This window comes from Streptomyces sp. Wb2n-11, from assembly GCF_001049855.1.
Taxonomy (GTDB): Bacteria; Actinomycetota; Actinomycetes; order Streptomycetales; family Streptomycetaceae; genus Streptomyces; species Streptomyces altiplanensis.
Window position 1 is genome coordinate 7,535,747 of record NZ_CVPB01000001.1, and the last position, 47,331, is coordinate 7,583,077.

Below are 47,331 nucleotides of genomic sequence, written 5' to 3' on the forward strand. Positions count from 1 at the left end.
GGCACCGAGGCTGTGCCCGAAGAGTGCGTACGGTCCTGGTAGCAGTCCAGCGAGCGCGGCAGCGGCCTCATGGGCGACCGACATCAGATCCGTACCGAGCGGTTCGTCCATCCGCGAGTCGTGTCCGGGCAGGCGCAACGCCCATGGCTCGATCGTGGGCGGCAAGGTGTGCGCCCATCGGTGGTAGACCGCCGCGCTGCCCCCCGCGTATGGGACGCAGACGAGACGCAGCAGCGGCTCGTACCGCCTCCCGCGTATGCCTGCATCGAGAACCATGGGCCGCAGTACCCACCGTTCGGGTGCCGCTGTCCACGGCTGCGGCTTACTGTTCACGTCGTCGGGCGGGGAGGGAGCCCGGGTGCCAAGGCGGGAGAGGCGACGATCTCGACAATCGCGCAGGAGAAGGCTATGCCCGCGCCGGCCCCGAGCAGCATCACATGGTCGCCCGCCCGGAGCTGACCCGTGGCGAGGAGATGGAAGAGCCCGCTCGTCTGGTCGTTGGCACCGGTGTGCCCCATCGAGCGGCCGAAGTCCCACACCCCGCGGTCCGCGGCGTTCTCGCCGAACGGTTCCAGAAGCCGTTGGAGTACGCCGCGGTCGCCGACGAACTGGTGGGCGATGCGGGTGATGTCGTCAGGCCGTAACCCCGCTTCCTCCAACGTGTCCAGGATAAGGGCCCGTTGTGTTTCACCCATCAAACTGCCGGCCTCCAGCATGTCCTGGCCGCCCTTGTACGTGGCCGCGCGCTCGCGCAGGTCGACCCGCAGGCCGGTGGTACAGCCCGGTGGGAAGAGCGGCTCACCGCCTCGGTTCAGCTCCTCCAGTTCCGGAAGCGATGTCGCCCGCACGTTCACCAGACGGGCGAAGCCGCGGTGCCGGGACAGGACGACGGCGGTGGCGGCGTCCCCGAAGAGACCGCCCGGCGTGGCGCGCCATCGGTCCACCAGCGGATCGCCCCAGTTGTCGGCAGAGGTGATCAGAGCCGCAGGACGGTCACCGGAAGCCCCGAGGTAGTACCCCGCGAGCTCCATGGCCGCCAGAAAGCCGTTGCAGCCCTGACGGATCTCAAGTGCGGGAATAGTGCTTCCGACGGTGTGGCGGAGGATGTAGTGCTGAGGGGACCACATGTCCGGCCCTTGGTGGTTGCACGTGGCGTGCATCAGGACGGCGATGTCCTCGGCCGCGTGCCCGGACATGGACAGGGCGTCCAGCGCGGCCTGGACAGCCATGTCCGGTGCAGGCGTGTCGCCGGCGACGGCCACCGACACCCAGCCCAGCCGTGCAGCCTCCTCAGGGTCGTACCGACCTTGAGCGACCGCCTGTTCGGTGGTGACCCGTTCCGGCAGGCAGGCGCCCATACCGGCGATGTGGAGATCTCCGAAGAGCACGGGAGTGTCCTTTCTCCTAGGCGGATGCAGATGCAGAGGGAATTACGCTCCGTAGAGCGAGACCGTGGTTCTGAAGGCGGAACAAGCGGGCGTTGAGCCACATGCAGGGCTGTATGAGCGCGTCGACGAGGACCAGGAAATACACTGCTCCGATGCCGGTCGGGCCGCCCGTGAGGTAGCCGGCGCCGAGCAGGAGAAGCTCTGGGCTTCCCCTTGCGACAACATGAGCGTGAACGCGGACACGGGCACCTGTCCGGTCACACCGATGGCGCGAAGTACGTCGATCATGCTGCCGCATAGAAGGAACGTGAGGACGGGCGACAGTGGCGGGCGCCTACCGTTCCAGACCGCCCACACGATGAGGCAGGCCAGCGCTACGAGTGCCTGGGCTACGCCGATGGACAGCGGAATGTGTTCCAGCAGACCCAAAGCGAAGACGTCCAACGGATCCGCGCCTAAGTCCGACTGTATGAAGAAGGCTGCACCCAGAGAGAAGAGCGAGCAGCCGGTCAGATAGATGATGTGCTGGGAGCGGTTCGTTTTGAGATGGCCGGACAGACGCGAACGGGTGCCGCCGCGTCGAGCGCGGGGCGCATTACTCATGTTTGTCTCCCGAGGGGGATGCGGGTGGTCTGCGGGGCAGATGAGGAGCGATGCATCCCTGGGAGCGAGCCTTGCCGGTTTCCAGGGCGGCCGCCCCGGTGGGGCCACCAGCACACACCCCAGTCTTCTGCTGCTGGAGGCCGATGCCGCAGGTGAGCGCTGCGCGCGAGCAGGACACCGTGTCTGCCTGTCGTCCTGAGAGGTTTCTGGCGTATCGGGCCTTGACCCCGGAACGTGCACAACCGCCCTGACTTCCCTCGGCCCCGTCGAGGCGACTCCAACCGGACAGCGGGCCGGACAGGGAGCACCGTGTTCCGGCGGGCTACTTCTGGGTGATGTCGGTGCAGTAGACGTCCTTGTCCGGCAGGTGGCCGGTGGCCAGGAAGCCGACGGTGGCCTTGTCGGCGCAGGCTGAGCCCGCGCCGTAGACGTAGTGCCCGCCGTTGTCGACGCCGATGAGGACAGAGCCGTCGCCGAGGGACTTGTGCAGCCCGACGCCGCCTTCCCACGGGGTGGCATTGTCCCTGCGGTTCTGCAGAATCAGGGTGTTGCTCGGGCCGTCCCTCACGATCTTGACAGTCGCCTCAGCGGGCTTGTCCCAGTAGGCGCATGCCCAGATGTTGGCGGGCATGCCCGCGGTGAGCGGCCACTTCTCGCGGTCGGCGGTGGTGCGGGCGGCGTAGCCCTCGACGTCGTGCGGCCATTCGGCGTCGCCGCAGGTGAGGGCCATGAACATGGTGGCCTGGTTATCCGCGGGGAAGCCCGGGGACGTCGGTGTGGCGGCGAATACCTCCTTGAGAACCGCGAGGTCGGCGTCCGTGGTGCTGTCGTGGGCCAGGCCGTCGGCGGCTTTCCAGAACTTGGCGAGTGTGGGAAGGGTGTTGTTGTGCAGAAGCAGGGCGTAGGTCATGTTCCGTAGCAGCGCCCCGTCCAGCGACATCGATGCGCCGGGAATCACTGCGGGCGTGCGGTCGAGCCGGTCGGCGAGGGTGAGGTAGGTGTGGGTCACCTGCGCGACGTTCGTGCCCAGCTTGAGGGTGCCGGCCTGCGCCGCGGCGACGCGGGCGGCATCGGGGAACCGGTCGGCCATGCCCTTGCCCCAGGTGCCCGCCACCTGGTTGGCCCATACCTTGGTGGGGTCGACGTTGCCTTCCAGGACCATCCGGTCGGTGTGGGCCTGGAAGAGGGAGCGGTAGACGGCGCCGAGGTAGGTGCCGTAGGACTGGCCCCAGTAGGAGATCTTCTTCTCACCGAGCGCCTGGCGGATGCGGTCCATGTCCCGGGCGGTGTTGGCGGTGTTGTAGTACCGCAGATTCTTGCCCACCGTGTCGGCGCACTGCTTGGCGTCGGCTTTGGCGAGGGCCACGTTCTTGGTGATCGAGCCGTCCGCAGCAGGATAGGGGAAGCGCCCGGACACGCTGGGGTCTTGCAGACCGCAACTCTGTGGGGTGCTGTGTTCGACGCCGCGCGGGTCGAACCCGATCAGGTCGTAGCGGTCCAGCACGGACTTCGGCAGTGTGGACGCCATGGTTTCGGGCATGCCGAGACCGCCCAGGGCCGGCCCGCCGGGGTTCAGCAGCAGAACGCCATGTCGTTTCCCGGGCTTTGCGGTGGACAGCCGGGAAACCGCCAGTTTGATCTTCATGCGGTCCGGGTTCTGGTAGTCGAGTGGCACCTTCAACGTTCCACAGGCCAGTTGGGGGTCACGGGTCCGTCCCTCGGCCGGGGCCGGGCACGTGCCCCAGTTGATTTTGGCGTCGCCCGCGGTCTCGCCGATGCTCTTGCTGGAGACCTTGGCGGTTTGTGAGTCCTTGGCCTCGGCACCACACGCGACCAGTGTGGTGCCTCCCAGAGTGGAAACCAGCAGAGCTGCGGCGATTCGGCGGCCTCCGGGGAAACCGTGCTGCGCGGAACTGCGTTTTGTGGTCATGGTGTTGTCCTATGGCTACCGGGGTGGTCGGCCTTGTCCGGCCGTTGTGTTGACGATCCGAGTCAACAAGAGACCACCGGTGGCGCGCGTCCCCCGAGAGAGGACACAAACAGGTAGCTCGCTCGGGGGATCCGGTCCTGGACCGGCGCCTGGGACTCCTCACGAAATGATCTTCGAGAGGAGCTGTCGGTGCCCGACGCGGACCGAACCTGGTGCCAGGCTGTTTGCCTGGATCATGTCCCCAGGTCCTCGTCTTGGTGCGCTGGAAGGTGACACCGCGGCGGGCGAGCAGACCGCGTAACGCCTCGCGGCCGATGCGGATCACGCGGCCATGGACTTTCCGCAGGTAGGCGACGAGCTTGCGCAGTGACCAGCGGGTGAAGGGCTGGCCGAGCTTGGTGGGGCGGGTGGTGGCCGTCTGGATGACGAAGTCTTCGTCGTCAGGGGTGAGCAGGCGAGGACGGCCTCCCGCCCACTGAGGGTCCGGACAGGCCAGGCCGATCTCGTTGAACCGGTGGATCACATCGCGCACGGTGTCCTCGTCGGCCTGCACCAGCTGTGCGATCACCGGCACCCGGTTCCCGCCGGCCGACGCCAGCAGCATCGCCCGCCGATAGCGCACCGAACTGGTGCTACCCCGACGCACGATCTGCTGCAGCTTCTGCCCCTCCTGGTCGGTCAGTCTGCGCACACGGACAGGCTCGGCCACCGCACATCCAGCGGTCGGGTCGGACGTCACCGCACATCCAACCGCCGCGACCGCCAACCCGGCGAACCTGTGCGGTCAGAGCACTAGCGAGTGATGCCGAAGCGGCGTACGTCCGCGTACACCCGGGCCTGGACGCCCGGCTCGCCCGGCGTGTGCCACACCGGCGTGATGCCGGGGGTCACCTACTTCTGTTGGAGGCCCTCCGGCACCGCGCGAACGGTGCCCTCGTCCGCAGCGGCGACCTCCAGGACCACAAGCCCGGGCTCGGCGATGTGCTGCTCATCGATTTCCATGCCCCGACTGACGGCTCCGGTCGGCCGACCGGTTCGCCGATCGCTCGGAAACAACCCGTACGAGGGACTCGAGCCGCTGACTCGCCCGGCGCCGTTCGCACAGGCCATGGTTCGGCCATAGAACAGGAGGGGGCAGCCGCGCATCGCTGACAGGACCGAGCGGGTTGCTACCCCCATTGCCAGGGTGCCGTGCCAACCCCGAGCGGCACCGCTCCCCACCAGCAGGACCCGGTGGTGCTGCGCCCGCTGGCGGAGTCAATGCGCGCCCGGGCCCAGACGTGCTGCCCGGCGGCCAGTGCTGGATTCCGGCACCCTCCCACACCCACCGCGGATCGGGCCGGAGCTCCTGGCGATGGTCCAGCCGGGCGTCGGAAGCCGTCAGGGCCGGCGGGCCATCCGCACCCGGCCCGGCCCGGCTCCGCCCGGTCGCGCCTTGCCCCGGTGCAGTTCGACGTTACCTCCAAGCCTTCGGGCACCGTCGAGTGGGATCAGGTCCTCCACCACGGCATCCCGCCGGAGCCGCCGCTCACCTCTCGTAGGCGACGGCTCCGGTCATTCACCCCTCCGCTCGCCGTCCTCCCGGTCGCCTTCCAGCAGCTCGAAGTCCTCGTAGGCGAAGCCGGGCGCAACCACGCAGGAGACCAACACCGGTTCGTCGCCCAGCGGCTCGGCCCACTGCCAGTGACCGGCCGGGACCTGGATCTGCGGGCGCTCGCCGGTTTCCACCGACGCCCCGAGCACCAGCTGCTCGGGTGTCTCCTCGGGGCGCTCGCCCGGTCCGCCCAGGGAGAGCCGTAGCGACCCGCCCCGGTGCCAGAGCCACAGCTCGTCGGAGCGCACCCGGTGCCAGGCCGATCTCTCGCCGGGGTGCAGCAGGAAGTAGATGCCAGTGGCGTAGGCCCGGCCCCCGGGGTAGCCCTCGGGGGTGGCGACGCCTTCGGTGCGCCAGGTCTCCTGGTACCAGCCGCCCTCCACGTGGGGCCGCAGCCCGAGCAGGTCGACGAGGGGGGAGCGGGCCATGGACGATCGGTTCGGTGCGTTGGTCATGCGTACATTCTGCAGAGGATATTGCACCTCGCGTTGCAGCTCCGCGTGGACGCGGGGGCGTCCGAACAGCCGGCCCGGCCGACAGCTCGAGAGCCCAGGGCTTGAGAAGGTCCCCGGAGTCCGGGGCGATCGGGTCCAGCGACCGAGCGGTGGTGTCACGGGTGGGGGCCCGGTGAGGTGACTCCTGTGGTGTGGACACACCTGACAATGGATCTTGACGGTCCAGGAAGGTGCAGATCCACATGGCGCGGCCTTCGAAGTACAGTCCGGAGTTCCGGTCCGACGCGATCGGTTTGTGGCGGGCGCCGGCGGGCAGGCGGACGCTCAAGGACGTCGCGGCCCATCTGAACGTGAACCCCGAGACGCTCCGCACCTGGGTACGTGACCGGGACGGCCGCCCAGCCGCCGCCGGCGTGCCGGAACGCATGGAAGCCGAGCTGGCCCGGCTGCGGGCGGAGAACACCGGGCTGGCCAGGAGTGATCTTTCACGCGGACCGCGGCTTGCGATACACCTCCGCGGCGTTCGCCCAGGTCTGCGACGGCTTCGAGATCCGTAGGAGCATGGGCCGGGGCGGACCGAGTTACGTCAACGCCCTCGCCAAGAGTTTCTGGCAGGGCCTCAAGAGAGAAACGATGCACCAGTGTCAATCCCCAGTTTTCGTAGAGACGTTGGTTGTGCGGCTCGGTCGTGTTGACCGGTCCGAGTCCGCGCTTCTTGGATGATCCGTTCGGACTCGGCAGGCGGCCGCCCGCCGGCCGCGCCGTGGCGGCGCTTGGTGGTGCAGAAGTCCGCGATCCAGGTAACGGTCCTCAGTCGCGCCTCGGCGCGGGCGGCGAAACATTGCCGGTGGACGTACTCGACCTTGGGGACCGAATGGAACGACTCCCCGGCGGCGTTGTCCAGGACGGACCCGACACCTCCCATCGACTGCACCACGCCCCACCTGCCGCAAAGCTGCCTGAACCCCTCGGAGTTGCCTTCCGAGCCGCGGTCGGTGTGGAAAATGACGCCGTCCACCTCGCCGCCCCGGGTGGCGATCGCCATCTGCAGCGCGGCGGTGACCAGCGTCGTGTCGTGCCGGCCGCCCCTCGCGCAGCCCAAGGCCCGCCGGGAGAAGGCGTCGTGGACGCCGGCGAGGTAGAGCTTGCCCTGGCCGGTGTCGATCTCGGTCATGCCGCCCCACCCCACGATGTTCGGCGCGATCGCACCAAACCTGCGCAGGACCAGGTCACGTGCCGCCTTCCGCTCCCCCGGGGCGGGTCGGCGAACGTCGTCGGCGCGGCGGCCTGCGGCCCCGCAGGCCGAGCCCGGCCATGATCTCGGCGACCGTGTTCCGCGACACCTGCCGGCCCTCCTCCCACAGGTCCGGCGTGATCCTCGGTGAGCCCTACGTTGTGCCCGAGCGGTCGAAGAAGTAGGCGATCCGCCCGGCCGGCAGTGCCCCCCGACCTCGCGTCTCGTCGGCCCGGACGGTCTGCGTCGCCACTTGCAGAACCACGCCTCCACCACCCCAGGAGCCCGGCAGGAGGTGCGATGCGAAAACTTGAACCCGCTCCTCCGGCCGCTGATCACCCCGACGGGCGCCGCCGGGCCCGCAACAGCTACTTCACCCACAGGACCATGCGACGTTTGAGGACATCACGCTCCATGACCAGTCCTTGTTGTCCCGCTCGAGCCGGGCGCTCTCCCGCCGCGGCCGCGCGAGTTCGTCCTCCTCACCCGCCGGACCGGCCCTGCCGGCCGCCCGCGCCCTCGACACCCAGGTCGCCAGCGTCGTCCCGTTGATCCCAAGGCCCTTCGCGACCCGCGGGATCGGCTTGCCAATCTCGGCCACGATCCGCACAGCCCCCTCACAAAACTCCGCGTCAGACTCTCGCCTCTTGCCCGCCACGACCCTCGACTTCCCGCACAGCCACGGTCTGCACGCTACAAGGGGAAGGTCATCAGGTCTGTCCTCACTGCACGCTGCTGACGCACAACCACGGCCGTGCGCTCAGATCACCAGCGGTGCCTCCGACCAGCGGCGGACCCGGTACGGTGCCCACCACAGATGGTCGCCGAAGCGCAGGACGAGGTGCTCGGAGACGAGGTCGTCCAGGACGGGCCCCGGGATCGCGTCGGCGGGCGCGCCGTCGGCGAGGGCCGCCACGGCCTCGTGGTACTCCGGTTCGTCGATGGTGAAGCGGCGCAGCTCGCCGTAGCGCCGGTCGCGGACCTGGATGAAGCCGGGGCCGTACCGGAAGATGCATTTGCAGATGTAGTACGTGGTGCGCCAGGCGAGCGCCGTCGCGACCGGGTCCGCGGTGCCGAGGACGGCGGTCGGCGGGTGGAGGTGGCAGAAGTGGCGCCAGGCGTCGGGGTCCGGGCCGGTGCGAAGCTGCCAGTCGACCGAGACGGCCAGGCTGGTCAGGTCGCCCACGAAGCTCAGCGCTCTGACCGTCCAGGCCGCGTCGGCGGCATCCGTCAGGTCCACGGGGCGGGGCAGGGTGACGTGCCGGGCCCCGGCGGCGAACAGCCGCCGGGCGGCCTCGCCGCCGGACATGTCGATCTCGTAGCGGCCCAGGGACATGGCGGGCAGGGAGCCCACCTCGGGGTCGTAGTCCCGTGAGGCGGTCACGGTGAAGGGGGCGGTGGCGGTGGGAGCAGGAGTCATCGTCGTCCCTCGGTCGGGCGGTGGCGCGTTCGTCAGGCGGTCGTCGGGGCGAGTTCGGCCTCGCGGGCGGCGGTGTGCCGCATGTGGTCGATCCGCAGAAACTCCTCGTTCAGGGCGGGCGGCGCGATCTGCACGAACTGCCCGCTGTCCTCGAACACGACGCCCAGCTCCCGCCACCGCTTCAGGACCCGGAGCAGGTCGGCCTCGCCGACGGGGTGGTCCGCGTCCAGCTTGCGCGCGGCCGCTTTCACCGTGTGCGGCTGGTCGAGCAGCCGGAACAAGGCCAGTTCGCGCGGGTCGGTCAGTTCCAGGCGGGTCCAGTCGAAGGCCCGGCGCCTGCTGACCAGGACGATCCGATCCTCCAGGTCGCAGTGGGTGAGGCGGCTGCCGGCGTAGTTCCGCTTCCAGCGCGCGATGCCCGCGTCGAGCCGTTCGACGACGTCCTCGCCGATCCCCCGGGGCGGTACGTCGAAGACGTACGCCAGGTCGAACATCTCCTCGTCGGGGAGGTCGTAGGTGAGCCGGTACGGTTCGGCGGGGCGCAGCTCGGAGAAGCCGAGCCCGGGGTTGTCGAAGTACGGGCTGAACCGCTCGATCGCGATCCGGGAGGACGGGCCGACGGGCGGGTTCAGGTGTTCCAGCGCGGCCAGTTGGTCCACCACGTCGTCGTAGTCCTCGGCGTCCTCGCCCGGGAAGCCGTGCAGGTAGTTCCAGGCGACCGAGAGGCCCACGGTGGCGGCGTCACGGAGCATCCGCACGTTCTGGCCGCCGGTCACGCCCTTGTCCATCAGGGTCAGCACCCGGCTGTTGAGACTCTCGATGCCGGGCTGGACGAAGATCAGGCCCGCGTCCGCCAGGGTCTGGAGCTGTCCGCGCCGCATGTTGGACTTGATCTCGATGTGCATGCGCAGGTCGTAGCCGCTGTCGATGATGCGGGGCAGCACCGACTTCACGTACCCCATGTCCAGGATGTTGTCCACGACGTACATGTCCAGGACCCGGTGCCTGCGCGCCAGATCCATGATCTCGTCGTAGAACACGTCGGGGCTCTTGCTGCGGAACTCCATGAACGAGCCGTTCAGCCCGCAGAAGGTGCAGTGGTGCTTCTCGCCCCACCAGCAGCCGCGCGCCCCCTCGACGACCAGCTTGGGCTCGACCCAGTTCCGGGCGTGGGACGAGGCGAGCCGCTCGAAGTACCCCGAGTAGTCCGGCGGCAGGATCGCGGCGGGCGGCAGCGGCTTGGTGCTCATGGCGTTCACCACGGAGGTGCCGTCCGTGTCGCGCCAGCACAGCCCGGGGACCTCGGACAGGGGCTCGCCCGCCTCCAGGGCCCTGATCAGCGCGGGGAACGACACCTCGCCCTCGCCGCGCAGCACGTGGTCCACGAAGGGGAAGTTGCGGTGGACGGCCTCGCCCTGCTTGCCGTCGCAGTTGGCGCCGCCCATGGCCGTCACGATGTGCGGGGCGAGCCGCTTGACGTATTTGGCGGCGGCCAGGGCGGCGGTGTTCTGCTGGAACGTCGAGGTGAACCCGACCACGTCCGGGGCGAGTTCCACGATGCGTTCCGCTATGTGCCGGACGAAGTCGGGTGCGGTGACGTGCAGGGCCTGTGTCATCTCCATCCGGGCCCCGGGCACCCGGTTGGCCATCGCCGCGGTGAACTCGGCGACGCGCCATTCGGGATCGTCGTAGAGAGCGGAGGAGAAGACCCAGTCGCCGCAGCCCAGGAAATACGATCCGAGTGCGTAGTAGGAGTAGTCCTCCAAAGTGAATTCCGTGTTCCTGGTGATCCAGTCCACATATTCGATGTTCGCGTGCAGAACGTCCGCTGTGCTGTTCGGTACGCGCTCGTCGACGCTGCGCTTGAGAATTCCGAGAGCCAGCGACGGGAGATCGATCGGGGCCCAGGGCATGTTCACCAGGAGTACGCGCACGGCTCGCCTCTTCTCATGTGATCAGTGCACGGCATGACGGGTCGGCCGGGCGTCGGCCGGGAAGTCGTCAGGCGCCGGGCGGGGCGCCTGACGACCTCCGTGACGGGGCACCGGCCGGGGAGTCCGGCCGGTGTCCTCCGGACGGGCTCGGCCGCGCACGGTGGCGGGACCGGCCCCTCGGAGCTACTGGTCCTCGTCCTCCATCTCCTCCGCGGAGCGGAAGTAGACGACGACGCCGACGCCCGGCTTGCGGCTCTCCTCGTCGCCGTCGAGCGGGTCGCCGTGGATGATGTCCTTCTGCATGGTGTTCACCTCCTCTCCGGGGGTGGTGGCGGCTCGGCCTGATCGGGCCCGGAAGGCAGCCCGCCGCCGAGAAACGCGAGGGACCGTCGTATGACGGCCAGGTGGTCGGCTCCGTCGTAGCCGTCGTGGCCCGAGTCCAGCCACATCACCTCGTGCGGGACACCGCCCGCACGCAGCACGGCCAGGTACGCCTCGATCTGCTCCGGCGGGCACTTGGCGTCCCGGCGCGCGGCGACGACCAGCAGCGGGGAGCGGATGGCGGCGGCGTACGAGGACGGGGAGGCGTGGGCGTAGGCGCCCGGCACCTCGTCGGGAGTGCCGCCGAACAGCGAGGTGTCCAGCGCCTGGAGGGCGGGCGTGGAGTACCGGAAGGCGGTGGCGCAGTCGGCGAGCGGTTTGACGGCCACCCCGACATCCCACAGGCCGGGGCGGGTCCCCATCGCCAGCAGGGTCAGATAGCCGCCCCACGACGTGCCGCACAGGCCCACGGCGCCCGGGCGGCCGATGCCCCGTTCCAGCAGGTCGGCCCGGACCCGCACCAGGTCGGCGACCTGGGTGTGGCCGACGCCCTCGGAGTACGCGGAGCGCCAGCGCGGCCCGTAGCCGGTCGAGCCCCGGTAGTTGACGCGGGCCACGGCGAGGCCCGAGCCGACCAGGGTCTGCACCATGGGGTCGTAGGCGTCGCGGTCGTGGTCGGCCGGGCCGCCGTGGACGAGGAAGACCAGCGGGTAGGGTCCGGGGCGGTCCGCGGGTGTGGTGACGAAGGTGTGCACGGGGCCGTCGGGTCCCGGCGTCCACAGGTCCCGGCGGTGGCCGAAGCGGGGGACGCGCCACTGGCTCTGCCCGGGCAGCGGCGCACCCGACAGGGACATCGCGCGGGGCACGGTCACCGCGTCGGTCCAGATGTAGTGCACGTCGCCGCCGGCGGTGGGTGACGCGGCCAGGATGCTTCCCTCGGGGGTGGGCACGGGGTCAGCTGGCCGCGCTCCAGGTCCGCGGCGAACAACCTGCTGCGGCCGTGCCGGTCCTGTCGCAGCAGGACCCGCGCGCTGCCCGGGCCGGGGTACCAGCGGGCGGTCGTCTCGGTGTCGAAGGAGCACCAGGGCAGCAGTTCCAGTCCGGCGCCGGGGCTCCAGACTCCGAGGTGGTAGCGGCCGGCCCGCTCGCGCATGACCAGCAGCAGCGTATGGCCGGACGTGCCTCGGGGGCCCGGGGGCGGGGTGGGCGCGGGCGCGAAGCCGAGCGCCCAGGTGCGTTCCCGGGTGCCGGAGAGCACCGCGGCGGTGCTCCCGTCCGGGGTCAGCAGCGTCACGGCGCGGGCCGAGTGCGCGGGGCCGGTCACCGCCAGCAGGCCGCCGTCCGGCGCCAGATCGCACAGGGTAGCGGAGTCCGTCGTGCGCAGGACGGGCGTGCCCCGGCCGCCGCGCCGCCCCAGGTGCACGCTGAATCCCTCGCTCCCGCGGATGCCGACGGCCACCGTGCCCCGTTCCGTCAGCGCCAGCCCGGCGGGCCGCCCGCAGGGCACGTCGAGCAGCGCCGGGCGGTCCGGGCCGCCGTCGAAGTCCTGGGTGCGCCAGCCGCCGCTGCCGCCGCGGTCCTCGTCGAACCACCACACGGCCTCGTCGCCGTCGATGGCGCACAGCAGCGTGCCGTGGGGACGGTCGGTCAACTGCCGTCCGCCGCCGCTGGACCGGTCCCAGGTGAAGATCTCGCACCGGCCGTCGGCGTCCCCCGTGTACACCATCCGGTCCGGGTTGCGGGGACTGGTCACCGGCAGCACCGGGCGGTAGACGCCGTAGCCGCGCGTGACCGTCCGCGGGGAGAACGCCGTCACGGCACCTCCCGGACGACGAGAGCGGACCTGGCCGTCGCGTACAGGGCCAGCGCGGCGAAGGCCCCGGCGCAGCCCCACGCGACCGTGCGGCCGCCGTACGCGGCCACCAGGACCCCGGCCAGCACCGGGGCGAGTGCGGCGACGCCCTGGCCGGCGGTGCCCAGCACCGTGCCCATCCGGGCCAGCAGACCGTCGGGGGTCACCAGCACCGCCCGGGTCTGGAGCACGACCGCCACCGACGGCACGATCAGCGACACCCCGCTCAGCAGCAGCCCGTAGGCCCAGGTCTGGGAGGCGTACGCGAGCCCGGCTGCCGTCGGCACCATGACCCACGAGGCGCCCGTGACGATCCGGGGAGCCGTCACCCGCTGCACCAGCCAGGGCGCGGCGAGCGCGCCCAGCAGCCCGCCGACGCCCGCGAGGGTGAGGATGAGACCGATCGAGGAGGGGCTGGCGCCCTCGGCGTGCGAGGCGAAGACGGCGTGGAAGTACAGCGCTCCCAGCAGGGCGTTGACCCCGGCCGTCCACACGACCACGAAGCGCAGGAAGGGGTGCGCCCACACGAAGCGCAGGCCGTCGGCCAGCTCACGGGCGAAGGACGGGGCGGTCGTCTCCCGTACGGGCGTCAGGTCCGCGCGGATCGCCCTGCTCAACACGGCCACCAGCAGGAACGACACGGCGTCCGCGAGCAGCGGCACCCACCGCGCCGCCTGGTAGAGGACCCCGCCCAGCGTCGGGCCGACGATCTGGACCGCCTGGTCCCGTGCCTGGAGGTACCCGATCGCCCGGGGGTACTCCTCGGGGGGCACGAGCCGCCGGATCGTACCGGAGGCGGCCGCCCCGTAGGTGGCGCTGGCCGCCTGCTCGACGACGGCCGCGACGAGTACGTGGAGGAGGACGACATGGCCGAGTGCCACGGTCACGAACACCGAGCCCATGGCGCCCGCGGCGACCAGGGCCGCCGTGTACATCATCGGCTTGCGCGGCAGCCGGTCGGCGAACACGCCCGCGACCGGCGAGACGACGAGCCCGCTGACCAGTGCCACCGAGGCGACGAGGCCGGCGAGCCCGGACGAGTACCCGGCGCCCAGGAGGATCAGCGGAAGGAAGAGGGTGGACGCACAGGTCCCGAGACCGTCGACGGCGCCCGCCACCCAGAAGAGGGAGTAATCCCGTCTTCGGAAAGGAGAAGAAGGCGAGCCTTTTGATAATCGCTCGCCTTCCGCTAATTCAGGGCCGGAAGGCATTGAATTCCGTTTGGAATCGCCCATCAGTCATCCCGCTCGGGGAGTGATTCTGACGCTGACGCACCCACATCGCCCCCTGTAATGAGCGGACTTGCGGCCGGTGAGGGTGCGATCGTAGCGAAGGGATTCACGGCGCACAATACCGTCCCTGAAATGGCATTTTCGATCAAGAAATGGCTCGCCCCGGCGCGGCGGACGGTCCGCGTTGGTGCCACGCCACCTCGCACGGCCGTCGATTCCGGAACGGCGGGAGACGCGCGACGCGCGCTGCGGCCCTCGGTGTCGGGCGGCGGACGCGGCCCGTCGTCGCGCCCGCCGCCCGGAGGGTGATCCTGCCTGGCCGGACGCTCCGCCGCCGCCGCGGCACCGGGGCCGCCGCCGGGCGCGGGGGCCCCGGCGGATTCGGATCCGCCCGCCCCGTGGAGTACCGCGGCCTCCTTCCGGTTGCCCGCCGGGTCCTGACCGCGCACGGCGGGCCCTCATCTCCGGCCGCGGTGCGGCAGCGCGGAGCACGGGCGGTCGAAGGGCGGGCTGACCGTCGAACGGCAGCAGTGCCGCGAGGAGTTACGGGTGAAGGCGGCAGAGGAGGTCGCCCGGGACGCGGGACGAGGCGGGCTCGTTGATCGCCCAGGCCGCTCGGTGTCGTCCGGTTCACCGATCTCGGTCAGGACGAGCTGGGTGAGCGTCGAAGCCGACCGATGCCGCTCCGGTCGGCGGACGCAGGGGAGCAGTCCAGCCCTCTGTCCCCCGAGCAGGACCGCCCTCCCGCCCACTGGTCGGACCGGAGGATCGCGGGGCGCCCGGCACTGCCGCCGGACGCCCCGTAGTGGGACTCCGTTAGTTCTTTCTCGATCTTGATGTCGTGTGCGGTCTGCTGGGCAGGGGCTGATGGCAGGTGGTGCAGGTGCCGGTCCAGCAGTTCAGCAGGTCCTGGAGGGTATCGAGGACCTGGTAGAGGGTGAGTCCGCTGTATCGGCTTTTGGGGTCAGTCGCTGTTGAGGCGTCCCCCGGAGTGTGGACACAGGGGTTCATGCTGCGAGTGTGAGTCTACGTTCTCTCTGGAGCTGCCGTTCGAACTCGGTGGGTGAGAGGTAGTTGAGGGCACTGTGGCGTCTTCGGGTGTTGTAGTAGGTAAGCCACTGGAAGGTCTCCAGCCTGGCCTGACGTATCGTCGAGAACAACCTCTGGTGCATCGTCTGCCGCTTGAGTCCCTGCCAGAAACTTTCGGCGAGGGCATGGGGACCTGTCCCCGAGTGGTGGACACCTCTGAGCCCGGCCCCGGGAGGGGGCGGGTTGGAGGCATCTTCTATGGTGATGAAGGTCTACTCGCCCGAGTTCAAGGCGGACGCTGTCGCGCTGTACCTGTCGGACCCGAGCCACACCTTCGAGGGCATCGGCAAGGATCTGGGGATCAGCCGCGAGACGCTGCGCAACTCGACATCCCCCGCCGGATCGCTCAACTCGACCTTCCGGGGCCCCGTCCGCGACCGGACGGGGCCCTTCGTGCGACGTCGGCGTGATCAGCGGGGGGTGATGGCGATGCCTTCGGGCGGTTGCCGGTGGGCAGGGTGAGCACTGCCGTGCCGGGTTCGATCGAGACGACGGAGACGGTGTCGGAGCCCTCGTTGGTCACCCAGACGGCGGCGCCGCCGGGGGTCACGGCGACGCCCTGGGGATTGAGACCGACCGGGGTCGTACCCACCACGGTGCTCTGAGGATGTTGATGGTGATCAGGCTGTTGTTGGCGGAATCCGCCACGTACAACCGAGCACCGTCAGGACTGACCGCGTTGCCGACCGGGGCGGGTTTGGTGGGTGCCGGACCCAGCGGGATGGTGGCGATCACCGCGCTGGTGGCAGTGCTGATCACCGAGATGGTGCCTGAGCCCATGTTGGAGACGAACACGGTGTCCCCGCGGGGCGTTGCGGAGATACCGCTGGGCGCCACCCCGACCGGGACGGTCGCGACGACGGTGTTGTCGGCACCGATGACGGAGACGGTGTTGTCCCCGCTGTTGGTGACGAAGGCACGTCCGTCGGGGACGGTCGCGATGCTGTGCGGGAGGCGGCCGACCAGAACGGTGGCGATCAGCCGACGGCCGGGCAGACCGATCACGCTCACCGTGTCCGAGCCGTAGTCGGCTGTCAGCACCCTCGCGCCGTCAGGAGTGGGCTCCGCGTCGAACGGCATGTTGCCGACTGCCACCGTCGCCTCGACCTGACGGGTCTGCGGCTGGACGAACGAAACCGTGTCGGAACCGCTGTTGGCGACGTAGACGGTGTTCCCGTCCGGCGCGGCTCCCACGCCGGTGGGGTGGACGCCGACCATGGTCGCTCCGAGCGGGCCGGGCGGGCGGACGGTGTAGGCCGAGACGGTGTTGGAACCGCCGTTGCCCACGAAGGCCAGCACCCGCACCGGGTACCGCGAGCGTTCGACGGCCGTTCCCTCCTCAGACGCTGCGGCGGCCGGACCGGCGGCGAGTGCCACGACAGCCATCGCCCAGGCCGCCTTCCATCTGGCGCGCCGTGCCCGGCGCGCGGGTACGGCGCGCGGTGCTCTGCGGCAGGCGGTGAATATTCGGGGCATGGGATTTTGACCCTTCCAAGGGCGGATTCTCCAAACGGTTACATCGCACCACCCTTCGTCACGAAGTGATCACTTTACGCACCCGAAGGGGTGACCCGCATATGCATGGCGTGTCTGCGGAGCGGATATGCGGGGCCTGTCTGCCACCGCTGAATCAGCGAAGCCCAGGAAGCCAAGGCGCCTCGCACGCACTCTTAGAGGCGGCGGGCAGCGCCATGGGCCCGGGCCGCCGAGACGTCCGGGAAACTGGAGATGGCCGCCCGCACGTACGAGCACCTCGCGGTCGACGACCGGCTCTCCCGCCGCGACCGGGCCAGGTCCCGGCTGTGGGTGGGGACCGCGTTGAGCAAGGACGGCCAGCACGACTATGCGACCCGCGTGATGCTGGCCGCGACTCGCGACTTCGAGGACCGCGCCGAGCCGGAAGACTGGTCGGTGGCCCACCAGAAGATCGCCCTGGCCCACCGCGGCGCCGGCGACCTCTCCTCCGCCCTGCACTTCATCACCGTCGCCCGCGGCACCGCCACCGCCGACGCCCCCATGCAGAAGGTCCGCCTGGACACCGCCCACGGCCACATCCTGCTGAGCGACCCCGCGACCCGCGATGATGGCCTTCACGTCTTCGACAAGGCCGCGACCATGGCCGCCCGATTCGGGCTGTCCCACCAGCTGGCCAGCATCGAGAACATCAAGGCCATGAGCACGGGGCCCTCCGGCCCCTCCAGTCGGTGACCAGGGAGACAAGAAGCGTGGCGACAACCAGCAGACCATCACCGAGGACCAGTGGCGCAAGGCCAAGCTGATCTGAGACCACCGCCTCATGGGGCACCAACTGCGGGCCGTCGACGTGGCCATCGGCCTGGGCAGCCACGACCTCGGCGTCGCCACGGCCACCGCCGATCTGTATCACCGCGACTTGTTCCCGACGCTGGTGTTCACCGGCGGCAACAGCCCCACCACGAAGGCCCGCTTCCCCGCGGCGAGGCCGTCCACTTCCGCGAGCACGCACTCGAACTCGGCGTCTCCGACTCGGCGATCCTCGTCGAGCCGAACGCCGCGAACACCGGCCAGAACATCACCCTCACCCGCGACCTGCTGGCCGCGGCCGGCATCGTCCCGACAACGGTGATGCTGATCTCCAAGCCCTACATGGAGAGGCGATCCTTCGCCACCGCCCGCAAGCTGTGGCCCGACGTCGAGATCGTGTGCGCGCCGGAGCCGCTGGAGCTGGACGACTACTTCAGGAGCATCGGCGACGAGAAGCTCGTGGTGGACATGCTCGTCGGCGATCTCCAGCGGGTGATCGAGTATCCGAAGCAGGGCTTCGCCATCGCCCAGGATGTCCCGGAGAACGTGCATGACGCATACGAGTCCCTCATCCGCGACGGCTTCACCAGCCGCCTCATTTCCTGACCGGCCGACGGGCGAACGGTGTGCAGTGCATCAGCCGCAGTCCGACATGGGCCGCCACATACACGTCGCGGTCCAGCAGGTGACGCAACCGGGCCGCACGTCCGCGCTCCGCCGCGTCGAGAACGGTATCGGCCAGGGCGTGCGCGGCCGGGGCGAACTCCTCGGCCGAGACCTCCCACACCTCGGGTTCTCCGTCCGGCGGGAGGGGCGGCGGGTCCGCCGGGGGCACATCCGTCAGGCGCGAGGGCCGGAGCACCGGCAGGATCGACGTCACGGAGCCACCCTAATGACGTGCCCTCCCGGGCCGTCCTGCCTGCTGCCGACGAATGCCGAATCACACCGCGACGAGTCCCACCGTGCTCACCTTTGAGACATCCGGCGCTTGAGGGCGGGAAAATTCCGAAGGGCCCTTCCTGGATTCTTTGTTACCGTGCCGTTGCTACCGCGCGTCGCCAGGACCGGACGCGGCAACAGGCGGCTGAAAGAGGCGAGAAGCGGACATGGGCCACATAGATGTCAACCGGGTGTCGTTCCACCTGCCCGACGGCCGCCCGCTGCTGGCCGACATAACGTTCCGGGTCGGCGACGGCGACCGCGTTGCCCTGGTGGGACCCAACGGGGCCGGCAAGACCACCCTGACCAGGGTCATCACCCAGGAGATCGCAGCCCATGCGGGAGTGGTCACCCACAGCGGCCGGGTGGGGGTGATGAGCCAGTTCGTCGGCGGCTACCGGGACGGCCGTACCGTACGGGACCTGCTCGTGTCCGTGTCTCCCCCTGGCATCCGGGAGGCCGCCCGCAAGATCGAGGCGAGCGAGCTCTCACTCATGGAGCGCGACTCCTACGAGGAGCAGATGGCCTATGCCCAAGCGCTGGCCGACTGGGCGGAGGTCGGCGGCTACGAGCAGGAGACGCACTGGGACGTCGTCACGATCGCAGCCCTCGGAGTGCCCTGGGAGAAGGCACAGTTCCGCAGCGTCGACACGCTGTCGGGCGGCGAGCAGAAGAGGCTCGTACTGGAAACCCTCCTGCGAGGCCAAGACGACGTCCTCGTACTGGACGAACCCGACAACTACCTTGACGTGCCCGGCAAGGAGTGGCTGGAGGACCAGCTGCTGAAGACCGGCAAATCGATCCTGATCATCAGCCACGACCGTGAACTGCTCAGCCGGGTGCCGACCGGGATGGTCACCCTGGAACCCGGTGCGGCCGGTGCCACCGCGTGGACGTACACCGGCACGTACACCACCTACGACGAGGCGCGCGAGCAGCGCAACGAGCGGCTCGAAGAACTGCGCAGACGCTGGGACGAGGAGCACGCCAAGATCAAGGACCTGATCGTGATGTACCGGATGAAGGCGAAGTACAACTCGGACATGGCGTCGCGGCTGCGGGCCGCGGAATCACGCCTCCAGCGGTTCCTGGCGGTCGGCCCGCCGGAGGCCATTCCGGTACCGCAGACGATGCGGCTGCGGCTGGAGGGCGGCCGCACCGCCAAGCGCGCCGTCGTCGCGAAGGACCTCGAACTCACCGGGTTGATGAAGCCCTTCGGCACCGAAATCTGGTTCGGTGAACGCGTTGGCGTCCTCGGCAGCAATGGTTCCGGCAAGTCCCACTTTCTGCGCCTGCTGGCGTGCGGCGGCACCGACCCGGAGTCCGAGCACCAGCCCGTGAGCACCATCAGGCCGGAACCGGTGGAACACGGAGGCCGGGTCCAGCTTGGTGCCCGGGTACGTCCTGGCTGGTTCGCCCAGACCCACCAGCACGCGAGCCTCAAGGGCCGCACCCTGCTCGACATCCTGCACCGCGGCGACGAGCACCGCGCAGGCCGTGACCGCGAGGAGGCCGGGCGGATCCTGGACCGGTACGGACTCGCCAAGTCCGCGGAGCAGCCGTTTGAGTCCTTGTCGGGAGGCCAGCAGGCCCGCTTCCAGATCCTCCTGCTGGAACTGAGCGGAGCCACTCTGCTCCTCCTCGACGAGCCGACCGACAACCTCGACCTCTATTCCGTCGAGGCCCTCGAACAGGCCCTGTCCACCTTCGAGGGCACCGTGGTCTCCGTCACCCACGACCGTTGGTTCGCCAAGGGCTTCGACCGCTTCCTAGTCTTCGGCGAGGACGGCCGGGTTCGCGAGTCGACGGAGCCGGTGTGGGACGAGGGACGGGTACGCCGTGCCAGGTGAGCGGCGCGGGGCGCGTCGGCTATGAGGCTCGCGACTCCGCCGGCCTTCTTCTGGCGGACCTGGATGCTCTGCTGGCCCGGTACGAGGCAGCGTAGCGAGCACAAGATTCCGCGGCCGTACTGAGCTGCCGGACTGAGGTTCCCCCGAGACGCGGAGCATGTTGGCAGCAGGTCAGATGGTTCTCATGAGAGGAACATCGACCATGGCTGCTCCCAGGAAGTACTCCAAGACCGCGGAGTTAGGGCGGTCCGGCGCTGTCAAGTGGGCTGGAGTGAGGGGGTGTTGGGGTCGGGTGTGATCCACTCGGGTGCGAGGATGTAGATGCCTCGCCCGGTGCGGCGAAGGATTCCCTCGCGGACCCAGCGTCCCAGTTCCGCGCGTATCCCTTGGGCATCGTCCAGTCCGATACCGCGGGCGATTTCACATGCGCGCCAGGTGCGGAGAGGGCCGGTGCGCAACAGTTGCAGCGTGCGGTCGCGACGTCCGTCATTGCCGGACCTGGCCGACGAGTGGATGGTCACGGCGATGCTGGTGATCGGGGAAGCCCCGAGGACTTGCGCCTGGCCGGGTGGGGCAGCGGAGCGGGAGATCGGGCACTTGACGCGGCGCGGATTGACCCGTGGTCGGCGGGGCGGGAGCAGATGGTGCAGCAGAGCCGATGTGATACGCCCCGGACCGGAATCGGGCAGGACATCGGCTGCGGCGATGAGCTGGTCCTTGACGGTCTCCAGCGCGACGGTGAAGGAAGCCCGGTCCGGATCCGTGCCGGGGGCCGTCTCCACGGCCTCGACCATGGCCCGGCGTAGTGCCTGGTAGACGGTCAGGTGCGCCCAGAGTTCCGGCTGGACGCCTGCCGCGTCCTGGGAGCGCAGCACCAGGCCGTGCTGCAGCGTGTGACGGAGCGAGTAGAAAGCCGATTCGATCTCCCACCGCTCGTGATAGAGCTCCACCAACTCGGCTGCGGGATACCGGCGGTGGTCGGTGAGCGTGGTTGCCAGCCGGTAATGGCCGTCCAACCGCAGTCCTTTGGCGGTCGTCACCTTGATGTGTGCGTCAATGATCCTCAGCTGGGTCCCGTTGATCCTGGTCAGGAACGTTCCGTCCGGCAGCAGTGCCCAGCGGGCGGGTGTCCTGGTTCCCTTGAGCCGTACCAGCAGCTGTGCGCCGGTGGCCGCGGCCTTCGCGAGGAAGTCGTCGGAGTCGAATCCGCGGTCGTTCAGCAAAAGCATGCCGTCGTCCAGCAGCGGCAGCAGTTGCTCGGCGTAGCCGGTCTCCTTCTCCGCCGTCGGTCCGAAGACGGCGCCGAGCAGAGCCCGGGTGCCGGTCTCGCACAGTGCCATGATCTTCAGCATCGGGTATCCGTCTGTGCCATAGCGGTGCTTGTGCTTGCCCAGCCAGGCGCAGACTCGCGGCCGGTCAGGCGCCTTGGTGGAGCTGCAGCCGTCGAATGCGACCGTGCGCCAGCATCGGTAGCGCACCCCGGGTGTGATCGGCTGTGCCACGGGGCCGGCCAGCGTTTCGAACAGCGACTGGAACGGCGCGACGCCCAGCCGTCGGCGGACTTCCCGCAGTGCCTTCTCCGAGGGGCTCCGTGAGACAAGCTCATGCAGACCGGAGGTGAGCTTCTCCCACACACGCACGTATCCCAGCTGCGGGAAGAGCACCAGGGCCAGCACGAAGTACACCCCCACTCTCGACGGCAGCAGTCGCAGTCTCCGCTGTGTGCCGCCGGTGCGTTCCAGCACGTCATCGACGAGTTCGAACGGCAAGTGCCGGGTCAGCTCACCAAGATGTCCTGGAGCAAAGACACCGCCGGCGACAGTGATGGACGACGTGAGCGTGACGGTGGAACACTGAACGGGCAACGGGGCTCCTTCGAGCAGGAAGACCTTGGTCGGCTTCCTCGCTGTATCAGGTGCCCCGTTGCTGTGACCTGCGGTTCCCCTGAAAATCCCGATCCGTTTGACAGCGGCAGCTCGTCCTTAGCTTGACTCTGTCGGGGATCTTGGAGTCGTCGAGGTCAGGTGTCCAGGGTTCGCCAGGACTTCGGCCGGGGCAGCTCGCGCTGGTCGAGGTATTTCTGGAAGGCAGTCGGTCGGCGGGGCCTGGGTGCTTCCTCGGCCGGTGACATCCGCTGAGACGCTCGATGTTGACGGCGATGGCCGTCAGGACGTGCTGGATGTGGGCTTTCCTCTGTCCGCGGTAGCGGCAGCGCCGCATGCCGTGTCCGTGGGCGAACTCGTTGACCGTGCTCTCCACTCCGGAGCGGACCGCGTAGCGGGTCTTCCACTCGGGTGTCTGTTGCTCGGTGCGGACGCGGAGTTGCAGGTCGCGGAGTTCTCGTGGGGGAAAACCCACGGTGCGGGCGCTGTCCGCGGTGGTGGTGCACTTCGTGCGGGCCGGGCAGGGCCGGCACTGGCTCTTGGTGAATCGGGCCACGATCAACGGTGCCGCCGTGGGCGAGGAGGTCGGGTAGGGGCCGTGCCAGCCCGCGCTGACCTGCCCCTGGGGGCAGGTGACCTGCTGCCGGTCGTAGTCGATGTGGAAGTCGTCCCGGGCGAATCCCGCGTTTTGGCGGTGCTGCCGGGTGGGGTTGCTGTTCAGGGGCCCGGAGACGGTGACCTGGTGTTCACGGGCGGCTTGTTCCAGGTGCGGCAGCGAGGTGTAGCCGCCGTCGACCAGGTGCTCGGCGGGCAGGAGTTCGCGGCGGGCGAGGCGGGTGTGGATGCCGGGCAGGACCTGGCTGTCGTGAGTGGTGGCCGCGGTGGTGGCCACGTCCGTGATCATGTTGGCGCCGTCGGGAGCACAGGTCTCGGTCAGGTGAGCGGCGAACCCCTTCCAGCTGATGATGTGCCCGTGCCGCGCGTAGCGGGCCGAGGTGTCGTAGGGCGAGACGACCGCCTGGGACGAGGGCGGCAATCCGGGCCCGCCTTCCTTCTCGGCGGTGCGCCAGCGCAGGTGTCCTGCGGCGTCACGGTGGTAGTTCTGCACCAAGATCTGGCGCAGGGCCTGGACATGCGGTCCGGACGTGCGGTCTGTTCCGTGCCGGTAGAGGTGTTCCAGGAGCCGGACGGCGTCGTTCCCGGTGGCGAGGATTCTGGTCTTGGGCTTGGTGGGGTTCTTGCCCAGGCGGACCGGCCGGCCGTAGCGGCGCCCCCAGTCCTCATCGACCAGCTCGTCGAGTATATGAGGGGAGACAGCGGCGACTTCTTCGAGTGCGGCGCGGACCGCCTCGGTGATCAGTTCCAGTCGGGTCAGGTCCCGCACCGCGGCCAGGACGTGGGTGGAGTCGGTGCGCTGTGTGGTGCGCTCGCGTACCAGTCCAGCCTCTTTGAGACGGGCCAGTGCAAGGTCGAGAAGCCGGTCCGCACGGTCGCCTTCGGCGAGCCGGTCGCGGAAATCGGCCAGCACACTGTGGTGAAAGCCGGGATCGTCCAGCTCCATGGCCATGGCGTATTTGAAGTCGATGCGGCAGCGGACCGCCTCGGCGGCCTGCCGGTCCGACAGGCCGAGCAGGAACTGCAGTACGCAGACGGTGGCGAGTTGAGCTGGCGAGAGACCCGGACGCCCGTCACGCGGGTACCAGTCGGCGAAGTCCTCGTCACACCACAGCCCATCGAGACGGTCGCGTACCCATATCGCCGTCGTACCGTCCGGGTTGCTCGACCGCGCGACGTGCGCAGTCAGAGACGGGACTTGCTCACCGGAACGGGGGCGAAGGGACAACGGGCACCTCGACATCTGCATCGGTCGGCGGAACCACCCGAGCATGCCCGTTGATCATGCTGCCGCACTGGGAAACTCCAAGATCCCCGACAGAGTCAAGCTAAGGGTCTGCCGATCATCAAGGTGTTGCTTTCAGGGCTGGGACTCGTTGGTGTCGTATGCGTATCCCGGACGAGACTCGTGATCAACTTGCCGTGAAGTTCGCGGTGTTGTTCCCGCACCTGGACGAACGACAGCGGCGGCTGCTGATGGCCGCGGAGGCCCGAGGGCTGGGACATGGCGGCATTCGGGCCGTGGCCCGGGCGGCCGGGGTGAGCGGGACAACGGTCCGCAAGGGCATGTCCGACCTGGAAGCAGGCCAGTTTCTGACCGGCCGGGTGCGGCAGCCGGGCGGCGGACGCAAACGCGTCGCGGACCTCGACCCCGGGCTGCGGACTGCCCTGCTGAATCTCGTCGAGCCGGACGAACGTGGGGATCCGATGTCGCCGTTGCGGTGGACGACGAAGTCGACCCGCACGCTGGCGGCCGAGCTGACCCGCCAGGGGCACCGGGTCGGTGCGGACACCGTCGCCGGTCTGCTGCGGCAGGAGGGGTTCCGGCTGCAGGCCAGCGTCAAGACGCTCGAGGGCAGTCAGCATGCCGACCGGGATGCCCAGTTCCGCTACCTCAACGAGCAGACACGCGATCACCGGGATGCCGGCCAGCCGGTGATCAGCGTGGACACCAAGAAGAAAGAGCTGGTCGGCGACTTCCACAACCATGGCCGTTCCTGGCGGCCCACAGGCGATCCGGTGCCGGTCCGCGTCCACGACTTCGCCGACCCGCAGCTGGGCAAGGCCATCCCTTATGGCATCTACGACCTGGCGGCCAACACCGGCTGGGTCAATGTCGGCACCGACCACGACACCGCCGCGTTCGCGGTGGAGTCGATCCGACGCTGGTGGCACGGCCAGGGGCAGGCCGACTACCCGCAGGCTTCCCGGTTGCTGATCACCGCGGATGCGGGCGGCTCCAACGGCTATCGCACCCGGGCCTGGAAACTCCACCTCGCCCGCCTGGCCACCGAAACCGGACTGGTCATCACAGTCTGTCACCTGCCGCCGGGCACGTCGAAGTGGAACAAGATCGAGCACCGGCTCTTCTCCCACATCACGATGAACTGGCGCGGTCGCCCCCTGACCAGCCACGAAGTCATCCTCGAATCGATCGCCGCGGCCACCACCCGCACCGGACTGCGGGTGAAGGCGGAGCTGGACACCAACACCTACCCCACCGGCATGGGGGTCGGCGACGCGGAGATGGCGGCCCTGCCGCTGACCCGGCACGCCTTCCACGGCGAGTGGAACTACGCCCTGCACCCCCAGCCGAGTCCGGCCATCCTGGCAGCCCGCAGCGGCCGTCCACCGACATCTCAGTGGCATCCGGCGCTGCTGGCCGACCCCGCACTGACCGGCCTGGCTCCGCACCAGATGCAGTACCTCATTCGCATCCTGGCCGCGGAGGGAGACACCCGCCGCGGACGCCCACCCCGGCTGACCTTCGCCGACCAGGTCCTGGCCACCGTGCTCCATCTGCGTGTCAACCTGGCCGCGGAGCCTCTTGCCGTGCTGTTCAACAGCAGCCGCACCGCAATGCACCGCACCCTGCTGAAGATCAGGCAACTGCTTGAAGCACAGGGCATCACCATCTCGCCGGCCGACACTCCACCGACCGCTCTGGCGGCCCTTCGGGCCAGAGTGGCCTCCCAAAGCAGCAGCCCCAACAGCAAGATCAAGAAGACAGGTCAATGATCGGCAGACCCTTAGGTCGTTATTATTCCGCCATTTTCGGCAGACTCTGTCAGAGTCGCCTCGCCTGCATTATCCCTGATCACCTACGTGGCGCCCGCGGTGCCTCTGCGCTCGTCCTCCAGCAGTGCGGATTCCCTTCTCCTGGGACCGGTTTATTCCACTTCTTTCCGCAGCTGGTGATGCCGACTCCCGCCGGGTCAAACGTGCTGTCGGTCACTCTGTCCATGCGAACACCGCGAGAATTTTGCTCTGGCTGGTAAACGCTTTCTAGGGAAGTAGTGAACGTGCGACGGTAGAAACTCCAGTCCCGTCCACGAGGGGAAGAGAATGAAATTATCCGTGCGCCGTTCCATCGGTGTTGCAGCCGTCGCCGCAGCCGCCCTGGCCGCCACGGCCGTGCCTGCCACGGCCGCCACGGCGTCCACCATCGGGGTACTGATCAACCGTACGGCCTGCAACGAGAACGGCTACTTGGAGATTCACAACAACAGCGGTCGCGACACGCTTTGTTTCGCTAACGCCGGCACGATGCCCGTCGCCATCTACGGCGTAAACTGGGTCGAGTCCGGAAACAATGTCGTGACCCTCCAGTTCCAGCGGAACCTGAGCGACCCGAGGCTCGAGTCCATCACCATTCAGAGGTGGAGCTCGTGGAACCCGGGCCACATCCACAAGATCATATCGATCCGGATCCACTGACATCGAAGAACGGACAGGGGCGCCTTTCAAGGCGCCCCTGTCCGGACAACTTTCCTATGGCTCGATCGATCGTTGATTGTGCGTGGCAGATCTGCTCGAGCCGCTTGTGCCGGACGAATTGGGGCCGCTGTTCCGGCGGGGGACCAGGCCATTTTCCGTGCGGCGCGCGGCGGGATGTACCGCTGGTACGAGCCGGACGCGGCCCTCGCCGCCGCCAGGATCGGACACGATCAGGCCGACAAGATCGTGGCGACGCTGGAGGCCGGGGCGGTGGCCGACGCCCACACCCGGATCTCCGAGAGCAGCCCTCCGAGGGGCGCTGTCACGTTGTTGGGCGTGTTGGTGCCTGACGGCGCGTCGGGGCGTGGTGGGTTTGTGGTCCGGATCTGGGGTCAGGCTGTGGTGGGTCGGCCGGTGACGCCGGTGATCTGGTCCCAGATGGCGAAGCGGACGGTCATCTCGGCGCGGTAGTCGGAGGCTGTTATCAGGTGAGGGCGGGGTCGGAAGTGGGGTGAGATGCCGCTGAACGCGGCCAGGAACCGTTGGGTTCCGCCGACGGAGCGGAAGCCTTTCATCGCGCGTTCGCGCTGCCGGGTGGGCTGATGACTGTTCTCGGCCCGGTTGTTCAATCCCTTGTGGGCACGGTGCTCGACCGACGGCATCACCTCCCGATGGGCCGCGCCGTAGGAGCGGAGCTTGTCGGTGACGACCACCCGCGGCACCGAACACGTCTTCTTCAGCAGCCTGCGGAAGAACCGCCTGGGCGCAGCGGCGTCCCGCCGGTTCTGGACCAGGATGTCGAGCACGGTGCCCTCCTGGTCGACGGCCCGCCACAGGTACTTCCGCTCTCCGTTGATCTTCACGAGGACCTCGTCCAGGTGCCACTTGTCCCCGGGCCTCGGCTGCCGGCGGCGCAGGCCGTTGGCGTGGGCCTGCCCGAACTTGCCGCACCAGCGGCGGACGGTCTCGTGGGAGACGAGTACGCCGCGCTCGAGCATCAGCTCTTCGATCTCGCGGAACGACAGCGGGAAGCGGAAGTACAGCCACACGCAGTGCGAGATCACCTCGACCGGATACCGGTGCCCCTTGTACGACGGCGACACACTCCCCACGGACAACCCTCCCAGCATGACCAACCCGAAGATCACCCCACCCGGTCAGCCAACGTGACAACACCGGCATCAGGTGTAGTTCGACTCGTTCGGTGTTGTCAGCGAGCCAGGCACGGACGGCCTTGCTGCGGTGGACCGGATGCCGGTCGACGATCACGTGGACCTTCCGCCCGGCCTGGCGGGCGAGGCGGTCAAGGAAGACGCAGAACACCTTCGCGGTGAACTTGCCGGGGAAGACGGTGAACCACAGCGCGCCCCTGGAGGCGACCGCTGACATGATGTTGACCTTGAAGCGACGTCCGTTCACCCGCACCACTGGGGCCTGCCCGGCCGGCGCCCACGGGCGTCCCGGCGGGGCCGTTTCGGAGCGCAGTCCGCACTGATCGGCCCAGACGAGCTCGGCTTTCTCCCCGCTCGCCCGGGCCCGGATCGCGGGATACTCCTCCTGAATCCACCTGCTGACCTGGTCGTCCTGCTGCCGGTAGGAACGGCGGTCGGGCCGCTGCGGGGTGAAGCCGTGCCGGCGCAGCCACTTGCCCACACCCCGTTCGGTCATCGACACCCCGCACACCATCTTGATCAGCGCCCTGACCGAGCCACGCGTCCACATCACCCCGCTCTGCCCCAGGTCGGCCGGGGTGTAGTCGCACATTGCCCGCAGGACCGCTCCACGCGCTGACTCATCGACCAGCTCACCCTTGCCCGCACGGGATTCACGAACTGCCGCGAGCAGTGCCTGCCTCCCGCCGGTCCGACTGGCCCGCCACCAGGTGCCTACCGACCGCTCGGAGACCTCGAACATCTCCGCCGCCTGGCTGTACGTCCGAACCCGCCCCGACTCCAGCGCACTCACCACCCGCAACCGCAGATCCTCCTGCGCAGCAGGCGACAGACGCCGCATGTCCCCACCCTCGATCACACCTCATCAACGAGCAGGCAACCCATCAGTTCCGGTTCAATACCTCCGGCCCCCACTGGGGCACCGGTGGAGACAACTCTCCAGCCGGCTCCGGGTGCAACCCCCGTATCCCGACATCGAGCCACCAGTACGGGTCGCCGGGGCGCAGGTGAGGGATCGCCTACCCACCGGCACCGAACCGGGCCAGCTCGAGGGCGGCGACAGCATTAGGCCACGTACGCCAGAGCGCATCAGGTGGGCAGCCCCGGAACACGGAAAGGCCCCGGCCGCACCCCTCGTTGGAGGGGCGCGGCCGGGGGCTTGGGTGGGCGGTGATCGGTCGGTCAGCCGCTGTGGGTGTGCCCGAGCGGGAGGGTCAGTAAGGGGCGCCGGCTCGCTTCCATCGTTGGTTGGCGGTTCCCTGGCAGGTGTACTGGATGGCCTTGGGGCCGGCGGTGGCTGGGTCGTAGGCGATGGTCAGGCACTTGCCGCTGTGCCGGGCGGTGAGCCGGTAGTCGCCGCCGGCGAGTGGGGTGATCTCCCACTGCTGATTGGCTCCGGAGCCGCAGCGCGTCTGGGCCACGCGTGCGTTGTCGGCGGTGGACGACGCGGGCACGGTGAGGCACTTATGGCTGTGCCGGGCGACGATCCGGTAGAAGCCGGATCCCACAGGAAGCACTTGCCAGTGCTGGTTGGAGGCAGCGGCGGTGCCGCAGGGCCGATGCGTCAGCCCGACCCCGTCACCCTGCGACTGGTCATCCTCCACGATGGGCCCGCTGGTGAACCGCCGCACGGCGAGGCATTGGTCATTGTGCTGCGCCCGCAGTTGCTCGTAGGCGGGGCTGGAGCCCACACCCTCCACCACGCCGGTGGCGGTGTCGATGGAGACCCGCGGGTACCAGCTCATCGACAGTGACCTGTTGGTCGGGAATCTCAGCGGCAGCCAGACGTGCTCACTGTCGTTCAGGTTGCCGTCCCAGGCGTTCCCGTGCCGGTCGCCCAGGTAGAGGTAGGAGGTCGTGGTGCTGCCCTGAATGGGCAGGACGAACGTGGGCTGGGAGCCATAGGTGATGCTGTCGCCCAGATTCGCCATCCCGCTCCAAGGGCCCTTGATGCTGGTCGCGGTCGCGTACTTGGCCTGGTTGGGTTGCCAGCCGGTGACACCGGAGGTCAGCAGGAAGTAGACGCCGTTGCGCTTGAACATCGTCTGCGCTTCCCGCGTGACGTTGCGCAGGACGTGTTCTCTGGCGGCGACGTAAAGGTAGTCCGGGGTCAGGCGGTAGATGGTCAGGTCCTGCTGTTCGCTGCCGGTCGTCGAGACCAGGTACGCCGTGCGGTCGGGGTCGTCGTCCTGGAAGACGCTGACGTCGAAGGACGCTTCGCCGAGAGGCCGGAAATCCGCTGGTAGGTGTATTCCCCGTCCACCGTCGGCGACGTGGCAATCGCTACCCGATTCTCTGTCAGGGGCGCCGGATGGTTCTCCTTGCGCATGAAGAGCACGTACTGCCCGGTGCGCGCGTTGTGGATGACCTTGGGCCGATGGAGATTCTCCACGTGGGGGCCGAGTCCTCGGTCAGCACGTGCCTGCGAAACTCCCAGGTGCGCAGATCGGTCGAGCGGTACGCCGCGATGTACCGGAAGCGGTTGCTGGCATACGGGTTCACGCCGAACCAGTAGTAGTACTCGCCCACCTTGATCATGCCGCCGTCGTGCCCGCGCACCACTTTGCCGGTGGGGTCGGTGAACTGCACGCCATTGCTGACCGTGACCGGGGCGGCGGCAGTCGGGCTTCCCGGGGCCAGCACAGGCAAGAGCAGGCCGACACACATGGCCACGACTAACCGGACAAATTTTCTACCCATACGGGCATCCCCCTTCGCTTCTGCGACACGTCGTGCCGGAGCTTCCGCAGGATGTCCCACGGCTCCCGCAGGCACCAATACCTCGAACGGGTGAACCTTCGGCCGGCCCTCCGTCCCCTCCGTTGGCCGGGGCCGACGGAGGGGGCACGGAACACAGGGCGCCCGCCAGATGGAGGGACAGCTCGGAGTGCGCGCCCGACTTGCACGGCCTGTGCGCCCCTGGCGGGAAACCGGAAGCCCGGCCTCCCCATGCGGGAGGCCGGGCTTCTCACGTCGGGTACAGGAGCACCGCCGAACACGCGCTTCGGGTCCTCGGCATGCCGAGGAGGTTCAGCCCTGACTGCCCGGCTGCGATGTCCTGGTGAGGCGGGTCCAGCCCGCCGGGGGCGCCAGGAGCGTGCGGACGTGGGGCTTTCGCCTGCGGAGCCGTACGTCTCCCCGGTAGTGGCGAAGGATGAGGCAGCCCAGGTGTTCCAGAGCCTTGACCGCAAACCCGTTCGCCGGGCACATCCCCTCCCCCTTCCCGAAGGGCAGGTAGGACCGTCTCTGGTCCTCGGTCGGTTTCTCCCAGCGGGCGGGGCGAAATTCCAGCGGCTCGTCCCACACGGCCGCCGACCGGTGGAGCGCGTGCGTGCCGATCAGCACGTGTTCGCCCTCGTCCACCGGGACGCCGGTGATCTCGTGGTCAGCGGCGGCCACCCTGGCCAGACGCCACGCCGTCGGGTAGAGGCGCAACACTTCCTTGACCAGGGAACGGATTCGTTCCGGACGTACCGCCGGGCCGTTGTACCCGTACTGAACGCCGAGCAGCACCAACCATTCCAGGGTCACGCCGGTGAAGCCGACGGTGGAGAGGACGAGCCGCTGCAGCAACTGCGCGCGGTCTGCCGGGGACAGCTCCCCGTGCAGGCCCATCACCAGGTCGACGAGATCCTGCGCGTCGGCGTCCTGAGCCGGTAGCTGCTCCAGATGGTGGGCCAGTCCCGCCCGGATGCGCGGGACCGAGCGGTGGGAGCGTCGCACCGTGTGACCGACGATGTCGTCGGCGATGACGCTTGAGGTGACGTAGTCGTCGACGAGGGAGTTGATCCCGCTGTGGCGCCCGTGTGCGATCACCGGCGCGAAGTACCGCCGGACCACTCGCACTCCCCAGCGCTGGTGCCGCAGACGGCCGTGTCTGTCGCCCGCCTCGCGGAGGGCCGCGTCGATGTCGAACGACGCGTGGGGGTCGTGACGGGCCAGGACGTTGATGAGTTCGCGTGACGCCTCGGCTCGAATCGTTTGAGGGAGAGGCGTGGGTCCGAGGCGGAAGAACCCGGACTGCGGCAGGTACTTGTCGGCCGAGTCGACGAGCACTTCCCGGGCGGCGTCCGCATCGGCGATGAAGAGGGTCCCGAAGCGGAGCCTGAACGGGCCGCCGGCCTCCGCCGCCGAGTCCTCCCATCGCCGAAGGTGGGGCCACAGGCCCTGCCTGTCCAAGAACACGAGATCCTCCACCTGTCCCACAGGGAGGGAACGCCCAGCCCCGGCTGCGCGCCCCCTCCCGCACGGAGAGCCTGTTCAGGCTTTGCGTCCGTACCTGTCGCCGTACCCGTGGACGCGCGCGCGACTTTCACCGCTGAACGCCCGAACGACCCTGAGGACCCTCGACCCGTTGCCCTCCTGCCGCAGTACTCTGCGCTGTCCTGGCCGGCCCGGCATCAGTCGCGCCGCCCGTATCCGACGAAGTACCCGTGCCAGCGTGCGCGCATCTCACCGCTGAACGCCCGAAAGCCGCTGGTGACCCGGTTCATGGTGTTCCTCCTTCTGGTCGGTGACCCTCGCTGGTCGGCCCGACTGGAGCCTCTCGGCCCGCCACCGCACGCCTCAGCATGTGGTCAACCCACTGTCGTGAAGCGGTCGGCTCTGAGCCCGCCTTTTGCATGACGCTACCCATACAGCCGAACCGGGTGAACCGGTAGAACCGGCCAAAGACAGCGACTCCACCGGTTGTTTCCAGCATCCCGGTGGAACTGCTCGAAGACGCGCAGGCCAAGCGCCTCACGGACAGGCCGAAAAGTCCAGCTCCATGCCGGCCACCGCGGTCATTCCGGAGAAGAAGGACCAGGCCGCCAACCGGAAGGAGAAGGGCAGCCGGGGCGGTTACGACGCCGAGCTCCACAAGGCAAGGAACACCGTGGAGCGCCTGATCAACAAGCTGAAAGCCTACCGCATCGCCACCACCCGCGTCCGAGCCAAACAGCAGCCTCTGGGCTGATTTTGGCGTGGGCAGCTCGGCTGACAGGAGTCTTGAACGCGGTCAGCGATAGTAGTTGAGCCAGTCGCCCGGGATCAGGTCACGAACACGGCCGACTACCAGCAGCGTACCGACCCCGGCCTGGCGGTGCTCGCCCGCCTCCAGGCACGCAGGGCACGCGCCTTCACCACCTGGGCCGATGTCGCGCCGGGCCTGGCCATCGAAGCATCCGACCGGATCCCGTACACACGACGGCCATCGAAGCATCCGACCGGATCCCGTACACACGACAGCGTCGGCCCTCGCGGAGGCGAAAGCCGGCGCCATCGTTGCGGGTGTTACGGGTTGACGCAGGTGATCGAACCGACTGGCAGGTTGTTTCCGGTCGAGGTGGCGGTGAAGCCGAATGTCACGGTGCCGTCCGGCGGGATGGTCCGGTTGTGGTCGACATTCTTGACCGTGGCCGTGCCGTCGGAGCCGGTGCTGAGGGTGCCGTTCCAAACTTGGTTGATCTTGGTACCGGCGCCCGGCTGCCAGCGCACGGCCCATCCGTCACGCGCGGTGGTGTTGTGGTTCATCACCTCGATGGAACCCTGGAAGCCGCCGTTCCAGTAGTTCGTCACCTTGTAGAGGGCCATGCACCCGCTGTGCGGGTCGGTCGGAGTGGGGGTCGGCGTGGGCGTGGGGGTCGGAGTGGGGGTCGGCGTGGGGGTGCTCCCCGAGCCGCGGATGCCGGTCACCTCACCGTTGCCACCGTCGAAGGCGATGTCGGAGCAGGAGAAGAAGTTCTCCTGGCTGTCCGACCGCACCCACTGGATGAACATCATCGCGTCACCGGAGCGGCCCGAGGGCAGCTTCAGGTCCCAGTGGTAGTGACCGGACTCGCTGCCCACCGAACCGGACTGTGGCGGGTTGGTGACGGTCTGGATGAGCTCCAGGTCACCCCAGCCCAGCGGCTTCGTGGGTGAGTAGCCGGGCTTGGAGATGTACACCCGGAAGTCGCCGGGGTGCGCCGCCCAGTTGCTGTGCTTGATCTTGATCGTCGCCCCGGAGGTCAGGTGGGTCCGGGGCCAGTCGGCGCGGGCGGCGTTGTAGCCGGTGAAGTTGTACGGGGAGCGGTCGCCGGCGCTGCACAGCTTGCCATCCGGGACGTAACCCGGTCCGCGTCCGCCCGCGTTGGAATCGAGCACGGCGAACCAGTTGTACAGCGCGGTCGAGCCGCTCTCCGCGAGCGCCGCCTTGCACGCCGGGTTCGTCGGGTCGAGCCCGCCGGTGCTCGTCCTGGCGTCCAGATAGCACAGGTAGGTCCGCGATCCGGGCGTCATCGTCACACCGTGCGCCTGCGCGCTGTTCTGGCCGATCAGGGCCAGACCGAGCCCGCTGAGCAGGGTGGCCAGCACCGCCAGTAAGGACAGTGATCGTCTCTTGCTTCGAGCCATGGTGTCTCCTGTGGTGGGTGGAGTTGCGTCTTTCTCCTCGGCAGTCGCCGGGCCGGTCAGGCGGGCGGGGTGCCCTACGCCAGGTAACTGTCCGCTTGGGCGGGGAGCTTCGGGGCGTCGGCATGGAAGGCCTCGGTACTGCGGCTGTAGTCGCCGTCCTCGTCGAAGGCGGAGCAGCCGTACTTGCTCATCCTCAACTGGAGGTCACAGGAGTCCTTCCCGGCGGCCGGGCTGCCGCTCTTGAACCCGATCTCGAGGTAGGCGTCCGCGCTCGCGACCGGGGTGCCCAGTCCGGTGCCGGTGAAGGCGGTGCCGGTGACCGGCGAGGAGTTGGCCTTGATGTCGCCGCGGTAGACGTCGTAGCCGGTGACGCCCACATTGTCGGTGGCCGTCGTCCGGGCCGGCGAGATGCTGGACGCGGTCCCCGCGACGGATCTCAGGCCGGCCGGGTCGTTGCCCGCTTTGGGCGCTGTGCAGTTCGGGTCGCGCATCGGGTCCGCAGGCTTGCCCTCGTAGTCCGGGAGGTCCGTGGTGAACAGGGCGCGGACGGTGCGGAGGCAGTGCGGTGACGATCGCATGCGGGGCCTCTCTCCGAGGGAACCGGAGCCGACAGGGGAGCTGGGCGGTTTTCGGGAGCGCTCCCATCCCCTCACTGATGGGAGCGCTCCCACCCGTCGGTTTCGATCGCGACTATAGGAGCCCGGGATGTCTCTGACAACCCTGTGAACCACAATCCGTCGAATGAAATTCGGAGGTGCAGGTCAGCGGGTGGGGTCTGGCTCACCCGCGCAACGGGCAAGCACCGGATTTGAGAGGGCGTTTATGCAGGTCACAGTGGGTAATTGACTTATGCGAGTGCCCCGTTTCAGCATGGTTCACCCTGTAGATTCCGAATACTGCCCGGCAAGGCGCGACCCCGGGTGGCCCGTCTCATCCGCTTCTGGTCTTGGAAACCCGTCTGACGTAGAGATATGCCAGAACCTCCCACCCTCCTGCGGAACAGAGCCTTCCGGCATACCCATGCTCACGCTGTGCCGTGAGTGAGCGCAAGCCGTACCCCAGCGACCTGTCCGACGCCCGATGGGCCCTGATCGAGCCGACGTTGACGGCCTGGCGGAATGCCCGGCTCGAACGCCGCCCCACCGGAAAACCGGCCCAAGTCGATTTGCGCGACGTGTTCAATGCGATCCTTTACCTGAACCGCACCGGAATCCCCTGGAAATACCTCCCACACGATTTCCCCGGCCACGGCACCGTCTACTTCTACTACGCCGCCTGGCGCGACGAAGGAATCTTCACCCAGTTCAACTACGACCTGACCGTGCTCGCCCGGGTGAAGGAGGGCCGCAAGCCCGAACCGACCGCCTCGGTGATCGACACTCAGAGCGTCAAGACCTCCACCGATGTGCCCCTGAACAGCCAGGGAAACCGACGCCGCGAAGAAGATCGTCGGCCGGAAGCGAGGCATCCTCACCGATACGATCGGCCTCATCCTCGCCGTGACCGTCGCCGGTGCCGGCCTCTCCGAAAACACCATGGGAATACGTCTCCTCGACCAGGCCAAGGAGATGTACCCCACCGTCGCGAAAAGCTGGGTCGACACCGGCTTCAAAAACGCCGTTATCGAACACGGCGCCACCCTCGGAATCGACGTCGAGGTCGTCAGCCGCAACCCCGGGAAACGCGGCTTCCATGTCGTGAAAAGGCGCTGGGTGGTAGAGCGCAACATCGGCTGAATCATGATGCACCGCAGCCTCGCCCGCGACTACGAGACCCTCACCACCAGCTCCGAAGCCATGATCCACATCGCATCGATCGATAACCTCGCCAAGCGCATAACGGACGAGACCACACCCACCTGGCGAGAAACTTACTAGGAAATAAAGGGCAATCTGCCTAGATCAAACGCCCTCTCAGTGGTCAGGGCGCCGCGGCGGGACAACCCTGTTGTTGCTGGTTTTGCCAGCGAGCCGTTTTCAACCTGACGGGTGGTTGGGCGGGCGGCCCCGGCCGCGGACGTGAAAAAAGCTCCTGGTAGACGGGTTCACGACCAAGATCACAGTCCGCCAGGAGCTCTCGTGCTTGTCCACCCGTCCGCCATCGATCTGTCCAGCCGCACCCTGCACTACCTCTCCGGTCTTCTCGCAGGCCACCGCCGCCGGATCGGCTCCCGGTGGCGGTGACCTGCGGCTGGCAGGCTCTGCTCGTCCTGGCCCACCTGCGCTGCGGCGACACTTACGCCCGTCTCGCCGCGGGCTTCCGCATCGGGATCGCCACGGCCTACCGCTGCATACGCGAGGCCGTCGACCTCCTGGCCGCACTCGCGCCCACGCTGGAACAGGCCATGGAGACCGTGCGGAAGAAGGCGTACGTGATCCTCGACGGCACCGTGCCGGCGATCGACCGCATCGCCGCCGACCGGCCGTACTACTCCGGGAAGAAGAAGCACCACGGGATGAACGTGCAAGTCCTCGCCGATCCCGCCGGCCGTCTGATCTGGGCTTCGGACGCGCTACCCGGGGCCGTGCACGATCTGACCGCGGCCCGGACCCATGGCATTCCCGCCGCTCTCGCCGCCGACGCCATCAAGTGCTGGGCCGACGACTTGACTTCTATAGGAGCATCAAGGCGTATCAGGGCGCAGGTCCTGCTGTCCGCGTCCCGCCCCGGGGCAAGGGCCTGCGCGGCTGGCGTCGGCGACACAACCGAGATCACACCAAAATCCGCAGTCTCGGCGAACGTGCCATGGCCACCCTCAAATGCTGGCGGCTCCTGCGGAAGCTCCGCTGCAGCACCACCCGGATCACCGGCGTCGTCCATGCCGTCGTCGCCCTCGAACTTGCCTCCTGATCAAGGTGGAAAAGGCTCAGTATGCGGGTGAGAGGAGCGCCCGGGTCAGGGTGAGATGTCCAGGACGCGGACGTCGACCTCGGCCCAGGTCTTGGGGTCGGTGGTCACCACGCGTACACCGTCAGGGGTCTGAGTGCCGGGCTGAGCGACGTAGCGGGTGTGCGCCCAGCCCAGGGAGCGGGTGCGGCCTGAGGCGTCGAGGACGCCGGCCAGGTCGAGGGGGTGGAAGATGATCTGGTCGAGCATCGCAACATGTGTGGCGAGCCCGGTTCGCAGGCGATCGGCGTCCGCGAGGGCGGCGAGTGCGACGTGGACACGCCATGCGTCCGTCGCGGCGGACTGGTGCAGGATCCGGGAGACCAGCACATTGCCCGACCCGAGCGCCAGGAGCGCGCTCTCGTCCAGCAGCACGTCCACCGCGGCATCGGCGGGAGCGGCAGGGCTCACGCCGCACCGTCCAGGCGGCGGGCCAGCTCGGCGTCCGCCTGGAGGTCCTGTTCGGGCGTGGGGGTGTAGCCGGCGAAGTCCCGCAGGACCGACAGGGTGCGGGCCACACGCTCGGCCCGTTCACTCTCGGTCGGGGTATGGGCAGCGAAATCGCTGACCAGTCCGGCGATCGTCGTGCCCTTCTCCGCGGCCAGGAGCGCCAGGCGGTCCCGCACCGTGTCCTCGACCTTGATCGTTGTGTGCGCCATACCCAGGAGAATACATCAGGTATACCCGGCGGTGGTGGAGAACGCCCCAGCGGAGCGGAAAAGGCGTGAGCGCAGTGGGCACAGCGGGTGGTGGCATGGAGGGTGGTGTCGCCCTCGATGGCGTGGAGGGGCGTTGTCACGTTGGCTGACCGGGTGGGGTGATCTTCGGGTTGGTCATGCTGGGAGGGGTTGTCCGTGGGGAGTGTGTCGCCGTCGTACAAGGGGCACCGGTATCCGGTCGAGGTGATCTCGCACTGCGTGTGGCTGTACTTCCGCTTCCCGCTGTCGTTCCGCGAGATCGAAGAGCTGATGCTCGAGCGCGGCGTACTCGTCTCCCACGAGACCGTCCGCCGCTGGTGCGGCAAGTTCGGGCAGGCCCACGCCAACGGCCTGCGCCGCCGGCAGCCGAGGCCCGGGGACAAGTGGCACCTGGACGAGGTCCTCGTGAAGATCAACGGAGAGCGGAAGTACCTGTGGCGGGCCGTCGACCAGGAGGGCACCGTGCTCGACATCCTGGTCCAGAACCGGCGGGACGCCGCTGCGCCCAGGCGGTTCTTCCGCAGGCTGCTGAAGAAGACGTGTTCGGTGCCGCGGGTGGTCGTCACCGACAAGCTCCGCTCCTACGGCGCGGCCCATCGGGAGGTGATGCCGTCGGTCGAGCACCGTGCCCACAAGGGATTGAACAACCGGGCCGAGAACAGTCATCAGCCCACCCGGCAGCGCGAACGCGCGATGAAAGGCTTCCGCTCCGTCGGCGGAACCCAACGGTTCCTGGCCGCGTTCAGCGGCATCTCACCCCACTTCCGACCCCGCCCTCACCTGATAACAGCCTCCGACTACCGCGCCGAGATGACCGTCCGCTTCGCCATCTGGGACCAGATCACCGGCGTCACCGGCCGACCCACCACAGCCTGACCCCAGATCCGGACCACAAACCCACCACGCCCCGACGCGCCGTCAGGCACCAACACGCCCAACAACGTGACAGCGCCCCTCGGAGGGCATGCCGGGGGCCTGCGGTGCCCAGAAGCCGCCGACCGCTCTGGGCTCCGTGCAGGGGCTGAGCATTCGGACTTTTTGTCGCGCAAATGAATCGCCCTCATTTCGCTCTCGTCGACCACCCTCCTCTGCCCGCTTCCGAAGCCTCAGGGTTCGACGTCAGAAGCAAGTCCTGCAGAGAGCTTTCGTCCAGTTGCCCGGCGCGTCTACGCTTACTCTCTATGGGAGCGCTCCCACGATCGTCGGAAGAGCGTTATGCACAGTATCGAAGGTCATCCAGCCAGGTAGAGGCGCATTGCCCACTGTGGAACCCGCTCTGAGGCCGGTCTCTCGCCGAGCGCTCCCATATGGAGTGATCGGTCATATAGGTGCGTTGAGGGAGAGTGCGATGAGCATGCGAAGAGCCCTTCGGGCTTTCGGCGTTGTCGGAGTACTTATGGCGGGTTCGGTGGCCGGATTCGGCGGCCCGGCCTCGGCGGTCGCCTCGCCGGCGGCCGGTCAGTCCGCCGCAGACGGCAGGGCATCGACGGTCGCCGCGGCGCCGACACTGCACGTGTCGGGCAACCGCCTGGTCACCGGGTCCAATTCCACGTTCCGCCCACTGGGCGTCAACCGGTCCGGCGGGGAGTTCGGCTGTGTCCAAGGCAAGGAGATATTCGACGGGCCGACGGACCAGGCGGCCGTCGACGCGATGAAGGAATGGAAGATCAACACTGTCCGGATCCCGCTGAACGAGGAATGCTGGCTGGGCACCGGGAACTTACCTCCGACAGCGCCCAGCGCGGCGGCGTACCAGCAGGCGGTCAAGACCTACGCGGACCTCCTGGTGGACAACGGCATCAACGTGATCCTCGACCTGCACTGGACTTGGGGCGAGTACACCGGCCCCGGCGGAGGCTGCCCGGACGTCGCGGCCACCTGTCAGAAGCCGATGCCGAACGCGCGCTACACCCCCACGTTCTGGTCCGAGGTGGCCACGATGTTCAAGGGGAACGGAGCGGTCATCTTCGACCTGTTCAACGAGCCGTACCCGGACGCGGCCAACAACTGGTCCGACGCCACGGCCGCATGGACCTGTCTGCGTGACGGCGGCACCTGCGCCGGGATCACCTATCCGGTCGCCGCATGCAGACCCTCGTCAACGCGGTACGCGCCACCGGTGCCACCAACGTCATCATGTCGGGCGGTCTGGAGTGGACGAACAACCTGAGTCGGTGGCTGGAATTCAAGCCGGCCGACCCCACCGGCAATCTGATGGCCTCATGGCACTCCTACAACTTCAACGGCTGCGTGACCACCTCGTGCTGGACAGCAACATCGGAGCGGTCGCCGCCCAGGTGCCGGTCCAGGCCGGCGAGATCGGTCAGAACACCTGCGCCCATGACTACATCGACCAGGTGATGGCCTGGGCGGGACCGCCACCAACAAGTCCGGGTACAACGGCCTGGACTTGGAACCTTGGGGTTTGCAGCGGTGGCAGTGTGCTCATCGAGGACTGGAACGGCACCGACCAGCACCTACGGTGAGGGGTACAAGGCGCCCCTGCTCAGCCAGAACCCCCGGTGATCCGGCGGTGACAACCGCTGCGCCCACGCTCCGGGGAACTCCACCGCTCCGAGGTTGACGGCCACACCTCCGCGACCTGAGCTGGGTGGCCTCCACGGAACAACGTGGGTTGTCAACGCTACGACGTCGTCCGGTGTCACCTGGGGGCACCGGACGCAAAGGTGGCCGCTCGGCGTCCAACCAGGCCCACGGTCACAGGGCTGTCCGGCAAACACGGCTACACCTTCGCCGTTTACGCCAAGGACCGCGGCCGGCACGTCCAACCCGCTCGGCCACCGTTACCGTTACCCACCACCGGCACCCCGCGGGCACCTGCTCCGTCGGCTACGCTTGGTGGGGGACTGGGGAAGCGGCTTCCAGAGCGAGTATCACCATTCCGCAAACACCCGGCGCCGCCGCGCGGCGACTGGAAGTCGGTTAACGATTACGCTTCACCATGCGGCCCCTCAAAACTGTGGGGGTACCGCCCCACATGTTGTTGATGGTCTGGCCGTTGGTGAAGGTGAAGCCGAGCTTCCAGTCGCTGACAGCGGCGGCGCCGGTGTTGCGGATGGTGATCTCGCTCTGGAAGCCGCTTCCCCAGTCCCCCACCAAGCGGTAGCCGACGGAGCAGGTGCCCGCCGGGGTGCCGGTGGTGGTAACGGTAACGGTGGCCGAGCGGGTGGAGCGGTTGCCGGCCGGTCCTTGGCGTAAACGGCGAAGGTGTAGGCCGTGTTGCCGGACAGCCCTGTGACCGTGGCCTGGTTGGACGCCGAGCCGGCCACCTGCGTCCTCGGTGCCGCGGTGACACGGACGACGTCGTAGCCGGTGACACCACGTTGTCGTGGAGGCCACCCAGCTCAAGGTCGCGGAGGTGGCCGTCACCTCGGAGGCGGTGGGAGTCCCCGGAGCGGTGGGCGCAGCGGTGTCACCGCCGGGATCACCGGGGGTCTGGCTGAGCAGGTGCGCCTTGTACCCCTCACCGTAGGTGCTGGTCGGTGTGCCGTTCCAGTCCTCGATGAGCACACTGCCACCGCTGCAACCCCAAGGGTTCCAAGTCCAGGCCGTGTACCCGACCTTGTTGGCGTCCGCCCAGGCCATCACCTGGTCGATGTAGTCATGGGCGCAGGTGTTCTGACGATCTCGCCGGCCTGGACCGGCACCTGGGCGGCGACCGCTCCGATGTTGCTGTCCCAGCACGAGGTGGTCACGCAGCCGTTGAAGTTGTAGGAGTGCCATGAGGCCATCAGATTGCCGGTGGGGTCGGCCGGCTTGAATTCCAGCCACCGACTCAGGTTGTTCGTCCACTCCAGACCGCCCGACATGATGACGTTGGTGGCACCGGTGGCGGTACCGCGTTGACGAGGGTCTGCATGCCGGCGACGGATAGGTGATCCCGGCGCAGGTGCCGCCGTCACGCAGACAGGTCCATGCGGCCGTGGCGTCGAACCAGTTGTTGGCCGCGTCCGGGTACGGCTCGTTGAACAGGTCGAAGATGACCGCTCCGTTCCCCTTGAACATCGTGGCCCACCTGGACCAGAACGTGGGGGTGTAGCGCGCGTTCGGCATCGGCTTCTGACAGGTGGCCGCGACGTCCGGGCAGCCTCCGCCGGGGCCGGTGTACTCGCCCAAGTCCAGTGCAGGTCGAGGATCACGTTGATGCCGTTGTCCACCAGGAGGTCCGCGTAGGTCTTGACCGCCTGCTGGTACGCCGCCGCGCTGGGCGCTGTCGGAGGTAAGTTCCCGGTGCCCAGCCAGCTTCCTCGTTCAGCGGGATCCGGACAGTGTTGATCTTCCATTCCTTCATCGCGTCGACGGCCGCCTGGTCCGTCGGCCCGTCGAATATCTCCTTGCCTTGGACACAGCCGAACTCCCCGCCGACCGGTTGACGCCCAGTGGGCGGAACGTGGAATTGGACCCGGTGACCAGGCGGTTGCCCGACACGTGCAGTGTCGGCGCCGCGGCGACCGTGATGCCCTGCCGTCTGCGGCGGACTGACCGGCCGCCGGCGAGGCGACCCGCCGAGGCCGGGCCGCCGAATCCGGCCACCGAACCCGCCATAAGTACTCGACAACGCCGAAAGCCCGAAGGGCTCTTCGCATGCTCATCGCACTCTCCCTCAACGCACCTATATGACCGATCACTCCATATGGGAGCGCTCGGCGAGAGACCGGCCTCAGAGCGGGTTCCACAGTGGGCAATGCGCCTCTACCTGGCTGGATGACCTTCGATACTGTGCATAACGCTCTTCCGACGATCGTGGGAGCGCTCCCATAGAGAGTAAGCGTAGACGCGCCGGGCAACTGGACGAAAGCTCTCTGCAGGACTTGCTTCTGACGTCGAACCCTGAGGCTTCGGAAGCGGGCAGAGGAGGGTGGTCGACGAGAGCGAATGAGGGCGATTCATTTGCGCGACAAAAGTCCGAATGCTCAGCCCCTGCACGGAGCCCAGAGCGGTCGGCGGCTTCTGGGCACCGCAGGCCCCCGGCATGCCCTCCGAGGGGCGCTGTCACGTTGTTGGGCGTGTTGGTGCCTGACGGCGCGTCGGGGCGTGGTGGGTTTTGTGGTCCGGATCTGGGGTCAGGCTGTGGTGGGTCGGCGGTGACGCCGGTGATCTGGTCCCAGATGGCGGAAGCGGACGGTCATCTCGGCGCGGTAGTCGGAGGCTGTTATCAGGTGAGGGCGGGGTCGGAAGTGGGGTGAGATGCCGCTGAACGCGGCCAGGAACCGTTGGGTTCCGCCGACGGAGCGGAAGCCTTTCATCGCGCGTTTCGCGCTGCCGGGTGGGCTGATGACTGTTCTCGGCCCGGTTGTTCAATCCCTTGTGGGCACGGTGCTCGACCGACGGCATCACCTCCGATGGGCCGCGCCGTAGGAGCGGAGCTTGTCGGTGACGACCACCCGCGGCACCGAACACGTCTTCTTCAGCAGCCTGCGGAAGAACCGCCTGGGCGCAGCGGCGTCCCGCCGTTCTGGACCAGGATGTCGAAGCCGGTGCCCTCCTGGTCGACGGCCCGCCACAGGTACTTCCGCTCTCCGTTGATCTTCACGAGGACCTCGTCCAGGTGCCACTTGTCCCCGGGCCTCGGCTGCCGGCGGCGCAGGCCGTTGGCGTGGGCCTGCCCGAACTTGCCGCACCAGCGGCGGACGGTCTCGTGGGAGACGAGTACGCCGCGCTCGAGCATCAGCTCTTCGATCTCGCGGAACGACAGCGGGAAGCGGAAGTACAGCCACACGCAGTGCGAGATCACCTCGACCGGATACCGGTGCCCCTTGTACGACGGCGACACACTCCCCACGGACAACCCCTCCCCAGCATGACCAACCCGAAGATCACCCCACCCGGTCAGCCAACGTGACAACGCCCTCCACGCCATCGAGGGCGACACCACCCTCCATGCCACCACCCGCTGTGCCCACTGCGCTCCACGCCTTTTCCCGCTCCGCTGGGGCGTTCTCCACCACCGCCGGGTATACCTGATGTATTCTCCTGGGTATGGCGACACAACGATCAAGGTCGAGGACACGGTGCGGGACCGCCTGGCGCTCCTGGCCGCGGAGAAGGGCACGACGATCGCCGGACTGGTCAGCGATTTCGCTGCCCATACCCCGACCGAGAGTGAACGGGCCGAGCGTGTGGCCCGCACCCTGTCGGTCCTGCGGGACTTCGCCGGCTACACCCCCACGCCCGAACAGGACCCTCCAGGCGGACGCCGAGCTGGCCCGCCGCCTGGACGGTGCGGCGTGAGCCCTGCCGCTCCCGCCGATGCCGCGGTGGACGTGCTGCTGGACGAGAGCGCGCTCCTGGCGCTCGGGTCGGGCAATGTGCTGGTCTCCCGGATCCTGCACCAGTCCGCCGCGACGGACGCATGGCGTGTCCACGTCGCACTCGCCGCCCTCGCGGACGCCCGATCGCCTGCGAACCGGGCTCGCCACACATGTTGCGATGCTCGACCAGATCATCTTCCACCCCCTCGACCTGGCCGGCTCCTCGACGCCTCAGGCCGCACCCGCTCCCTGGGCTGGGCGCACACCCGCTACGTCGCTCAGCCCCACTCAGACCCCTGACGGTGTACGCGTGGTGACCACCGACCCCAAGACCTGGGCCGAGGTCGACGTCCGCGTCCTGGACATCTCACCTGACCCGGGCGCTCCTCTCACCGCATACTGAGCCTTTTCCACCTTGATCAGGAGGCAAGTTCGAGGCGACGACGGCATGGACGACGCCGGTGATCCGGGTGGTGCTGCAGCGGAGCTTCCGCAGGAGCCGCCAGCATTTGAGGGTGGCCATGGCACGTTCGCCGAGACTGCGGATTTTTGGTGTGATCTCGGTTGTGTCGCCGACGCCAGCCGCGCAGGCCCTTGCCCCGGGGCGGGACGCGGACAGCAGGACCTGCGCCCTGATACGCCTTGATGCTCCTATAGAAGTCAAGTCGTCGGCCCAGCACTTGATGGCGTCGGCGGCGAGAGCGGCGGGAATGCCATGGGTCCGGCCGCGGTCAGATCGTGCACGGCCCCGGGTAGCGCGTCCGAAGCCCAGATCAGACGGCCGGCGGGATCGGCGAGGACTTGCACGTTCATCCCGTGGTGCTTCTTCTTCCGGAGTAGTACGGCCGGTCGGCGGCGATGCGGTCGATCGCCGGCACGGTGCCGTCGAGGATCACGTACGCCTTCTTTTCCGCACGGTCTCCATGGCCTGTTCCAGCGTGGGCGCGAGTGCGGCCAGGAGGTCGACGGCCCTCGCGTATGCAGCGGTAGGCCGTGGCGATCCATGCGGAAGCCCGCGGCGAGACGGGCGTAAGTGTCGCCGCAGCGCAGGTGGGCCAGGACGAGCAGAGCCTGCCAGCCGCAGGTCACCGCCACCGGAGAGCCGATCCGGCGGCGGTGGCCTGCGAGAAGACCGGAGAGGTAGTGCAGGTGTCGGCTGGACAGATCGATGGCGGACGGGTGGACAAGCACGAGAGCTCCTGGCGGACTGTGATCTTGGTGTGAACCCGTCTACCAGGAGCTTTTTTCACGTCCGCGGCCGGGGCCGCCCGCCCACCACCCGTCAGGTTGAAAACGGCTCGCTGGCAAAAACCAGCAACAACAGGGTTGTCCCGCCGCGGGCGCCCTGACCACTGAGAGGGCGTTTGATCTAGGCAGATTGCCTTTTATTTCCTAGTAAGTTTTCTCGCCAGGTGGGTGTGGTCTCGTCCGTTATGCGCTTGGCGAGGTTATCGATCGATGCGATGTGGATCATGGCTTCGGAGCTGGTGGTGTGAGGGTCTCGTAGTCGCGGGCGAGGCTGCGGTGCATCATGATTCAGCCGATGTTGCGCTCTACCACCCAGCGCCTTTTCACGACATGGAAGCCGCGTTCCCGGGTTGGCGGCTGACGACCTCGACGTCGATTCCGAGGGTGGCGCCGTGTTCGATAACGGCGTTTTTTGAAGCCGGTGTCGACCCAGCTTTTCGCGACGGTGGGGTACATCTCCTTGGCCTGGTCGAGGAGACGTATTCCCATGGTGTTTTCGGAAGAGGCCGGCACCGGCGACGGTCACGGCGAGGATGAGGCCGATCGTATCGGTGAGGATGCCTCGCTTCCGGCGACGATCTTCTTCGCGGCGTCGGTTTCCCTGGCTGTTCAGGGGCACATCGGTGGAGGTCTTGACGCTCTGAGTGTCGATCACCGAGGCGGTCGGTTCGGGCTTGCGGCCCTCCTTCCCCCGGGCGAGCACGGTCAGGTCGTAGTTGAACTGGGTGAAGATTCCTTCGTCGCGCCAGGCGGCGTAGTAGAAGTAGACGGTGCCGTGGCCGGGGAAATCGTGTGGGAGGTATTTCCAGGGGATTCCGGTGCGGTTCAGGTAAAGGATCGCATTGAACACGTTCGCGCAAATCGACTTGGGCCGGTTTTCCGGTGGGGCGGCGTTCGAGCCGGGCATTCCCGCCAGGCCGTCAACGTCGGCTCGATCAGGGCCCATCGGGCGTCGGACAGGTCGCTGGGTAGGCCTTGCGCCTCACTCACGGCACAGCGTGAGCATGGGTATGCCGGAAGGCTCTGTTCCGCAGGAGGGTGGGAGGTTCTGGCATATCTCTACGTCAGACGGGTTTCCAAGACCAGAAGCGGATGAGACGGGCCACCCGGGTCGCGCCTTGCCGGGCAGTATTCGAATCTACAGGGTGAACCATGCTGAAACGGGGCACTCGCATAAGTCAATTACCCACTGTGACCTGCATAAACGCCCTCTCAAATCCGGTGCTTGCCCGTTGCGCGGTTGAGCCAGACCCCACCCGCTGACCTGCACCTCCGAATTTCATTCGACGGATTGTGGGTTCACAGGGTTGTCAGAGACATCCCGGGCTCCTATAGTCGCGATCGAAACCGACGGGTGGGACGCGCTCCCATCAGTGAGGGGATGGGAGCGCTCCGGAAAACCGCCCAGCTCCCCTGTCGGCTCCGGTTCCCTCGGAGAGAGGCCCCGCATGCGATCGTCACCGCACTGCCTCCGCACCGTCCGCGCCCTGTTCACCACGGACCTCCCGGACTACGAGGGCAAGCCTGCGGACCCGATGCGCGACCCGAACTGCACAAGCGCCCAAAGCGGGCAACGACCCGGCCGGCCTGAGATCCGTCGCGGGGACCGCGTCCAGCATCTCGCCGGCCCGGACGACGGCCACCGACAATGTGGGCGTCACCGGCTACGACGTCTACCGCGGCGACATCAAGGCCAACTCCTCGCCGTCAACCGGCACCGCCTTCACCGGCACCGGACTGGGCACCCCGTCCGCGAGCGCGGACGCCTACCTCGAGATCGGGTTCAAGAGCGGCAGCCCGGCCGCCGGGAAGGACTCCTGTGACTTCCAGTTGAGGATGAGCAAGTACGGCTGCTCCGCCTTCGACGAGGACGGCGACTACAGCCGCAGTACCGAGGCCTTCCATGCCGACGCCCCGAAGCTCCCCGCCCAAGCGGACAGTTACCTGGCGTAGGGCACCCCGCCCGCCTGACCGGCCCGGCGACTGCCGAGGAGAAAGACGCAACTCCACCCACCACAGGAGACACCATGGCTCGAAGCAAGAGACGATCACTGTCCTTATGGCGGTGCTGGCCACCCTGCTCAGCGGGCTCGGTCTGGCCCTGATCGGCCAGAACAGCGCGCAGGCGCACGGTGTGACGATGACGCCCGATCGCGGACCTACCTGTGCTATCTGGACGCCAGGACGAGCACCGGCGGGCTCGACCCGACGAACCCGCCGTGCAAGGCGGGGCTCGCGGAGAGCGGCTCGACCGCGCTGTACAACTGGTTCGCCGTGCTCGATTCCAACGCGGGCGGACGCGGACCGGGTTACGTCCCGGACTGGGCAGAGCCTGTGGGCA

35 protein-coding genes and 14 pseudogenes (1 of these 49 running past the window's edge) are annotated in these 47,331 nt (G+C 68.1%); 16 read left to right on the top strand and 33 right to left on the bottom strand.

Annotated features, from left to right (window positions below; translation table 11 throughout):
• The 6 genes and pseudogenes from BN1555_RS34210 to BN1555_RS34240 all read right to left on the bottom strand — a co-directional run.
• Positions 1-276 carry the beginning of a thioesterase II family protein gene (locus tag BN1555_RS34210; RefSeq protein WP_093803021.1) on the bottom strand. It extends 474 nt beyond the left edge of the window, so 276 of the gene's 750 nt are visible here — the first part of the coding sequence; the start codon lies at positions 274-276; its stop codon lies beyond the left edge, outside the window.
• Positions 277-329: 53 nt separating this feature from the next.
• On the bottom strand, positions 330-1,388 hold the full coding sequence (locus BN1555_RS34215; protein WP_093803023.1) for a ketoacyl-ACP synthase III family protein: 1,059 nt from the start codon (positions 1,386-1,388) through the stop codon (positions 330-332).
• 925 nt (positions 1,389-2,313) lie between these two features.
• Entirely contained in the window at positions 2,314-3,921 is a 1,608-nt protein-coding gene (locus BN1555_RS34225; protein ID WP_093803024.1) for an alpha/beta hydrolase, read from the bottom strand.
• Positions 3,922-4,162: 241 nt separating this feature from the next.
• Positions 4,163-4,630: pseudogene (locus tag BN1555_RS34230) on the bottom strand (transposase); the annotation flags it as partial.
• Positions 4,631-4,713: 83 nt separating this feature from the next.
• Positions 4,714-5,100, bottom strand: a pseudogene (locus tag BN1555_RS41785) (DUF6207 family protein).
• Positions 5,101-5,475: 375 nt separating this feature from the next.
• A complete protein-coding gene (locus BN1555_RS34240; protein ID WP_255306327.1) occupies positions 5,476-5,970 on the bottom strand; it encodes a cupin domain-containing protein in 495 nt (164 codons plus the stop codon).
• A gap of 242 nt (positions 5,971-6,212) precedes the next feature.
• Here BN1555_RS34240 and BN1555_RS41790 point away from each other — a divergent pair, with 242 nt between their 5' ends.
• Positions 6,213-6,527: a transposase gene (locus tag BN1555_RS41790; RefSeq protein WP_093803027.1), complete on the top strand. Its 315-nt coding sequence runs from the start codon at positions 6,213-6,215 to the stop codon at positions 6,525-6,527.
• A gap of 62 nt (positions 6,528-6,589) precedes the next feature.
• Here BN1555_RS41790 and BN1555_RS34250 read toward each other — a convergent pair whose 3' ends face one another.
• The 9 genes from BN1555_RS34250 to BN1555_RS41795 form a co-directional block, all read right to left on the bottom strand.
• A complete protein-coding gene (locus tag BN1555_RS34250) occupies positions 6,590-7,144 on the bottom strand; it encodes a DDE-type integrase/transposase/recombinase (RefSeq protein ID WP_141662939.1) in 555 nt (184 codons plus the stop codon).
• A gap of 55 nt (positions 7,145-7,199) precedes the next feature.
• Positions 7,200-7,346, bottom strand: coding sequence for a hypothetical protein (locus BN1555_RS41380; RefSeq protein WP_304364561.1), 147 nt, complete (start codon positions 7,344-7,346; stop codon positions 7,200-7,202).
• Between the two features lie 231 nt (positions 7,347-7,577).
• The gene (locus tag BN1555_RS34255) at positions 7,578-7,805 is read right to left on the bottom strand and encodes a hypothetical protein (protein ID WP_255306305.1); all 228 of its coding nucleotides are present in this window, start codon (positions 7,803-7,805) and stop codon (positions 7,578-7,580) included.
• Positions 7,806-7,964: 159 nt separating this feature from the next.
• Positions 7,965-8,624, bottom strand: a complete 660-nt coding sequence (locus tag BN1555_RS34260) for a DUF5825 family protein (RefSeq protein ID WP_093803032.1) — start codon at positions 8,622-8,624, stop codon at positions 7,965-7,967.
• A 32-nt stretch (positions 8,625-8,656) separates the two neighbouring features.
• Positions 8,657-10,558 carry a RiPP maturation radical SAM C-methyltransferase gene (locus tag BN1555_RS34265; protein ID WP_093803033.1) on the bottom strand — a complete coding sequence of 634 codons (1,902 nt, stop codon included), beginning with the start codon at positions 10,556-10,558 and terminating at the stop codon, positions 8,657-8,659.
• A gap of 308 nt (positions 10,559-10,866) precedes the next feature.
• A complete protein-coding gene (locus tag BN1555_RS41000; RefSeq protein WP_255306328.1) occupies positions 10,867-11,829 on the bottom strand; it encodes an alpha/beta hydrolase family protein in 963 nt (320 codons plus the stop codon).
• Complete coding sequence (locus BN1555_RS41005; protein WP_255306329.1) at positions 11,748-12,695, bottom strand: TolB-like translocation protein; 948 nt, start codon at positions 12,693-12,695, stop codon at positions 11,748-11,750. The genes BN1555_RS41000 and BN1555_RS41005 overlap by 82 nt, the downstream gene beginning before the upstream one ends.
• Positions 12,692-13,966 (bottom strand): MFS transporter, encoded by a 1,275-nt coding sequence (locus BN1555_RS34275; RefSeq protein WP_369689016.1) that lies wholly within the window; start codon positions 13,964-13,966, stop codon positions 12,692-12,694. Before BN1555_RS34275 ends, BN1555_RS41005 begins: the two co-directional genes overlap by 4 nt.
• A gap of 1,004 nt (positions 13,967-14,970) precedes the next feature.
• On the bottom strand, positions 14,971-15,258 hold the full coding sequence (locus BN1555_RS41795) for an integrase core domain-containing protein (protein WP_369689040.1): 288 nt from the start codon (positions 15,256-15,258) through the stop codon (positions 14,971-14,973).
• Between BN1555_RS41795 and BN1555_RS38270 the strand changes: the two are divergent.
• Positions 15,251-15,376: pseudogene (locus tag BN1555_RS38270) on the top strand (transposase); the annotation flags it as partial. The gene BN1555_RS41795 and the pseudogene BN1555_RS38270 sit on opposite strands and share 8 nt — an antisense overlap.
• A gap of 222 nt (positions 15,377-15,598) precedes the next feature.
• Here the strand turns inward: BN1555_RS38270 and BN1555_RS34290 are convergent.
• Positions 15,599-16,438 (bottom strand): YncE family protein, encoded by an 840-nt coding sequence (locus BN1555_RS34290; protein WP_176710239.1) that lies wholly within the window; start codon positions 16,436-16,438, stop codon positions 15,599-15,601.
• Between the two features lie 327 nt (positions 16,439-16,765).
• On the opposite strand from BN1555_RS34290, the pseudogene BN1555_RS34295 reads away from it, so the two are divergent.
• Positions 16,766-17,260: pseudogene (locus tag BN1555_RS34295) on the top strand (hypothetical protein); the annotation flags it as partial.
• An 88-nt stretch (positions 17,261-17,348) separates the two neighbouring features.
• Positions 17,349-17,941: pseudogene (locus tag BN1555_RS34300) on the top strand (YdcF family protein).
• On the opposite strand, the gene BN1555_RS34305 reads toward BN1555_RS34300, so the two are convergent.
• Positions 17,931-18,215 carry a hypothetical protein gene (locus tag BN1555_RS34305; protein ID WP_093803039.1) on the bottom strand — a complete coding sequence of 95 codons (285 nt, stop codon included), beginning with the start codon at positions 18,213-18,215 and terminating at the stop codon, positions 17,931-17,933. The pseudogene BN1555_RS34300 and the gene BN1555_RS34305 overlap by 11 nt on opposite strands.
• 226 nt (positions 18,216-18,441) lie before the next feature.
• Here BN1555_RS34305 and BN1555_RS34310 point away from each other — a divergent pair, with 226 nt between their 5' ends.
• A complete protein-coding gene (locus tag BN1555_RS34310; RefSeq protein ID WP_093803040.1) occupies positions 18,442-20,124 on the top strand; it encodes an ABC-F family ATP-binding cassette domain-containing protein in 1,683 nt (560 codons plus the stop codon).
• Positions 20,125-20,364: 240 nt separating this feature from the next.
• Here BN1555_RS34310 and BN1555_RS34315 read toward each other — a convergent pair.
• Positions 20,365-21,989: pseudogene (locus tag BN1555_RS34315) on the bottom strand (IS4 family transposase); the annotation flags it as partial.
• Between the two features lie 46 nt (positions 21,990-22,035).
• Positions 22,036-23,850 (bottom strand): IS1182 family transposase, encoded by a 1,815-nt coding sequence (locus tag BN1555_RS34320; protein ID WP_255306330.1) that lies wholly within the window; start codon positions 23,848-23,850, stop codon positions 22,036-22,038.
• Positions 23,851-24,008: 158 nt separating this feature from the next.
• Here BN1555_RS34320 and BN1555_RS34325 point away from each other — a divergent pair, with 158 nt between their 5' ends.
• Positions 24,009-25,640 carry an ISAzo13 family transposase gene (locus BN1555_RS34325; protein WP_093803041.1) on the top strand — a complete coding sequence of 544 codons (1,632 nt, stop codon included), beginning with the start codon at positions 24,009-24,011 and terminating at the stop codon, positions 25,638-25,640.
• Between the two features lie 339 nt (positions 25,641-25,979).
• Positions 25,980-26,339, top strand: coding sequence for a beta/gamma crystallin domain-containing protein (locus tag BN1555_RS34330; RefSeq protein WP_255306331.1), 360 nt, complete (start codon positions 25,980-25,982; stop codon positions 26,337-26,339).
• A gap of 392 nt (positions 26,340-26,731) precedes the next feature.
• Here the strand turns inward: BN1555_RS34330 and BN1555_RS34340 are convergent, their stop codons facing one another.
• The 5 genes and pseudogenes from BN1555_RS34340 to BN1555_RS34355 form a co-directional block, all read right to left on the bottom strand.
• Positions 26,732-27,469 carry an IS6 family transposase gene (locus tag BN1555_RS34340; protein WP_107081142.1) on the bottom strand — a complete coding sequence of 246 codons (738 nt, stop codon included), beginning with the start codon at positions 27,467-27,469 and terminating at the stop codon, positions 26,732-26,734.
• Between the two features lie 40 nt (positions 27,470-27,509).
• Positions 27,510-28,352 (bottom strand): annotated as a pseudogene (locus BN1555_RS41800) (IS630 family transposase); the annotation flags it as partial.
• Positions 28,353-28,725: 373 nt separating this feature from the next.
• Positions 28,726-29,763 carry an RICIN domain-containing protein gene (locus tag BN1555_RS34350; RefSeq protein ID WP_369689041.1) on the bottom strand — a complete coding sequence of 346 codons (1,038 nt, stop codon included), beginning with the start codon at positions 29,761-29,763 and terminating at the stop codon, positions 28,726-28,728.
• Positions 29,764-29,809: 46 nt separating this feature from the next.
• Positions 29,810-30,178 carry a hypothetical protein gene (locus BN1555_RS41805; RefSeq protein ID WP_369689017.1) on the bottom strand — a complete coding sequence of 123 codons (369 nt, stop codon included), beginning with the start codon at positions 30,176-30,178 and terminating at the stop codon, positions 29,810-29,812.
• A 363-nt stretch (positions 30,179-30,541) separates the two neighbouring features.
• The gene (locus BN1555_RS34355; RefSeq protein WP_093803859.1) at positions 30,542-31,696 is read right to left on the bottom strand and encodes a cytochrome P450; all 1,155 of its coding nucleotides are present in this window, start codon (positions 31,694-31,696) and stop codon (positions 30,542-30,544) included.
• 595 nt (positions 31,697-32,291) lie between these two features.
• Here BN1555_RS34355 and BN1555_RS34360 point away from each other — a divergent pair.
• Positions 32,292-32,432, top strand: a pseudogene (locus BN1555_RS34360) (IS5/IS1182 family transposase); the annotation flags it as partial.
• A 353-nt stretch (positions 32,433-32,785) separates the two neighbouring features.
• On the opposite strand, the gene BN1555_RS34365 reads toward BN1555_RS34360, so the two are convergent.
• Together BN1555_RS34365 and BN1555_RS34370 are read right to left on the bottom strand one after the other, a co-directional pair.
• Entirely contained in the window at positions 32,786-33,886 is a 1,101-nt protein-coding gene (locus tag BN1555_RS34365; RefSeq protein WP_093803047.1) for a lytic polysaccharide monooxygenase, read from the bottom strand.
• A gap of 74 nt (positions 33,887-33,960) precedes the next feature.
• A complete protein-coding gene (locus BN1555_RS34370; protein WP_093803048.1) occupies positions 33,961-34,464 on the bottom strand; it encodes a hypothetical protein in 504 nt (167 codons plus the stop codon).
• A 458-nt stretch (positions 34,465-34,922) separates the two neighbouring features.
• Here BN1555_RS34370 and BN1555_RS34375 point away from each other — a divergent pair.
• Positions 34,923-35,763, top strand: a pseudogene (locus tag BN1555_RS34375) (IS5 family transposase).
• Positions 35,764-35,964: 201 nt separating this feature from the next.
• Positions 35,965-36,736, top strand: a pseudogene (locus BN1555_RS34380) (transposase family protein).
• 45 nt (positions 36,737-36,781) lie between these two features.
• On the opposite strand, the gene BN1555_RS34385 reads toward BN1555_RS34380, so the two are convergent.
• Both BN1555_RS34385 and BN1555_RS34390 read right to left on the bottom strand, forming a co-directional pair.
• The gene (locus tag BN1555_RS34385) at positions 36,782-37,183 is read right to left on the bottom strand and encodes a PIN domain-containing protein (RefSeq protein WP_141662940.1); all 402 of its coding nucleotides are present in this window, start codon (positions 37,181-37,183) and stop codon (positions 36,782-36,784) included.
• Positions 37,180-37,431 carry a hypothetical protein gene (locus BN1555_RS34390; RefSeq protein WP_093803051.1) on the bottom strand — a complete coding sequence of 84 codons (252 nt, stop codon included), beginning with the start codon at positions 37,429-37,431 and terminating at the stop codon, positions 37,180-37,182. Before BN1555_RS34390 ends, BN1555_RS34385 begins: the two co-directional genes overlap by 4 nt.
• A gap of 195 nt (positions 37,432-37,626) precedes the next feature.
• Between BN1555_RS34390 and BN1555_RS34395 the strand changes: the two genes are divergently transcribed.
• From BN1555_RS34395 to BN1555_RS41810, 3 genes are all read left to right on the top strand, one after another.
• Positions 37,627-38,346: an IS6 family transposase gene (locus BN1555_RS34395; protein ID WP_093803044.1), complete on the top strand. Its 720-nt coding sequence runs from the start codon at positions 37,627-37,629 to the stop codon at positions 38,344-38,346.
• Positions 38,347-38,866: 520 nt separating this feature from the next.
• Complete coding sequence (locus BN1555_RS34400) at positions 38,867-39,640, top strand: glycoside hydrolase family 5 protein (RefSeq protein WP_218058226.1); 774 nt, start codon at positions 38,867-38,869, stop codon at positions 39,638-39,640.
• Complete coding sequence (locus tag BN1555_RS41810; protein ID WP_369689018.1) at positions 39,607-39,831, top strand: hypothetical protein; 225 nt, start codon at positions 39,607-39,609, stop codon at positions 39,829-39,831. Before BN1555_RS34400 ends, BN1555_RS41810 begins: the two co-directional genes overlap by 34 nt.
• 582 nt (positions 39,832-40,413) lie before the next feature.
• Here BN1555_RS41810 and BN1555_RS41010 read toward each other — a convergent pair.
• The 3 genes and pseudogenes from BN1555_RS41010 to BN1555_RS34410 form a co-directional block, all read right to left on the bottom strand.
• Positions 40,414-41,076, bottom strand: coding sequence for a cellulose binding domain-containing protein (locus BN1555_RS41010; protein ID WP_255306332.1), 663 nt, complete (start codon positions 41,074-41,076; stop codon positions 40,414-40,416).
• Positions 41,076-41,300, bottom strand: coding sequence for a hypothetical protein (locus BN1555_RS41015; RefSeq protein WP_255306333.1), 225 nt, complete (start codon positions 41,298-41,300; stop codon positions 41,076-41,078). Before BN1555_RS41015 ends, BN1555_RS41010 begins: the two co-directional genes overlap by 1 nt.
• Before the next feature lie 1,254 nt (positions 41,301-42,554).
• A pseudogene (locus BN1555_RS34410) lies at positions 42,555-43,279 on the bottom strand (IS6 family transposase).
• A 175-nt stretch (positions 43,280-43,454) separates the two neighbouring features.
• Here BN1555_RS34410 and BN1555_RS38625 point away from each other — a divergent pair.
• Positions 43,455-44,042: a hypothetical protein gene (locus BN1555_RS38625; protein ID WP_141662941.1), complete on the top strand. Its 588-nt coding sequence runs from the start codon at positions 43,455-43,457 to the stop codon at positions 44,040-44,042.
• Between the two features lie 67 nt (positions 44,043-44,109).
• On the opposite strand, the pseudogene BN1555_RS34420 reads toward BN1555_RS38625, so the two are convergent.
• Positions 44,110-44,933, bottom strand: a pseudogene (locus tag BN1555_RS34420) (transposase family protein).
• A 178-nt stretch (positions 44,934-45,111) separates the two neighbouring features.
• A pseudogene (locus BN1555_RS34425) lies at positions 45,112-45,980 on the bottom strand (IS5 family transposase).
• A 660-nt stretch (positions 45,981-46,640) separates the two neighbouring features.
• On the opposite strand from BN1555_RS34425, the gene BN1555_RS34430 reads away from it, so the two are divergent.
• Together BN1555_RS34430 and BN1555_RS41020 are read left to right on the top strand one after the other, a co-directional pair.
• The gene (locus tag BN1555_RS34430; RefSeq protein WP_093803055.1) at positions 46,641-46,943 is read left to right on the top strand and encodes a hypothetical protein; all 303 of its coding nucleotides are present in this window, start codon (positions 46,641-46,643) and stop codon (positions 46,941-46,943) included.
• A gap of 106 nt (positions 46,944-47,049) precedes the next feature.
• Positions 47,050-47,331: pseudogene (locus BN1555_RS41020) on the top strand (lytic polysaccharide monooxygenase); the annotation flags it as partial.

Bases quoted from the DNA above. Each gene is read 5' to 3' on its own strand.
- BN1555_RS34225 (WP_093803024.1), bottom strand. From the start codon at position 3,921: ATGACCACAAAACGCAGTTCCGCGCAGCACGGTTTCCCCGGAGGCCGC.
- BN1555_RS34240 (WP_255306327.1), bottom strand. From the start codon at position 5,970: ATGACCAACGCACCGAACCGATCGTCCATGGCCCGCTCCCCCCTCGTC.
- BN1555_RS41790 (WP_093803027.1), top strand. From the start codon at position 6,213: ATGGCGCGGCCTTCGAAGTACAGTCCGGAGTTCCGGTCCGACGCGATC.
- BN1555_RS34250 (WP_141662939.1), bottom strand. From the start codon at position 7,144: ATGACCGAGATCGACACCGGCCAGGGCAAGCTCTACCTCGCCGGCGTC.
- BN1555_RS34260 (WP_093803032.1), bottom strand. From the start codon at position 8,624: ATGACTCCTGCTCCCACCGCCACCGCCCCCTTCACCGTGACCGCCTCA.
- BN1555_RS34275 (WP_369689016.1), bottom strand. From the start codon at position 13,966: ATGGGCGATTCCAAACGGAATTCAATGCCTTCCGGCCCTGAATTAGCG.
- BN1555_RS34290 (WP_176710239.1), bottom strand. From the start codon at position 16,438: ATGGCTGTCGTGGCACTCGCCGCCGGTCCGGCCGCCGCAGCGTCTGAG.
- BN1555_RS34310 (WP_093803040.1), top strand. From the start codon at position 18,442: ATGGGCCACATAGATGTCAACCGGGTGTCGTTCCACCTGCCCGACGGC.
- BN1555_RS34325 (WP_093803041.1), top strand. From the start codon at position 24,009: ATGCGTATCCCGGACGAGACTCGTGATCAACTTGCCGTGAAGTTCGCG.
- BN1555_RS34340 (WP_107081142.1), bottom strand. From the start codon at position 27,469: ATGCTGGGAGGGTTGTCCGTGGGGAGTGTGTCGCCGTCGTACAAGGGG.
- BN1555_RS41805 (WP_369689017.1), bottom strand. From the start codon at position 30,178: ATGTGTGTCGGCCTGCTCTTGCCTGTGCTGGCCCCGGGAAGCCCGACT.
- BN1555_RS34365 (WP_093803047.1), bottom strand. From the start codon at position 33,886: ATGGCTCGAAGCAAGAGACGATCACTGTCCTTACTGGCGGTGCTGGCC.
- BN1555_RS34370 (WP_093803048.1), bottom strand. From the start codon at position 34,464: ATGCGATCGTCACCGCACTGCCTCCGCACCGTCCGCGCCCTGTTCACC.
- BN1555_RS34390 (WP_093803051.1), bottom strand. From the start codon at position 37,431: ATGGCGCACACAACGATCAAGGTCGAGGACACGGTGCGGGACCGCCTG.
- BN1555_RS34400 (WP_218058226.1), top strand. From the start codon at position 38,867: ATGGCGGGTTCGGTGGCCGGATTCGGCGGCCCGGCCTCGGCGGTCGCC.
- BN1555_RS41810 (WP_369689018.1), top strand. From the start codon at position 39,607: ATGTCGGGCGGTCTGGAGTGGACGAACAACCTGAGTCGGTGGCTGGAA.
- BN1555_RS41010 (WP_255306332.1), bottom strand. From the start codon at position 41,076: ATGGCCTGGGCGGACGCCAACAAGGTCGGGTACACGGCCTGGACTTGG.
- BN1555_RS41015 (WP_255306333.1), bottom strand. From the start codon at position 41,300: ATGTCGGGCGGTCTGGAGTGGACGAACAACCTGAGTCGGTGGCTGGAA.
- BN1555_RS38625 (WP_141662941.1), top strand. From the start codon at position 43,455: ATGTATTCTCCTGGGTATGGCGACACAACGATCAAGGTCGAGGACACG.